At 41.0% G+C, this 57,671-nt stretch carries 53 protein-coding genes and 1 other annotated feature (1 of these 54 cut by a window edge); of the genes, 6 read left to right on the forward strand and 47 right to left on the reverse strand.

Going from position 1 to position 57,671, the window contains the following annotated elements; all coding sequences use genetic code 11:
• Nucleotides 1–105 precede the first annotated feature (105 nt).
• Together BW961_RS12960 and BW961_RS12965 are read left to right on the forward strand one after the other, a co-directional pair.
• Complete coding sequence (locus tag BW961_RS12960; protein ID WP_068580231.1) at nt 106–1,086, forward strand: YpdA family putative bacillithiol disulfide reductase; 981 nt, start codon at nt 106–108, stop codon at nt 1,084–1,086.
• Between the two features lie 21 nt (nt 1,087–1,107).
• Nucleotides 1,108–1,551 carry a DUF441 domain-containing protein gene (locus tag BW961_RS12965; protein ID WP_068580232.1) on the forward strand — a complete coding sequence of 148 codons (444 nt, stop codon included), beginning with the start codon at nt 1,108–1,110 and terminating at the stop codon, nt 1,549–1,551.
• Nucleotides 1,552–1,641: 90 nt separating this feature from the next.
• Here the strand turns inward: BW961_RS12965 and BW961_RS12970 are convergent, their stop codons facing one another.
• The gene (locus BW961_RS12970; RefSeq protein ID WP_170878565.1) at nt 1,642–3,348 is read right to left on the reverse strand and encodes an ABC transporter ATP-binding protein; all 1,707 of its coding nucleotides are present in this window, start codon (nt 3,346–3,348) and stop codon (nt 1,642–1,644) included.
• 215 nt (nt 3,349–3,563) lie between these two features.
• On the opposite strand from BW961_RS12970, the gene BW961_RS12975 reads away from it, so the two are divergent.
• Nucleotides 3,564–4,079: an ADP-heptose synthase gene (locus BW961_RS12975; protein ID WP_068580236.1), complete on the forward strand. Its 516-nt coding sequence runs from the start codon at nt 3,564–3,566 to the stop codon at nt 4,077–4,079.
• 86 nt (nt 4,080–4,165) lie between these two features.
• On the opposite strand, the gene BW961_RS12980 is transcribed toward BW961_RS12975, so the two are convergent.
• Nucleotides 4,166–4,465 (reverse strand): HesB/YadR/YfhF family protein, encoded by a 300-nt coding sequence (locus BW961_RS12980; protein ID WP_068580239.1) that lies wholly within the window; start codon nt 4,463–4,465, stop codon nt 4,166–4,168.
• A 341-nt stretch (nt 4,466–4,806) separates the two neighbouring features.
• On the reverse strand, nt 4,807–4,974 hold the full coding sequence (locus BW961_RS30520) for a hypothetical protein (RefSeq protein WP_156510093.1): 168 nt from the start codon (nt 4,972–4,974) through the stop codon (nt 4,807–4,809).
• A 96-nt stretch (nt 4,975–5,070) separates the two neighbouring features.
• Between BW961_RS30520 and BW961_RS12990 the strand changes: the two genes are divergently transcribed.
• Both BW961_RS12990 and BW961_RS12995 read left to right on the forward strand, forming a co-directional pair.
• Nucleotides 5,071–6,828, forward strand: a complete 1,758-nt coding sequence (locus BW961_RS12990) for an ABC transporter ATP-binding protein (protein WP_068580242.1) — start codon at nt 5,071–5,073, stop codon at nt 6,826–6,828.
• Nucleotides 6,829–8,916, forward strand: coding sequence for an ABC transporter ATP-binding protein (locus BW961_RS12995; protein ID WP_068580244.1), 2,088 nt, complete (start codon nt 6,829–6,831; stop codon nt 8,914–8,916).
• Nucleotides 8,917–9,091: 175 nt separating this feature from the next.
• On the opposite strand, the gene BW961_RS13000 is transcribed toward BW961_RS12995, so the two are convergent.
• The 3 genes from BW961_RS13000 to BW961_RS13010 all read right to left on the reverse strand — a co-directional run bounded on the left by BW961_RS13000 (nt 9,092) and on the right by BW961_RS13010 (nt 12,894).
• Complete coding sequence (locus BW961_RS13000; protein WP_068580562.1) at nt 9,092–9,574, reverse strand: hypothetical protein; 483 nt, start codon at nt 9,572–9,574, stop codon at nt 9,092–9,094.
• A 145-nt stretch (nt 9,575–9,719) separates the two neighbouring features.
• On the reverse strand, nt 9,720–11,426 hold the full coding sequence (gene argS, locus BW961_RS13005) for an arginine--tRNA ligase (RefSeq protein ID WP_068580246.1): 1,707 nt from the start codon (nt 11,424–11,426) through the stop codon (nt 9,720–9,722).
• 65 nt (nt 11,427–11,491) lie between these two features.
• Nucleotides 11,492–11,759 (reverse strand) — a binding site (T-box leader).
• 76 nt (nt 11,760–11,835) lie between these two features.
• Entirely contained in the window at nt 11,836–12,894 is a 1,059-nt protein-coding gene (locus BW961_RS13010) for a CobW family GTP-binding protein (protein ID WP_082867320.1), read from the reverse strand.
• 276 nt (nt 12,895–13,170) lie between these two features.
• On the opposite strand from BW961_RS13010, the gene BW961_RS13015 reads away from it, so the two are divergent.
• Nucleotides 13,171–13,686 (forward strand): MogA/MoaB family molybdenum cofactor biosynthesis protein, encoded by a 516-nt coding sequence (locus BW961_RS13015; protein WP_068580248.1) that lies wholly within the window; start codon nt 13,171–13,173, stop codon nt 13,684–13,686.
• Nucleotides 13,687–13,826: 140 nt separating this feature from the next.
• Here the strand turns inward: BW961_RS13015 and BW961_RS13020 are convergent, their stop codons facing one another.
• The 41 genes from BW961_RS13020 to pnp all read right to left on the reverse strand — a co-directional run.
• The gene (locus tag BW961_RS13020) at nt 13,827–14,777 is read right to left on the reverse strand and encodes a copper amine oxidase N-terminal domain-containing protein (RefSeq protein ID WP_068580250.1); all 951 of its coding nucleotides are present in this window, start codon (nt 14,775–14,777) and stop codon (nt 13,827–13,829) included.
• A gap of 154 nt (nt 14,778–14,931) precedes the next feature.
• Nucleotides 14,932–15,927 (reverse strand): acrylyl-CoA reductase family protein, encoded by a 996-nt coding sequence (locus BW961_RS13025; protein ID WP_068580252.1) that lies wholly within the window; start codon nt 15,925–15,927, stop codon nt 14,932–14,934.
• 143 nt (nt 15,928–16,070) lie between these two features.
• The gene (locus BW961_RS13030; RefSeq protein WP_068580254.1) at nt 16,071–18,365 is read right to left on the reverse strand and encodes a thiamine pyrophosphate-dependent enzyme; all 2,295 of its coding nucleotides are present in this window, start codon (nt 18,363–18,365) and stop codon (nt 16,071–16,073) included.
• A gap of 26 nt (nt 18,366–18,391) precedes the next feature.
• Nucleotides 18,392–19,393 (reverse strand): 2-oxoacid:acceptor oxidoreductase family protein, encoded by a 1,002-nt coding sequence (locus BW961_RS13035; protein ID WP_170878567.1) that lies wholly within the window; start codon nt 19,391–19,393, stop codon nt 18,392–18,394.
• A gap of 281 nt (nt 19,394–19,674) precedes the next feature.
• Nucleotides 19,675–21,129: a nicotinate phosphoribosyltransferase gene (locus BW961_RS13040; RefSeq protein ID WP_068580255.1), complete on the reverse strand. Its 1,455-nt coding sequence runs from the start codon at nt 21,127–21,129 to the stop codon at nt 19,675–19,677.
• Between the two features lie 59 nt (nt 21,130–21,188).
• On the reverse strand, nt 21,189–21,734 hold the full coding sequence (locus tag BW961_RS13045; RefSeq protein ID WP_068580257.1) for a cysteine hydrolase family protein: 546 nt from the start codon (nt 21,732–21,734) through the stop codon (nt 21,189–21,191).
• Nucleotides 21,735–21,783: 49 nt separating this feature from the next.
• Nucleotides 21,784–22,560: an NUDIX domain-containing protein gene (locus BW961_RS13050; protein WP_068580259.1), complete on the reverse strand. Its 777-nt coding sequence runs from the start codon at nt 22,558–22,560 to the stop codon at nt 21,784–21,786.
• Nucleotides 22,561–22,649: 89 nt separating this feature from the next.
• Nucleotides 22,650–23,051, reverse strand: coding sequence for a PaaI family thioesterase (locus tag BW961_RS13055; RefSeq protein ID WP_068580261.1), 402 nt, complete (start codon nt 23,049–23,051; stop codon nt 22,650–22,652).
• Between the two features lie 239 nt (nt 23,052–23,290).
• Nucleotides 23,291–23,704 (reverse strand): YlbF/YmcA family competence regulator, encoded by a 414-nt coding sequence (locus tag BW961_RS13060; protein ID WP_068580568.1) that lies wholly within the window; start codon nt 23,702–23,704, stop codon nt 23,291–23,293.
• Between the two features lie 53 nt (nt 23,705–23,757).
• Complete coding sequence (miaB, locus tag BW961_RS13065; protein ID WP_068580263.1) at nt 23,758–25,347, reverse strand: tRNA (N6-isopentenyl adenosine(37)-C2)-methylthiotransferase MiaB; 1,590 nt, start codon at nt 25,345–25,347, stop codon at nt 23,758–23,760.
• Between the two features lie 294 nt (nt 25,348–25,641).
• The gene (gene pduL / locus BW961_RS13070) at nt 25,642–26,214 is read right to left on the reverse strand and encodes a phosphate propanoyltransferase (protein WP_068580265.1); all 573 of its coding nucleotides are present in this window, start codon (nt 26,212–26,214) and stop codon (nt 25,642–25,644) included.
• Nucleotides 26,215–26,396: 182 nt separating this feature from the next.
• Nucleotides 26,397–27,356: a dipeptidase gene (locus BW961_RS13075; RefSeq protein ID WP_068580267.1), complete on the reverse strand. Its 960-nt coding sequence runs from the start codon at nt 27,354–27,356 to the stop codon at nt 26,397–26,399.
• Between the two features lie 236 nt (nt 27,357–27,592).
• Complete coding sequence (locus BW961_RS13080; protein ID WP_068534754.1) at nt 27,593–27,853, reverse strand: stage V sporulation protein S; 261 nt, start codon at nt 27,851–27,853, stop codon at nt 27,593–27,595.
• 99 nt (nt 27,854–27,952) lie between these two features.
• On the reverse strand, nt 27,953–28,747 hold the full coding sequence (locus BW961_RS13085) for a TIGR00282 family metallophosphoesterase (protein WP_068580269.1): 795 nt from the start codon (nt 28,745–28,747) through the stop codon (nt 27,953–27,955).
• Nucleotides 28,748–28,817: 70 nt separating this feature from the next.
• Nucleotides 28,818–30,362 carry a ribonuclease Y gene (rny, locus tag BW961_RS13090; RefSeq protein WP_139331637.1) on the reverse strand — a complete coding sequence of 515 codons (1,545 nt, stop codon included), beginning with the start codon at nt 30,360–30,362 and terminating at the stop codon, nt 28,818–28,820.
• Between the two features lie 305 nt (nt 30,363–30,667).
• Nucleotides 30,668–31,399 carry a regulatory protein RecX gene (locus BW961_RS13095; RefSeq protein WP_068580270.1) on the reverse strand — a complete coding sequence of 244 codons (732 nt, stop codon included), beginning with the start codon at nt 31,397–31,399 and terminating at the stop codon, nt 30,668–30,670.
• A gap of 116 nt (nt 31,400–31,515) precedes the next feature.
• Nucleotides 31,516–32,577 carry a recombinase RecA gene (recA, locus tag BW961_RS13100; protein ID WP_068580272.1) on the reverse strand — a complete coding sequence of 354 codons (1,062 nt, stop codon included), beginning with the start codon at nt 32,575–32,577 and terminating at the stop codon, nt 31,516–31,518.
• Between the two features lie 239 nt (nt 32,578–32,816).
• Nucleotides 32,817–34,067 (reverse strand): competence/damage-inducible protein A, encoded by a 1,251-nt coding sequence (locus BW961_RS13105; protein ID WP_068580274.1) that lies wholly within the window; start codon nt 34,065–34,067, stop codon nt 32,817–32,819.
• Nucleotides 34,068–34,212: 145 nt separating this feature from the next.
• On the reverse strand, nt 34,213–34,800 hold the full coding sequence (gene pgsA, locus BW961_RS13110; protein ID WP_068580573.1) for a CDP-diacylglycerol--glycerol-3-phosphate 3-phosphatidyltransferase: 588 nt from the start codon (nt 34,798–34,800) through the stop codon (nt 34,213–34,215).
• Between the two features lie 267 nt (nt 34,801–35,067).
• Entirely contained in the window at nt 35,068–35,559 is a 492-nt protein-coding gene (locus tag BW961_RS13115; protein ID WP_068580276.1) for a YajQ family cyclic di-GMP-binding protein, read from the reverse strand.
• 130 nt (nt 35,560–35,689) lie between these two features.
• The gene (locus BW961_RS30525) at nt 35,690–35,851 is read right to left on the reverse strand and encodes a hypothetical protein (RefSeq protein ID WP_169810250.1); all 162 of its coding nucleotides are present in this window, start codon (nt 35,849–35,851) and stop codon (nt 35,690–35,692) included.
• Nucleotides 35,852–35,961: 110 nt separating this feature from the next.
• Nucleotides 35,962–36,951, reverse strand: coding sequence for a RodZ domain-containing protein (locus tag BW961_RS13120; RefSeq protein WP_068580279.1), 990 nt, complete (start codon nt 36,949–36,951; stop codon nt 35,962–35,964).
• 41 nt (nt 36,952–36,992) lie between these two features.
• Entirely contained in the window at nt 36,993–37,778 is a 786-nt protein-coding gene (locus tag BW961_RS13125) for a DUF3388 domain-containing protein (protein WP_068580281.1), read from the reverse strand.
• Between the two features lie 191 nt (nt 37,779–37,969).
• Nucleotides 37,970–38,227, reverse strand: coding sequence for a DUF3243 domain-containing protein (locus tag BW961_RS13130; protein WP_068580283.1), 258 nt, complete (start codon nt 38,225–38,227; stop codon nt 37,970–37,972).
• A 101-nt stretch (nt 38,228–38,328) separates the two neighbouring features.
• Nucleotides 38,329–39,102 carry an elongation factor P 5-aminopentanone reductase gene (gene ymfI / locus BW961_RS13135; RefSeq protein WP_068580285.1) on the reverse strand — a complete coding sequence of 258 codons (774 nt, stop codon included), beginning with the start codon at nt 39,100–39,102 and terminating at the stop codon, nt 38,329–38,331.
• On the reverse strand, nt 39,099–40,379 hold the full coding sequence (gene yfmH / locus BW961_RS13140) for an EF-P 5-aminopentanol modification-associated protein YfmH (protein ID WP_068580286.1): 1,281 nt from the start codon (nt 40,377–40,379) through the stop codon (nt 39,099–39,101). The genes ymfI and yfmH overlap by 4 nt, the downstream gene beginning before the upstream one ends.
• A 3-nt stretch (nt 40,380–40,382) precedes the next feature.
• Complete coding sequence (gene yfmF / locus BW961_RS13145) at nt 40,383–41,663, reverse strand: EF-P 5-aminopentanol modification-associated protein YfmF (RefSeq protein WP_068580288.1); 1,281 nt, start codon at nt 41,661–41,663, stop codon at nt 40,383–40,385.
• A 122-nt stretch (nt 41,664–41,785) separates the two neighbouring features.
• Nucleotides 41,786–42,598, reverse strand: a complete 813-nt coding sequence (gene sleB, locus BW961_RS13150) for a spore cortex-lytic enzyme (protein WP_068580574.1) — start codon at nt 42,596–42,598, stop codon at nt 41,786–41,788.
• A 221-nt stretch (nt 42,599–42,819) separates the two neighbouring features.
• Nucleotides 42,820–45,504 carry an FtsK/SpoIIIE family DNA translocase gene (locus tag BW961_RS13155; protein ID WP_068580290.1) on the reverse strand — a complete coding sequence of 895 codons (2,685 nt, stop codon included), beginning with the start codon at nt 45,502–45,504 and terminating at the stop codon, nt 42,820–42,822.
• Nucleotides 45,505–45,584: 80 nt separating this feature from the next.
• The gene (locus BW961_RS13160) at nt 45,585–45,806 is read right to left on the reverse strand and encodes a YlzJ-like family protein (protein ID WP_068580292.1); all 222 of its coding nucleotides are present in this window, start codon (nt 45,804–45,806) and stop codon (nt 45,585–45,587) included.
• Nucleotides 45,806–46,579: a ClpP family protease gene (locus tag BW961_RS13165; RefSeq protein WP_068580294.1), complete on the reverse strand. Its 774-nt coding sequence runs from the start codon at nt 46,577–46,579 to the stop codon at nt 45,806–45,808. Before BW961_RS13165 ends, BW961_RS13160 begins: the two co-directional genes overlap by 1 nt.
• Nucleotides 46,580–46,805: 226 nt before the next feature.
• On the reverse strand, nt 46,806–48,485 hold the full coding sequence (locus BW961_RS13170; RefSeq protein ID WP_068580296.1) for a ribonuclease J: 1,680 nt from the start codon (nt 48,483–48,485) through the stop codon (nt 46,806–46,808).
• A gap of 234 nt (nt 48,486–48,719) precedes the next feature.
• Entirely contained in the window at nt 48,720–49,601 is an 882-nt protein-coding gene (gene dapA / locus BW961_RS13175) for a 4-hydroxy-tetrahydrodipicolinate synthase (protein WP_068580298.1), read from the reverse strand.
• 104 nt (nt 49,602–49,705) lie between these two features.
• Complete coding sequence (gene dapG / locus BW961_RS13180) at nt 49,706–50,923, reverse strand: aspartate kinase (RefSeq protein ID WP_068580299.1); 1,218 nt, start codon at nt 50,921–50,923, stop codon at nt 49,706–49,708.
• 25 nt (nt 50,924–50,948) lie between these two features.
• Complete coding sequence (locus tag BW961_RS13185; protein WP_068580301.1) at nt 50,949–51,995, reverse strand: aspartate-semialdehyde dehydrogenase; 1,047 nt, start codon at nt 51,993–51,995, stop codon at nt 50,949–50,951.
• A gap of 53 nt (nt 51,996–52,048) precedes the next feature.
• Complete coding sequence (locus BW961_RS13190) at nt 52,049–52,645, reverse strand: dipicolinate synthase subunit B (protein ID WP_068580304.1); 597 nt, start codon at nt 52,643–52,645, stop codon at nt 52,049–52,051.
• A complete protein-coding gene (dpsA, locus tag BW961_RS13195) occupies nt 52,642–53,541 on the reverse strand; it encodes a dipicolinate synthase subunit DpsA (RefSeq protein WP_068580305.1) in 900 nt (299 codons plus the stop codon). The genes BW961_RS13190 and dpsA overlap by 4 nt, the downstream gene beginning before the upstream one ends.
• A 209-nt stretch (nt 53,542–53,750) precedes the next feature.
• On the reverse strand, nt 53,751–54,197 hold the full coding sequence (gene dut / locus BW961_RS13200; RefSeq protein ID WP_170878564.1) for a dUTP diphosphatase: 447 nt from the start codon (nt 54,195–54,197) through the stop codon (nt 53,751–53,753).
• Entirely contained in the window at nt 54,172–55,440 is a 1,269-nt protein-coding gene (locus BW961_RS13205; RefSeq protein ID WP_068580309.1) for a M16 family metallopeptidase, read from the reverse strand. Before BW961_RS13205 ends, dut begins: the two co-directional genes overlap by 26 nt.
• An 89-nt stretch (nt 55,441–55,529) precedes the next feature.
• Nucleotides 55,530–56,504 carry a polysaccharide deacetylase family protein gene (locus tag BW961_RS13210; protein WP_068580311.1) on the reverse strand — a complete coding sequence of 325 codons (975 nt, stop codon included), beginning with the start codon at nt 56,502–56,504 and terminating at the stop codon, nt 55,530–55,532.
• 153 nt (nt 56,505–56,657) lie between these two features.
• Nucleotides 56,658–57,671, reverse strand: partial view of a polyribonucleotide nucleotidyltransferase gene (pnp, locus tag BW961_RS13215; protein WP_068580314.1) — the end only. The gene runs 1,071 nt beyond the window's last position; the window shows 1,014 of its 2,085 coding nt (coding positions 1,072–2,085); the start codon falls outside the window, past its right edge — the gene reads right to left on this strand; its stop codon occupies nt 56,658–56,660.

Genomic DNA, 57,671 nt, shown 5'->3' on the forward strand with positions numbered 1-57,671 from the left:
TTAGCTATATCCACCCTCTACATTTCTGGCAATCAACTCATATTTAAGGTAGAATTATTATGTTTTTAGTAACTCAGATCACACGATCATCTAAGGAGGTTCATCATGCAAGATGTCATTATTATTGGAGCAGGTCCTTGTGGACTTTCAGCAGCTATAGAATGTAACCGTCGTGGACTCACGACACATATTATCGAGAAACATCACATTGTCCGTTCCATATATCTATATCCAACATATATGCAGTTCTTCAGTACAGCGGAGCTACTCGAAATTGGTGATGTTCCTTTTTCCACACCAAATGATAAACCATTTCGCCATGAGGCTCTTTCCTATTATCGCAAAGTAGCATCACATTATAACTTGAACATTACATCATATGAAGAAGCTATCTCTATTGAACGTCATGAGAACGGATCGTTTACCGTGCATACGAAAGACCGTCGTGGTCATGAACTCCATCGTGAGGCGAAGCATGTCGTGATTGCAACCGGATATTTCGATCATCCGAACTACATCGGTATTCCAGGAGAAGACTTGCCCAAAGTGACTCACTATTTCCGTGAAGCACATCCTTATACAGGTACAAAGGTAACCATCATTGGAGGTAGCAACTCAGCGATTGATGCAGCTATGGAACTTGTCCGTGTTGGAGCTGAAGTTACCATCGTATACCGTGGTAAGACCGTGTCAAATAATATCAAGCCTTGGGTTCGCCCTGTATTTGAAAATATGGTCAACAAAGGGAGTGTCATCCTTCATTTAGATTCCAGAGTGACGGAGATTAGAGAAGATGCTGTCATCGTTACAACGAATGAAGGGCAAGAATCAATCGTGGATAATGATTTTGTTCTTGCACTCACAGGATTCCATCCAGATCGAGCGTTGCTAGCATCCTCTGGCGTACAACTAGGTGGCGATATGGAGAAACCAGTCTTTAACCCTGATACTATGGAAAGCACCGTACCTGGACTGTATGTAGCAGGCGTTATCGCTTCAGGTAGTAATGCCAATGAAGTGTTTATAGAGACAGGTCGCATACATGGACGTCTGATTGCTGAACATATACACACTGTTCAGCATTAGAATGAAGGAGTTGATCGATTCATGGATATCACATCGCTTATTCTGTTAGGGATGGTTGGATTAGGAATCGTAAGTAGCAATACCCCAGTGACTATCGCTATGATCGTACTACTTCTATTGCGGGTTACACACCTCACCGTTGTGTTCCCGTGGTTAGAGAAGTATGGATTAACCATTGGTATTATTATCCTTACGATTGGTGTCATGTCTCCGCTCGCAAGTGGTAGTATCAGCCTGACGACGATCACAGGATCGTTCCTACATTGGCACTCCTTGCTCGCTATCGGCATCGGTATGTTAGTTGCTTACCTTGGAGGTCGTGGTGCTACACTAATGGGAAGTAACCCAACTATTGTTGCAGGCCTGCTCGTTGGAACGGTACTCGGAGTTGCCTTATTTCGGGGTGTTCCTGTCGGCCCGCTTATTGCCGCCGGAATTCTTTCTTTATTGATCGGTAAGTCTTAGAACAATTTATTTAACGCATTAAATATATAAGGGAGTGTCCCCAAAGCCATGAAAGATGACTTGGGACACTCCCTTATATGTTATCTCAGTTTAACTTTCTAAATGTTGAACATTGTACAATCGAGCATAACTTCCATCCAGTTCCATTAATTCATAATGCGTTCCACGTTCGGTAATACTTCCATTCTCTAGAACGACAATTGTATCTGCGTGTGTAATGGTAGACAAGCGATGTGCCACAATTAGCGTCGTGCGGTTAGATGAAAGAGACTGCAAGGATTGCTGAATCAAATGCTCGGACTCTAAATCTAGCGCGGACGTTGCTTCATCCAGTACAAGAATATCAGGATTCTTCAAGAATACACGTGCAATCGCTAAGCGTTGCTTCTGACCACCTGACAATTTAACACCACGTTCTCCAACTTCCGTATCATAACCTTTGGGCAAGTTCGTAATGAAGTCATGAGCATTCGCTGCAACCGCAGCTGATATAATAGCCTCTTCATTCGCATGTGGATTACCTAGTAGAATATTCTCCCTCACAGACCCACTGAACAAGAAGTTATCTTGCAGAACCATCCCAATCTTGCTACGCAGGCTCTCCTGAGTTAGTTCACGAATATCGATATCATTCAGCAATATTCCGCCTTCTTGAACGTCATAGAACCTAGGAATAAGACTGATCAGGGATGATTTTCCGCCACCGCTCATACCGACGAATGCAACCGTTTCCCCTGCTCTGATATCTAAGTTGATATCTTTCAGAATCCAATCATTCTTCTCATTATATTTGAACCATACATGGTTAAATGTAATCTTCTTAGCCTGACCTTCCAGAGTCTTGGCATTCGGAGCATCTACAATATCATAAGGCTCATTCATCAATTCCATCACACGATCTAACGATGCAGACGCTTGGGTTAGTATCGTAGATGAACTGATTAAGCGTCTAAGTGGTGCGTACAATCGGTCTAAGTAAGCGAAGAATGCCACAAAGGTTCCTATTGTCAGATTACCCTGAATCACTTGATAACCGCCATATCCAATGACTAGAATCGGTGAAATGTCCGTGATCGTATTAATGATCGCAAATGTGATCGCATTCCACCGTGTCTGTGCTAACGCCTTATTGAGGAAATTACCATTGGTACCTTCAAATTTATTCTGGTCGTATTTCTCCAATGTAAAACTACGTATCACAGATATCCCTTGAATACGTTCGTGTAAATAAGATTGAATACCCGCTAATGCTTGTGATCGATCTTTGGTGAGCTGCTTCAACCTTTTATACAGAATCTTGACTGCAATAGCATACAGGGGAAGCATCGCGATAGCGACGAAAGCTAACATAGGGTTCATTGAGAATATGATGACTAATACGAATACTAACGTGAACATATCCAACCAAATATTCATCATACCTACTTCAACAATATTTTTGGTCTGTTCCACGTCATTGATGAACCGTGATATGGCTTCACCAACCTTGGTATTCTGATAATATCGAAGAGACAATTTTTGTAAATGCGCATACAATTTATTACGAAGATCAAATAATATCCGATTTGTAATCAACTGAGCGAAATATTGACGGAAATATTCAACAGGCCCTCGAACAACAACAAACAATACCAGCGCTCCACCAAGAATAAGCGTCAATTGTGATATTTTTTCTTGCACAGTAAGCGTTGACGCGATTAATAGATCATCCACTACATATTTCATAATCATCGGTAATGTCAACGGAATGGTGAATTTAATCATTCCTATAATCAGTGTAAGTATTATTAATTTCATATATGGCTTAATAAACTTAAAGTAAGCTATCCAATGTTTCAATGAATATAATTCCCCTTTCGCTAGGACAACTCTGATTTTCTAATGTCCTAACACTTCTATTATGTAAATTTCAAGTCCATTAAATCCGATATTTATTGAAATACTTTTAAAAAGGTTGACTTTCCCCTCCTATAATGTTTTTATATCAACATATCCGAATCAGGAGGAATACCGTGTCCAGACAATTTATAATAGAAGCTGCCATGGTCGCTTTCTATGGTGAGCTGCTACAGCCATCCGAATCCGTTGAATATATCATTCCCTATACAAGCATTCTTGAATTATATGAACTTCAGAGCACAAGCGACATCATTATGAGTAATTTAGATCAAGATCAACACGTCAAACAACAGATGAAACAATTAACGACTTATCTTGAGGAGCCTCTTAATCGCAAAAAAATAGAGCGTGCATTGCAAATTCCATGGGCTAAAAGCACTTCCATCCCTCTTGGAGATTCAATCATAGTCACGGTTATCAATGCCGTAGACACTGAGGCTTACGGTGAGGATTTCGATCCGATAGAAACAGAACTCCTCTTAACTGCACAACGACTACAAATACCGATTCTCACCGATCAATTCGAGTTCATTCAACGAATTATCGAAGGAGGTCTTCCCGTTCAAGTCTTTGATATTGAAGATTTTCAATTTGCCATTGAAGATAATTTCTTCACGCCTCACCCATAAAGCATATACACGCAATCAAAAACTCCTTTCCTTACGGAAAAGGAGTTTTTGTATATAACTTAATAATAATGAATGCTATTGCAGGCTTACGCTTGAATTTCTTCATAAATATACTCAATATCATCATGCGACGCTACATAGTCAACGACTAAATGATATCCTTTAAGATACCATAAATCCCGCTCTTCCAAAAAAAATCGAATACCTTCGACCTCTTGAAACAAAATATCTTCACTAGGTTGTTCAACAGAAATACCGAGTGAGAATCCTGGATGTAAACCGCCACCGGAACTGTAACGCGGGAAAAAACGTACAGAATCACCTTTGTTTAAATGTAGTTCTCTAATATACCAACGAGCTGCGTCCGAACTCATTCGAATATTCATGAATCTCACCTCCTTTACATATCTATATTCCTTTTAAGTGTCTTTATATCATACCTGAACCTGCGCGAAAAATACATACAGCGCTGATTATCTTACAATTTATTTGGAACAGGAATAAACAAGCTCTTCCAAGTAGAAACGGCTATGCCGTCCTTTTCAAAGACGGTACCCGTTTCAGCAGAAATATAAGGAATAGAGTATCAAGTGAAACATATACTTTCTTATATTTCAAAAAAGGTTTGACAACTTTATACACATGATGATAACATTTTGCCATACAAGATTCACAAAATTTGCTAAAGAAAGGGTGAGTAAAGTGTTCAATACAAAGTTCAGAGGACTTATGCCTCAGCAGCATCTTCAACAACTACAACTGAATACTGGAGTAACCCTGCTGGTGAATTCATTCTAACCCAAGTCTTATGTGTTTCATAAGATTTTTGAACTGAATATCCTTTAGCTACGGTTGCTTCAAAACAACCGTACGCATGATAAGTTAGCATTTTCAAGACATATCGTCCGTTCACGGATGGTATGTCTTTTTTGATGTTCAGCTTTGGGTGATGAATCCATCAGCATTTTCAACTTGAGAGGAAGTGATTGTTTTGTTTTCTGTTTTAAAAAAGTTAGGATGGTTTTTCCGTCAAGAAAAAAAGCGTTACGTAATTGGTATGCTCATGCTGATCTTAGTGGGCTTTGGTGAGTTATTGCCTCCACGGTTATTAGGAAATGCGATTGATGATATTGTTACTGGATCAATCACAGGCCCTTCGCTCATGCGATATATCGTTTCGATTATCGTTATTCTTGTAGTAATTTACATCATCACTTACATATGGATGCACAAATTATTTGGAGGCGCCAACTTGATCGAGCGAATTCTTCGTTCACGGTATATGAATCATTTACTTAGCATGACACCTCCTTTCTTTGAGCGAAATCGTACGGGTGATTTAATGGCTAGAGCGACCAATGACCTTCGGTCCGTCTCTGCAACAGCTGGTTTTGGGATATTAGTTATGACCGATTCAACGATTTACTTGCTCAGTATTCTTCTTGCCATGGGGTTTATTATTAGTTGGAAGTTAACGTTAGCCGCCATTATCCCTCTACCCTTTATTGCGATTGCGATGAAAATTTATGGAAAGATCATTCATGAACGTTATACCTTAGCACAAGATGCCTTTGGCGATATGAATGACCAAGTTCTTGAATCTGTTGCAGGTGTGCGGGTTATTCGCGCTTATGTTCAAGAAAGAGCAGATCAACAACGTTTCAAGACCATAACCGATGATGTGTATCGCAAAAATATGAACGTAGCTAAGGTTGATGCTTATTTCGAGCCTACCATTCGTCTTTGTGTCGGACTAAGTTATGTGATTGGACTTACCTTTGGTATTTATCTCGTGTTCAAGAATGAAATTACCCTTGGAGATCTCGTATCTTTCAATATGTACCTAGGAATGATGATTTGGCCTATGTTTGCTATTGGAGAGCTCATTAATATTATGCAACGCGGTAGTGCCTCACTGGATCGTGTCGATGAAGTGCTAAACGTTATTCCGGATATTGTAGATGTTGCTCATCCTACGGTTGTTCAAGATCCAGATCGTATTGAGTTACGCAACGTTACATTCCGTTATCCAACATCCACAGTTGATAATCTAAAGAATATTCAATTAACACTTCAAAAAGGGCAAACGCTTGGCGTAGTTGGTCGTACCGGCAGTGGTAAATCTACCTTGCTTAAGCAACTCCTACATGAGTATCCAACTGGAAGTGGAGAACTTCTCATCTCGCGAGTATCCATCGACGAAATCGCTAAAGACCAACTTCATAGTTGGATTGGATATGTTCCGCAAGAACAAATATTGTTCTCCAAGACTGTACGTCAGAATATTCAGTATGGATTACGAGGGGCAAGTGATGAAGTCATCATGGATGCTATCGCTACTGCCGCATTTGATAAAGACCTTATAACACTATCTGATGGACTGGACACCCTTGTCGGCGAAAAAGGTGTCGCACTTTCCGGTGGTCAGAAACAACGTGTTGCCTTAGCAAGAGCATTCATTGGAAATCCTGAGATCCTCATTCTAGATGATGCATTATCCGCAGTCGATGCAAGAACTGAGGCACGCATTATAGAGAATATCCGACTCAAACGTGCTGATAAAACAACTCTTATATCTACCCACCGCTTATCTGCTGTGGAACATGCGGATTGGATAGTTGTGCTTGAGGATGGAAGTATCATTGAGGAAGGTACACACGAAGAGCTGATCGCTTATGGCGGTTGGTATCTAGAACAATATGAACGTCAACAAGTGGAGAATAAACTCACCACAGAGGAGGTGTCTTAATTGAACGTAGGAAAACGCTTATTCCAATATGCACTAACGGCTAAAATCACATTCATTGCCGCCATCATTACATTATGCTTAGGTGTCGCTGCCGAACTAGGTGGCCCTTTCATAGCTAAGACAATGATTGATGACCATATGCTAGGCATTGAGAAGCCTTTCTTTGAGACAGATTCACCTGCATCAGTAGGGGCCGTAGCGTATGAAGATAAATATTTCAAACGTGGCGATCGATTCGCCGAGAATGAGATTAAGGGTCAAGAAGTTCGTATTCTTCAAAAAGGGAAGAACTTCTACTTCATTAACCAAGCCGTTGATGAAGCAACTGGCAAAAGAGCCGTTGTTAATGGTCAAATGACGATCACTAACGGGTCTGTTCAGAACATTTATCCAGTCAAGGCATTGAGCGTTGATCAGATATTCGATTTCTACAAGCCCGAAATCCCAGGTATCATAAAGCTCGTAGGCGTATATCTCCTCTTACTACTCGTCACGATATTCACTGAATTTGGCAAAACCTACTGGCTACAATCAGGTGCTAATAGGGTGATTCAGAAATTACGTACAGACGTTTACGCTCATATTCAACGTCTGCCTGTTAACTTCTTTGATAACTTACCCGCAGGTAAAGTGGTCTCACGGATCACGAATGATACAGAGGCTGTTAAGGACTTGTTCGTAGCTGTCCTTTCCAACTTCAGCACAGGTATCGTCTATATTTCAGCAATTTATGTCGCATTATTCCTGCTTGATGTACGTCTTGGACTTGTATGCCTGTTCATTGTACCTATACTAATCGTCTGGATTATTCTGTATCGTAAATTCGCTACAAGATTTAATACGATCATTCGGTCTCGTCTGAGTGAGATTAACGCCATCATTAATGAATCGATTCAAGGGATGTCTATTATTCGTGTATTTCGACGTCAGCAACAAACCAATGATGAATTTGAAGCATTAAATCAAGATTACATGAAATACCAGAATAAAATGCTTAACCTGAATTCATGGACTTCTCATAATCTAGTTAATGTGTTGCGTAATTTTTCATTTGCTGTCTTGCTAGCGTATTTTGGATATGGTTCAATAACAGGTTCGAATGCTGTATCACTTGGTGTACTTTATGCCTTCGTCGATGTACTCGGTCGACTATTCCAGCCTATTACAGGCATGGTGAACCAACTTGCTGCACTTGATTCCTCTATGGTATCTGCAGGAAGAGTATTCGAACTCATGGATGAACCCGGTGAAGACGTTACCGATGGCCAAATGCCTCGCTACAAAGGAAATGTGGCATTTAATGATGTATCTTTTGCTTATAAAAAAGACTACGTCCTCAAAAATATCTCCTTTGAAGCAAAACAAGGTCAGACCGTTGCATTGGTTGGTCATACCGGTTCAGGCAAGAGTTCTATCATCAACTTATTGTTCCGCTTTTATGATCCACAGAAAGGTTCGATCACGATCGATGGCCAAGAAGTGACGGATATCCCTAGACAATGGTTACGTCATCATATGGGCATTGTGTTACAGGATCCGTATCTCTTCACAGGGACAGTGGCTTCTAATGTCAATCTTGAGAATGAGCAAATAACGCGTGCTCAAATTGAGAAAGCCTTATGCGATGTAGGTGCTGAGCGTATCCTTGCCCACTTACCTCAAGGCTATGACGAACCGGTTGTTGAGAAGGGAAGCACGTTGTCCGCTGGTCAACGCCAATTGATCTCCTTTGCAAGAGCACTAGCTTTTGATCCAGCAATCCTCATTCTCGATGAAGCAACTGCCAATATTGATACAGAGACGGAAAGTCTCATTCAATCGGCGCTCGAGGTTTTAAAGAAAGGTCGTACAACGTTCATTATTGCTCATCGCCTCTCTACGATCCGTAGTGCAGATCAAATACTGGTATTGCATCGTGGTGAGATCGTCGAACGAGGCAGTCATGATGAACTTATGGAGATTGGTGGTAGGTACTTCCAGTTGTATCAACTGCAACAAGGGAACACTTTAGCCACTCCCTCTACATCTGCAGTTAAGCAAGTTGCTTCAGTCAATCACAGCCAGCCATTACCAAGTGGCGTGTTATAAGTCGGGGATTCCTGCTACCACAATAGATCAGAGATCAAAAATAGCAGGTCAAGGATAACCTCCTTGGCCTGCTATTTTTAGTGAATCAATCATTTTCAGAAAATCAGGTGTCTCATCAGAAGTTAATCTACTTTTGGGACAACCCCTTTTAGTGTAGTTAAAGGTTCATCATTGTCTATGATTTATCAGAACGAGTTGGAGTAAAGTCCTTTTCCAGCCCTAGTGTTCGATATAATTCTCGAGAATATCCTTGAAGCTTCCGTTCCAACGCTTGCGCCTGATCTTTAAAACTCGTCAGTTCTCGAATCATACGAGATCGACCTGCTGGACTAAAGGTATCTTGAATTCGCTCTTTGAAATAATCATGGACAATATAATTACGCTGTTTCCATACTTCTTTTAATTGAATCGTTTCTTCTTCCGAGAACGGAAAATAATGCTGAATCTCCTGCACTAATTGTCCTAGCGAACTACTTAACTTACGTTGATAAAGTTCGGTGAAGTCTTCTTCTGATGGAATTTTTCCTTGTGATAGCTTCATGAGCATCAATAAGTTAGCCAGTTGTTGCTCCAAAGCTTGCGAATAGTATACAGCAAGTCCAAAATATGCGAATACATCCTTAGAATGATCACTATCGAGCAGTTTTTCTTTTCCCATGCTTTCCGCTCCATTCACTATCAACACATACAACATGTGCAAGATGATATGCTTTGCTTTGTTACTCCTTATGTTAAAGGAATAAGCGGAATCAATCAATATATGATTCAAATTCTTATACAATAAATAGGTTCTTGTTACTATATTACATGCGATTTGGAGTGCGAAGACCTAGAATGTTCATCGTTCTTTGCAATGCTTCCCCAGTCAGTCGGGTTAATGTTACTCTTACTGTTCTTAAATGCTCTTCTTCACTTAGAATTCTTTCGTTCCCATAGAAATGATTGAAGGCTTGTGCCACATCTAATACGAATCTTGCTAGCACAGATGGTTCATTATTCTGAATCCCTCTTTTCAACTGCTCATTAAATCGATTTAGAAGTTTAAGGAGGTTCCATCCGGAGTCCCCTAAAGCTTCCGCATACATCCCTTCTTGAATATCCATAAGATTCATCGCGCCTATCTGATCTAAGATCAGACTCTTAGATAGAATACTTTGTGTTCTCGTATACGTATATTGTAAATAAGGTCCTGTCTCCCCATCGAAATTCAGTGCATCTTCCAAAGAAAAGTCCACTTCATTAACCCGGTTATTCTTCAGATCACCAAAAATGATTGCACCGATTCCAACATCCTTAGCTACCTGATATTTGTCTTCTAGCTCTGGATTCTTCTCTTCAATAACCTGTAATGCTCTAGCAACGGCTTCATCCAGCACCTCTTCAAGATACACGATTTTACCACGACGAGTAGACATTTTCTTGCCTTCAAATTTCATCAACCCAAAATGAACATGAGTGCAGTCTTTCACCCATTCTGCTCCCATCTTATCCAGTACTGCAAACACCTGTTGAAAATGAAGCTTCTGCTCTCCCCCAACAACATATAAAATCTGGTCAGCCTTCAAGACGTCATGCCGATAGAATGCCGTCGCAAGATCTCTTGTTGGATAAATCGTCGTGCCATCCGATTTCATGATTAAGCATGGAGGCATCCCTAGCTCTTCCAATCGAACAACCTTTGCACCTTCGCTTTCTTCCAATAAGCCTTTGTCTTCTAATTCTTTAACAACCTTCTCCATCTTATCGTTATAGAAACTCTCCCCGAGCACATAGTCGAAGGTCACATCCAGTCTCTCGTACATTCTATTAAATTCCTGCATGCTGACTTCTACGAAATAACGCCATAGTCTGAGAGCTTCCTCATCACCGTATTCCAACAAGCGGAACCAATTTCTCGCTTCAGGATCCAAGAATGCATCGTTCTCTGCTTCTTCATGAAAACGAACATATAACCGTAAGGATTCCTGAATTGGATTCTCCTTTAATGCCTCATCATTCCCCCACCGCTTAAAAGCCGTGATCTGCTTCCCGAACTGCGTTCCCCAATCACCCAGATGATTGATACTTATCGGTTCATACCCAGCTGTCTGATACATTTTGTACAAAGCAGCACCAATCATGGTAGATCTCAAGTGACCTATACCAAAAGGCTTAGCAATATTTGGAGAGGACATATCGATAATGACTTTTTTCCCCTGACCTATGTTCGTTTGACCGAACTTCGAGTGCTGCAATACTTCAAACATCTTGATCGCATAATAGTTCCGATCAAAAAATAAATTCACATAAGGTCCAGTAGCTTGAGCCTTAACCCCTTTCATGTCAATAAGGTTTGCTATTGTTTCTGCAATTGCCTGTGGTGATTTTCTGTACTCCTTAGCCAACATATAACATGGAAAAGCCATATCACCCATCGCGGCTGAGGGTGGCAATTCAAACAAACCTTCTATTTCTTCTGCTGATAAGTTTACGTGTGGCTGTATTGCCTCTAATGCCCATTCCTTTAACATGATTAACCATCCTCCGCTACTACATTTTTAATTTTAAATATCAAAAAAGCCCTCGTCTCTAATAAATAAGAGACGAGAGCTATAGTTCCCGTGGTACCACTCTAGTTGAACCCTCGCGCGTGAGGTTGTAATCCTCGCTTGAGTTGTTCCGCTTGATGATCTCTAACGTAGATCAACCGGACTATTCTACTGATGTAATCAAATAAATGATCTGCACGTTGGAATAGCCATCTCCCGGGTGCGCTTCATGAGGGACCTACTTACCGGCTTTCACCACTTCCGGTTCGCTGCAAATTAGGTTGCTCCCATTACTCTCCCGTTCAAAGACGTTCAATTTACAACATTATACATGCGTCTGCCACATCGACGCAATAGCCTGAAACACATTTCCAACAATTTCTGAAGGTTGTTAACCTTTCTTCTCTAATTCTATCAGGGCATTCTTTAACTCCCCTTGGGAGAAATGTTCACCTATAAATACGACCACGTCAGGTACATTCCCCTGAGGATTGATCTTCAAGAAGTCTGATTCTCTGAATGCATACTGGAATAAGAATCGTGCAGAAGTATCACTAAATGTCATAATCCCTTTGGCACGATACACTTCCCGCGGTAATTTAGCAATCAAATTCTCAAAGGATTGACTATCAATGGCTCCTTGGAAATAATGTGTATACACCATCACATGATCATGAGAGCTATGCGTATGATTATGTTCACTTTGACTGATATCATGAATATGAGCGTCGCTTTGCTCTTGATCATGATTACAGTTGTCATGATGCGCATGATCATCCGCTTGAGGCTTACTTTTACTCATATTCTTCCATTGCTCCGGAAGAATATCTTGTCCAAAGAGCGGTACCCAATCAATATCACAACGTACGGCCGGGATAATGGGTGCGAATTCGTTCCACCGCGATATGATCTTATGTAGATTCTCCTGATCTATTTCACCAATACGGTCCGTTTTATTAAGGATCAGATAGGATGCACAACGGATCTGCTCTTGCATCAGACGATAGGTTTTACCTTTTTGATTCTCATACAATTCTAATAGATGACACGCATCTACGACCGTAATAACACTCTTCAAATCAATCTTCATGTATAATGCCGCTTCTGTCACACCATCGAGTATTTCCATAGGATTCGCAATACCGGTCGCTTCAATGATAATCACATCTGGTGATTCTTTCTTAATTAGATTAGAAATTTCTAAGCTAAGATCACCACGACTCGTACAGCAAATGCATCCATTGAGCATTTCAGTCATAGGAACTGTCTCCTCAATAAGTGCACCTTCCAAGTTCACATCGCCAATCTCATTCATAATAACCGCTGGACGGAGTCCCTGTTCTTGCCAATGAGACACCATGCGTTGTAAGAGGGTCGTTTTCCCGCTCCCCAGAAATCCTGACAATATATATATGGGTGTAACACGATCTGTTACTTGATTCATATTCATTGTGCTTCTCCTCCTTGTTAGCTGCGTTTGCTATAATGTGCATGAAATAAAGACAAGTTTTAGCTTTAGTTCATTCTATATATGTTATGCACCTCATGCAAGAGCCTCATCACGAACAGATCGACCCTCCGACTTGTCCGCTTAACAAAGTATGGAATGACGCCTACGCTTATAATTGTTGCAGATGGTTCATAGCATCATGGTTGCACGGAAATATGGGAAGACTTATCCTTATATAAAGGCAAGTATAAGAGCATCTAAGGAGCGAAATAACGTATGAATTCGGTAGAACAGCACCGCAGTGAAGGACCTGCTACAGTATCCTGTATGATCATAACTGTATCGGATACACGTAACAAAGAAACGGACACAAGTGGTCAATTAATGATCTCTCTCCTACAAGAGGCAGGTTACTCCATCATACAATATGTTATTGTCAAAGATGATTACGACGATGTAAGAGAATTAATTTATAAAGCCTCTATCAATGAGGACATTCAAGCTGTCCTTCTGAGCGGCGGAACTGGCATTTCCCCTCGAGACACCACTTATGAAGCCGTCTCTTCTATATTAGACCGTGAATTACCTGGATTCGGGGAGATTTTCCGCTTTTTGAGTTTCACTGAAGATATTGGTTCCGCAGCCATTATGAGTAGAGCTACCGCAGGGACTGTAGGCAATACGGCTGTGTTCTCAATGCCAGGATCCAAAGGTGCCGTCAAATTGGCTCTTGAGCGCATTATCATACCGGAATTACGTCATGTGATCAGAGAAATTCATAAAAAGTCATAACTTCCCCCTTCCATCCCCCCGAGAGACAAGAATATAAGAGCGGCTTCATGGGACTTATTTCTCAGAAGGTCTCTTTTCACAAAAATAAGCCGATATTAACTCTGCAGAACAGAGCTATCGGCTTATTTCCTTTCCTGCTATTAATCTCTATTCATTTCTTTTCGAGCTTCATCTGGTAATTCAAGCGAGATCTTCCCTTCGCTCTTAACAACATCACCACCTACACTATTCTTGGAACCTGTTGAGGTAATAACTCTCTTAAGGTCGATTTGGCCGCTTTCTTCCGAATTGCTGTCACCCATCATACTTGTAGCATAGTAGAGAAACTTTTTATTGATTTGAGTTGGTGTTCCCTTCTGATCCATAAATTTATTATCTAAAAAATTCCGTAACTGCTCTCCTTTTTGAAGATGTGCTTGCCATGTCACGATGGGGAAATCATCTATGAACTCATATTGTGATACTGTATCCCCTTGAAGAACATAATAGCGAAGTGCCTCTCCCTCAGGAAATATAAATGTTTGCGTGTAATCTTCTGTATCGTAAGAGACTTCCAAAGGCTTATTCTGATAGTGAACATTTGAAGAGTATGTCATTTTCTTAACTAATGTGCGAGCATCCTTCAATGATCCTTCATAGAGCGTCATACGCTCCTTATTGCTTAGAGGCGATTTAATGGTTATCGACTTGCCATTCCAATCTACTATGTATCCGTACTGCTGAGACAGAAACCGTAAAGGAACATAAATTCGATTATTTTCTTTTTGCACAGAAACATCTAAATCTATAACCCCAGATTCATTCGGTTTACCATCCCGTGACACCGTCTTTTTACCCAATGTCAATATGACGCTTTCGGACCATTTACGTATGGTTACGGTGTTCATTTTCTGATCCCACGTTACCTTAGCACCTAAAGATTCTGCAACGACACGAATAGGCACAAGAACGCGTCCTTGTTCAAGGATCGGCGCTACGGTACTTTGAATCTCTTTATCTTCTACGAATATGGATATTGGCTTAGCAGCATTTGCTATAGAGCCAACACTTAGCAAGCTGAGTATGACTACTGTAGATATTACCTTTTTCATGAAGAACTCCCCTCCATCTCTTACCTTTTAAACGTTTATTACACCTATAATGTTCCACTTAATCAGAAAAAATAAAAAAACTGAGCGCATGACTATTGCCAGTCCGCACTCAGCCTTTGATTCCCTATACTAATCTATCAATCATGATCATTTCCTAATCAAATTTCACTACGGTACGTCCAACGGCTCCACCCTGTAAAATGTCCTCTAACACATTAGGTAATTCATGTAATGAAATCTCTGTTATTCCTTGCTCTAACATCTTAACAGGCTTCCACTCTGCCCCTAATTTGCTCCACACTGCCTGTCTTCGTTCCATCGGACAATATACAGAATCAATTCCTAGCAATTGTACCCCGCGAAGAATGAATGGATACACCGTACTCTCAAATCCCCCACCACCGGTTAGTCCAGATAGTGCTACACCACCACCGTACTGAATACTCTTTAACAATCCGTTAAGATTAGAACCACCCACGGGGTCAATAATAGCTGCCCAGCGCTCCTTGGCTAGAATGCCTTTCGCAGGAGCTATTATATCTTCGCGACTAACAACAGAGCTTGCTCCTAGTTGGTATAACCAATCTTTCTGAGATTCAATTTTACCCGTACTTGCAACGACTTCATATCCAAGTGTAGCTAATATATCGATTGCGATACTCCCCACACCGCCGGTTGCTCCAGTTACTAACACAGGTCCCCGTTCTGGTGAGAGTCCATTATGAATTAAGCTATCCACAGATAATCCTGCTGTAAACCCAGCTGTGCCTATGCCCATAGCTTCTTTGAAAGTAAGACCACTCGGGATAGACACTAACCAATCGCCACTCAGTCTCACGTAGCCACTATAACCTCCGAAATGGGATACACCAAGTCCATATCCCGTACATAAGACAGCATCTCCTGCTTGAAAACGGGGATGACTCGATTCCACAACCGATCCTGCCATATCGATTCCTGGAACAAAGGGATACGAGCTAACAATTCTTCCTTCTGGTGAATTCGCTAGCCCATCCTTATAGTTCACTCCGGAATAATGAACCTTGACGACGACATCTCCTTCTGATAACTGTTCTATGTTTAAAGTCTCTACACCACTGCGGAAACCTTCTTCGTCTTTACGTATCATAAATGCTTCAAATTTGTCCATATAAGATCACCAATCCCCTTCTTAACTAGCTTAAATACTAAGCCTATTACTCCTTTCTTAGTATACACCTATCCCACATTAGAAAAAAAAAAGGCCCCCTCCGCCTTATTAAGGAAAGAAACCTTCTTCATGTCTACATGGGCTTACAAATATGGGTTCTCATGTTTGGCCTTTAATACATTCCAGCGCCGATTTACCTCACCTTGGAAGTTCTCGTAGGCCGCTTCGTTCTCTGGTTTAAGTAAATGACGTGTTTTGCCCATCCATTTCAACCATTCACGTAACTCAACCTTCTTGTTCTTATCTTCTGGATTGTATGTGATATTCGTACATCCATGTTCCACCTCATAGAGTGGAAAGAAACAAGAATCTACCGCTTCATTCACAATTTGAGTTCCCTCATGATCATTAGATAACCAATTCAATGGACACGCAATAAGAATCTTCCCATACACTAAACCTTCATTCTGAGCATAATACTGAGCTTTAGCTGCTTTCTTTACTAAATCTTGTGCAAATGCTTCCGAACCGGTAAATACATAAGAAATATTCGTTGCTGCCATAATTTGAGCCGTATCTTTATGATGCGTCGTCTTTCCTTGTTGTTCTTTCCCTATATTCGATGTAGAAGTGCGATTTCCAATAGGGGTTGAATAGGATTGTTGAGCACCAGTGTTCATGTAGCCCTCATTATCATACTCAATAATGATCATCTTATGATTACGAAGAGCTGCCCCAATGGCAGGACCCATCCCAATATCCATTCCCCCATCACCCGTTACCATTACGAACGTGAAGTCATCTTGCAGACCTAAATGTTCCAGTTCTCCTCGGCGTTTGCGCTCCCAGAACATTTCTACTACACCTGATAGTGTAGCAGCCCCATTTTGGAATAGATTATGGATGTAGGTAGCTTTATGCGAGGAATATGGGAATCCCGTCGTCACGACCATTGCACAACCTGTATGATACAGCGCAATAATATCCCCTTCAATTCCTTTGAAGAATGTCTCGAGTCCTGAGAATATCCCGCAACCAGGACAAGCGCCATGTCCAGGGGATAATCTCTTCGGCTTCTTTGTAAGAGAACGTAGTGGCGGAATGCGTACACTTAACTTACCTGTCACTTCATCCTTCTTCACTGTAATCAGACCTGTCTTTAAATCTTCGAACTTCATGGGCTTAAGTATCCGCTTAGGTGCCTTATCAGCATCACCCGCGGAATGACCATAATAATCGAAAGGCACTTCTACCTTCCCCTTCGCTACCGCTTCAGTCGCTAATTTGAATAAATGATGGCCATCCTCAGCGTAGAATTCCTTTCCCCCGAGTCCATATATCCGACTAATGACTTGAGTCGTAGTATTTCCATATGTAAAGAGAGCAGCTTTAATCTCATTAACCATATTCCCACCATGAGCACCATAAGAATCGGCTCGATCCCCTACGGTTATAGCTTTAACATGTTTAAGAGCTTCGGCTATTTGTTGCTGTGGAAAAGGTCGGATCATATTAGGAGCGATTGAACCCGCCTTAATCCCTTGACTACGAAGCTGATCTACCACATCTTTGATAATCTCAGACGCTGAATTCATCAGGAATACAGCAACCTCAGCATCTTCCATGCAATACATATCAAGCATTTCATAATGACGACCTGTCAGTTGTTTATATTCATTTGAAATGACTTCAAATACATCTCCCGCATGATACATCGCTTGTGACTGCTGGAATTTGTTATTAATATAATCTGGTTCGTTCATATAAGGACCAACCGTTATTGGATTATCTCTATCTAACGTATTAGGAAACCCTTCAGGCGGCTTTTCACCTACGAACTTAAGAACATCCTCGCGATGGGCAAAAGCTTGAACACGACGTTTCTGATGCGATGTAAAGTACCCATCTGAAGCTACCATCACAGGAAGTCGAACTTCAGGATGCTCAGCAAGCTTCAGCGCAATCAAATTCATATCATAGACAGATTGGGGATCACGACACATCAAGATGGGCCAACCTGTGTTCAATGCGAAATACAAGTCAGAGTGATCTCCATGAATATTGAGAGGACCTGAAATGGAACGACAGACTAGATTCAATACCATCGGGAAACGTGTTCCAGATTGCACCGGCATTTGTTCTAGCATAAACATATATCCATTAGCGCTAGTCGCATTAAATACACGTCCGCCCGCAGTAGAAGCCCCATAACATATCCCTGCCGAACTATGTTCCCCGTCTGATGGGATCAACTTTATATCATGCTGTCCACTGGCTTTCATGAGGTCCAAATATTGTGCTACCTCGGTTGATGGGGAGATTGGAAAATAACCCATGACATGATAATTAATCTGGTGTGCTGCATAAGCAGCCATTTCATTACCTGATTCATATACAGTTAACTGCTCTACAAGTTCTTGTTCATAATTAACAGCCACTAACGTAAGCCACCTTTCACATTTATCTATATGTAATCAAAGACATGCTTAACGGTCTGTGTATCTGCTACACCCTCAACTTCTAGTACTTTAGCAAGCGCATCTGTCGGACATGCCTCTATACACTTCAGACAACCTTTGCAGTACTGGAAGTCAATCCCTTTCAGGAACATTTGCGGCCTTCCTTTTTTATCTAGCTGTTCTTCCCATACAAAACAAAAATCAGGACAGACCGTGTCACATTGAGCACAATGTATACATTTCTCCACTTCAAAATGAGGCATCATGCCAGACCTTGAAATACTGAGATCCTTTAAGAAGCTATTACCAGGATTGGTAATAATCCCTCCCATCGCTTGTGTCTCATATCCTAGAACGGGTGTATCTGCACGTATAAATGCTGGCATTGACATTCCTTCCACTAATGAGAACTCCTGTATTGTAACTTCGTTATAACCACGCTCGAACGTGTTTAATGCCGAAGCGACACTTTGCGGATATTTCGTTCCAAGTGATTTGCGAATAACATCTTTCATGGTATCTGGGTCTAGGAAAGGACACAAACGGAACATCGCCCCTAGCATAGCCATATTGACACGATTCTTCTCAGCCAGAGCAATTCCCGTAGCATCAATAACTGCGATTGTACCACCGAGCATATGCATAACACCCTTTAATTGTTCAGGTGATTTTCGAGAATTAATCAGAACTGTACTGTCTGCATAAATACCACTAACTACGTTTACCGTCTTCGCAAGAGCTTCATGAAAAATACTAACAACATGTGGACGTTCTACTGGAGATGTATCACGAATGGGTGTATTCAGATCACAGAAACGAATGTGCGCTTTCACAGGTGAACCCTTTTTCTCAGAACCGTACGATGAGAAACTCACGCCATTCAGACCCGCTCCTTCAACACCTGCTTCAGCTAGCATTTTACCAGCAAGATTTGCCCCAAGACCTCCAATTGACTCTAATCGAATTTCAAAGAAACCCAGTTCATTCACTTTTGGAAGATGTACCACCGACATAGCCCCTTTATGGATATTTTCTGTAGTGTAGATGCTTTTATTTAACGAAATGTCACAAATTTTAGATATGATATTAATCATACGTAATGCTTGATAAAGCGACATTCGATGTAGGATTTCGAGTATTAAATGTCGAACTCTCCACCTATTTGCCAACTCCTGCGCTTTCCCGAGAAATAATTCTAGGTGGATGAAGTAATTATGAAATGTAGTAAATAATACACAAAAAGCACGTCACTGATCCTATTGGATCTTTGACGTGCTTACCTTTTATCTTATATATCTTCTTCCTGCATATATTCAGCCATCATGGATTTCTTTAATTCCCATACTTTTTCACTAATATTCGTCTGATATATCTCTGGATTCAGCTTCCGAAGATACTGCGGTCTGAAGAGACTTAGCTGTTCCTTATGATAGTCACGAATACCATCTAGTGTAGGTAGTTCATACACTTGAACGCCATCTACGAATATAGGTTCTAGCATAGGAATGGCTTCATAGTTGCGAATCGTCTTTTGTAAATAGGAATGTTGCGGATTGAATAATTTAATCGGCCCACCTGCACGAGGTTGTTCCTCATCAGGGAAACAAATATAATCTGCCACTGCTTTTCCGTTGGTCTGATCAATAATTCGATACACATCCTTCTTCCCTGGCGTGGATACTTTCTCGGGATTACCGGAAATTTTGATGGTTGGTTTCATCTCACCATCCACATCCCGCTCTACGAGTTTGTATACACCGCCTAAAGACGGTTGATCAGCCGCAGTGATAAGCTGCGTTCCAACCCCCCATGTATCAATTCTGGCCCCCTGCGTCTTTAGATTGAGGATGGTATTCTCATCCAGATCGTTAGATGCGACAATCTTAACGTTAGGTAAACCTGCTTCATCCAACATTCTACGAGCCTCAATAGAAAGATAAGCCAAGTCACCACTATCCAAGCGAATCGCAGACAATTGTTTCCCGATAGATGTTAGATATTTCGCAGTCTGAATGGCATGAGGCACACCGCTTTCGAGTGTATCAAATGTATCTACTAATAATGACACTTGATCCGGAAGGACCTTAGCGTAGGCATCAAACGATTCTTGTTCGCTTTTAAAACTCTGTACCCAAGAATGTGCATGTGTACCTTTCGTTGGAATACCAAATTTCTTGCCAGCAAGCATATTAGATGTAGCATGGAATCCCGATATATAAGCTGCACGTGCTCCCCATACTGCTGCATCTGCCTCTTGTGCACGACGTGTACCGAATTCTAGTAATATATCTTGACCCGCGATCTGTTTAATTCGTGATGCTTTGGTCGCAATAAGTGTCTGGAAATTCATGAAATTAAGGATTGCCGTCTCAACTAATTGTGCTTCCATCATCCTAGCCTCTACTCGGATCAATGGTTCACTTGGAAATACTAATGCCCCTTCTTTCATGGCATGAATCGTTCCCTTGAATTTGAACTGACGTAATTCTTCTAGAAAACCAGGATCATAATTCTCTTCTTGCTCTGCAAGATATTGAATATCCTCTTTAGTAAACCGAAGATTCGTAATGTAATGAACAATTCGCTCTAGTCCGGCAAACACTGCATAACCATTTCCAAAAGGAAGCTTTCGGAAATAAGCTTCAAATACGGCCTTACGTTCATGTGTACCTAGGTGCCAGTGTGCATACATCATATTAATCTGATATTTATCCGTGTGTAGCGCAAGATCTTCTGTTTGCATGACGTTCTCCCCCCTCTTATTATGCAATTCTTTGTTGTATTAGGTGACAAGGAGTAGCGTCAATGTGAGCTTCTTATTACCTGAGCACCTAGACTCCCTGTAAAATGTTGCAATGCCCATTCATGTCCTTTGGGATTAAAGCTAGCCACAGCGTCCTCAAACACAGTGATACGATATCCCTTGTTGTATGCATCTATAGCTGTATGAAGCACACAAATATCCGTACACACGCCTATTAAATGGACTTCTGTTATCCCACGTTCCTTGAGCATAATGTCCAGATTCGTCCCGCAAAAAGCACTATATCTCGTCTTATCCATCCAATAAATTGAATTCTGATTTCTGTGAAAGACATTTGCTAAATCACCATACAATTCCCTTCCTTGCGTCCCACGAATATTATGTGGGGGAAAAAGATTAGTCTCTGGATGATATGGATCATTAACCTCATGAATATCAACTGCCATAACGACAAAGTCACCTTTATCTACATACGTCTGAGTGATGGATGCAACCGTCTCTTGAATGTCCAGTGCCGGCTGTCCTACGGGTAGACTACCATTCACGAAATCATTGGTAAAATCAATGACGATTAGTGCTTTCATCACGCTCACTCCTCAATTAATAAATCATGAAACCTAGTTAAGTTCTAGATTAAGTATAAATCGATAATAAAGGTATTTCGTCCGTAAACATATATAATTGAGCGGAACGTTGTGAATATTGATTAGAGCTAAGCTTCTTACCCATTTCATCTCTCACTTCTTCAAGAATTCCTTGTCTACTACGAGTAGACGTGATCTTCCGGATGAAATTAGGTTCCTTGAACTCTGGCACAACGGTCTGAATGACTTGATATAACTCACTAAGTGTAAAATGTTTCGGAAGAAACTGTTTGGCGATTGTCGTCTGCAACATCTTCTGTTGGATCCGAACATAAGCATCTCGGATAATCTCACGATGATCGAACGCTAGCTCTAATTGATCTAGTGCCTCGTGAATTCCAAACATACCCACTTCTTCTGCATCATCCGCAGCCTGTCGTTGCTCTAACGCCGATTCTTCAACAAGCGCAAAGAATGCATTACTGATAATCCATCCACGAGGATCTCTACCCGGCGTACTATAGACACCTAAATACTCTAGATGACCCCCGTCAACGCCTGTTTCTTCTTTCAACTCTCTCTTGGCAGCACCATATATGGATTCACTCTCCTGGCAAAATCCACCTGGTAAAGCCCACATGCCAGCATATGGCCAAGACTTACGACGTATCAGCATAACCTTAAGCTCACGAATAGGTAATGTCTTCGTCACCGTCTTACGTTCCCGTTTGGTCAGGGTAAACATGACAATATCGGCAGGTACACCATCAGGCGTACGATATTTCTTAGCATTATAACTTTCTTGTCCTTTATCTTCTTCATTCATTTTATCATCACCACATAACATTCTATTTGATATTTTCATTATGATCCATTAAAAATATTTGTCAAGTGTATGACGCTAACCTGCCGTTATTATTTGTTATTTACAACACGGAAGCTAGCTGTGGATATGCAACCTAATATTCCAGCACTGTCATGAATACGAGCTTCTGTCGTTAAGCTCCGACCCGCTTCATGAATAACGATCGCAGTCACCACAAGTCGTCCCTGTTTCATTGGGGATACAAAGTGTACATTCATATTTGTCGTTACACATGCATCCACGTTTTTAGATGCAGTAGCCACCATCCCCATGGCCTGATCCATCAGTGAAGTTAGCACCCCACCATGAATAATGCCTAGAGAATTAGTATGTTGTGCCTTAGCTTCTAATGCAATCTTTACTTCTTGTCCATTACCCGAAATAAATTCACAACCTAGAAATCCCCAAAAGGTATCCTTACCTTTAGAGATCATGCTGTCTAAACCCTCCATTGTATGCTCCCCCTATGTGTGTCTATCATCCTATTTTTTCAAGTTTATTATACTTTTATCCTCCAGAGTATTTGGAACTCCACAGAACACGAGAAGAAACGGCATTCCCATCCTGTAGGACGAGTATCCGTTTCACTTTAGAGAAATAATATAGAATTGATGCATTATACCGCAACCTTGGCTTTCCCTTTATCTCAGCAAAAAGGCGCGGATAATTATCCGCAACCTCGTCACTTTCATTAACCACAACTAGATGGGGGTGAATCTGTCCCCACTTCTACATTTACCTTTTCAGATACCGTATCACGAATAACAGATATCACAAGTTGTAACAAATAGTTAATGTCACTTTGGCTTTGCTGAAATTCAACTACAACAGGTATACCATCAATCTCATCTTGTAAGACTTCTATCTCTGCTTCAATCTTCGCGACCATTTCTTTATTTCTAAAAGATTCGAAAGCGACGATCTCCTTTTGTTTCTTTTTAATAACGGTGATTAGATCTTGTACACGCTCATGGTTACGAATCTTTTCTTCCGCTTGTTGAAATTGTTGTACTTCCTCACTACCAGATATCAAGTCCGCTAATTCTTTGGCTTTTGCCATAACGTCCTCTTGAATAACCAAATCTCTCGTATCATATGACATCATTTCATACTTATTTAATTGCCCTTGACCTTGCGTCACAGTGATCACCCCTTATCTTATGAATTTACTGCTATAGATTCTGTTACAATCTCACCTTTAATATACCATGTCTTTACTTCACTAATTTCAACATTTACTAAACTACCAATTAAATCTTTACTTCCTACAAAATGTACGAGTCTATTGCTACGTGTTCTACCTGCTAGAACGGCCTCGTTATTCTTACTTTCTCCTTCAACGAGCACTTCCACAATCTTTCCTAGCATCTTCTCATTATTCATTCGACTGTTATCTTCGATCGCTTTATTTAGACGCTGTAGACGTTCTTTCTTCACTTCCATTGGAACATTATCTTCCATGATTGCTGCTGGCGTTCCCTCACGCGGGGAGTAGATAAAGGTAAATGCTGAATCGTAGCCTATTTCGTTTACGAGAGTCATCGTATCTTCGAACTGTCCATCTGTCTCTCCAGGGAAACCAACAATAATGTCGGTCGTTAACCCTACATTCGGGATCGCTGTTTTAATCTTATGAGCTAATTCAAGATATCGATCACGTGAATATTTACGACTCATTTTCTTAAGAACTTCCGTGCTTCCCGATTGAACAGGTAAATGAACATGCTCTACCAGATTACCACCCTTAGCAAGGACACTTATCAACTGGTCATCGAAATCTCTTGGATGCGAAGTTGTAAACCGAACACGAGGAATATCAATCAGACGCATATCATCCATTAAATCGCCGAAGCTGTAGGTAATATCTGTGAAATCCTTACCATAAGCATTCACATTCTGTCCTAGCAATGTAACTTCTTTGAAACCTTGACGAGCAAGATCCCGAACCTCTGCAATAACATCTTCTGGACGACGACTACGTTCTTTTCCACGTGTGAATGGAACAATGCAATATGTACAGAACTTATCACAACCATACATAATATTTACCCATGCTTTCATACCTTCGCGCTTCTTGGGAAGATTCTCAATAATGTCGCCCTCTTTGGACCACACATCAACAACTAACTCTTTACTGAATAGAGCTTCCTTAACTAAGAAGGGTAGTCTATGGATATTATGTGTGCCGAAGATGATATCGACGAAACCATGCTTTTGCAAAATACGATTAACTACATTTTCTTCTTGAGCCATACATCCGCACACGCCGAGCAAGAGATCTGGTTTCTCCGTCTTCAGATGCATTAGATGTCCAAGTTCACCGAATACTCTGTCTTCAGCGTTCTCTCGAATAGCACATGTGTTCAATAGAATAATGTCTGCAACTTTCCGATCTTCCGTACCACGATACCCCATCTGTTCTAACAGCCCTTTAATCGTCTCTGTATCGTGTTCATTCATTTGGCAACCAAACGTATAGATAATATAATGTTTGCCTTCTCCGATGGATCTCAGTTCGTCTGGGACGACATTCCCATACAACACCTGAACATCTTCTTTACCCCGTTGTTTTTCCTGTCTATGATTAGGTTCCGACATAATATTGATTTCACGGCCCTTAATCCGAATTCTCTTTCCAAATTCATCCTCTGATAGTACCTTAGCATCTGAGAAATCGAAATATTTGGAGTAATCTTTCGAACCCTTTCCGGATTTTAAGTCCGGTGAGTTTGGATTATCCTTAGTCAATAGTTTCACGTCCCTTACGTTTATCTTTAATATAAACATTCATTTATTTTCATTCTTTTGAACATATCAATTAAAAATTATACCACAACGCTCATACCTAATCCATTGAACCAGATCCATTGAATCCAAGACCTATTCCCATTATATCCTATCGAAACATTCCTGACTTCATTTTCATTATTGTGAACATAATCGTTGTTAGAGTCGACCTTTCATCATATAAAAAAAGCAGGAGAATAAATCTCCCGCTTCCATTAGCCCATAATAGTTAGAGCTCTGATTAATAATGATTAACTAGTCAATAATTTCAGCAGTATCTCCCGTTTTGGCACCTGAAGCATTCGCTTCATCGGTATCAATATGCATGTCCAACGCGAATGAATCAGATACACGAGCTACCACGTGTTCAAGAACTAATCCACGCTCTCCACCAAGACGAACTTTCAACAATTGTTTGTCTTCAATACCCCAAGCTAATGCATCTGAAGTATGGAAATGGATATGACGAGCAGCTACGATCACACCTGTCTCAAGTGTAACTTCTCCAGCAGGTCCCTTAATCGTAATGCCTGGTGTTCCCTCAATATTTCCTGACTCACGAACAGAGGCCTTAACACCAATAGCAAATGAATCTGTACGCGATATTTCTAATTGTGAAGCTGGACGTGCAGGTCCCAAAATTCTCACTTTATCAAACTGGCCTTTAGCACCAATCACAGCTACCGTCTCATTAGCCGCAAATTGTCCCGGTTGTGACAATGGCTTAAATTCGGTTAATTGATACCCTTGTCCAAATAAAACCTCAATATGTTCTTGTGTAAGATGAATATGTCTAGCCGAAACGCCTACAGGTACAGATTTACTCATAACAATCCACTCCTCAGTTTTCTCTAATATTCTCTATATGCCAACATCAACATCCATTATACAACCTTTTTGTTCAAAATAAAAAGGCATCCCACAATATTAGGCTACCTCATTCGACATTATTTGAGTTCTGTTACATGATTGCCATATTGTTTACTTATAAAATCAATTTATTCAATCCTTCAATTATTGATAGCTAGCCTTCTTGGTAGATTTGTCTCCAAATAACTTAATGCATTCCCAGACAACCATGAGTTCACTTGCTTTTCCGAATAATATTGTAGTAATAGTTCAGCTAATTTCGGGTACTTCCCTGGATGCTCTAAATCTTCAATCCAAGACTCAATCCCATCGAAATCAGAACCGAACATCAGGTGTTTCTCAGCTCCAAGCTCACACATATGTTCAATGTGAGGTATTAGATCACGCGGCGTTATTACGCTCGCTCCTGCCTTAACAAACATAGGCACAAAGGTTGTGCCAATTCTACCATCAATTGCCACAATCGCTTGAATTTGTTTATCGCTCAAATTTCGAGCATGTGAACATATGGCATAAGCATTTGAATGCGATGCAATAAATGGCCTCTTGGTCATCTCAACTAATTCCCAGAAACCTTCTTGAGACAAATGGGATACATCCAACAACATCCCGATATCATTACACAACTCAACAAGTTGCCTTCCTTTCTTCGTAAACCCACCATTTCTTGGCTCAAGCACACCGTCCGCAGCCCAATTCGCATAATTCCACGTTAATCCCAAGAATCGTACGCCTAACTCATACGCCGTCCTCACATAAAACATATTCCCCTCTAGCCCATCTGCACCCTCAATCGACAACATGCCCCAAGGTTTCCCATTGCTAATCTGATTGACTTCATCTTTCCACCGAAGCCATTCCACACCATCTCCGACAGGGATAACCCGATTACGAAAGACATCAATGCCGTTCAATATATATTCAAATCGAGGTTGCCCCCACCTCTCTGACAAGTAAATAGCGAAACACTGGAGAATAACCCCGCCTTGGTGTAATCGTTCATACGTGACGTCTAGTCTATTGTCATTTAAAAAAGACATCGTGGTATTTTCCGTCATTTTACAGAGCACATCACAATGAAAATCCACCACACGTCTCATGTATGCTTCAACTCCCTTAGCATGATATAGCCATGCAAGAAGAAACGTCTAAACCATCCCTTACGGGCCGGTTTGCCGTCTCCTCGGAATAATAAGATGTTGCGTATCCAGTGACTCTTAAATTTTCTTATATTTCAAAAAAACCTGTTACCTTGGTCAAAGATAAAACTACGCCCTAAGGGTAAGTTCCACCTTTTGTAAAAGTAAACAGGTACACAACATATGAATAACGCTTATCATCTAGGCTCAACAATTAATTTAATCGCCGTACGATCTTCCCCATCAATCACAATATCCGTAAAAGCTGGAATACAGATTAAATCGACTCCGCTAGGTGCAACAAATCCCCGGGCAATAGCTACTGCTTTTACGGCTTGGTTCAAAGCACCGGCTCCAATCGCTTGCAATTCAGCAACGCCGCGTTCACGCAGAACACCAGCAAGCGCACCAGCAACCGAATTAGGATTGGACTTAGCTGAAACTTTTAATACATCCATAGGTTGATCCTCCCCTGGGAATGATGATGGTTCACATCCACATACTAGATGTTATTTCCGCAGAGGAGAAAAAATACCTTATTTTTGTTATTCCATGTGTTATTCCATGATCCACTCGTCTTCTTCCAAGCGAATTTTCTCTATTTTTGTAGCCTTACCCGTTTCCTCATCAATTTGGACAAATACACCATGGAAGTGCCATTTCCCTGTATCTACAACGAAACGTACCGGTAATTGGGTCTCAAACTTATGAATGACTGCTTCTCTTTCCATACCTAAAGCACCGTCTCTAGGTCCAACCATACCTGCATCCGTTAAATATGCCGTACCACCCGGCAAGATTCGATCATCGTTACTCTGAACATGCGTGTGGGTTCCCACGACAAGAGATACTCGTCCATCTAAATGCCAGCCCATACATATTTTCTCGGAAGTCGCCTCAGCATGGAAATCAACCAAGATGCACTTATGTTTCTTACGCAATTCTTCGATAATTTCATCACTTTTACGAAACGGACAGTCACTCGGAGGAAGAAAAGTACGCCCTTGTAAATTAACAATCGCAAGTTCTTTACCATTCGCTTTAATAACGGTATGCCCAAGACCAGGCGTCCCCGGTGGAAAGTTAGCTGGCCGAATCATTCGTGGTTCGTCATCTATAAATTCAAATATATCTTTATTATCCCACGTATGATTACCCATGGTAATCCCATGGACACCCCAATTATAGAAATCATTCGCAATGGACTCTGTAATTCCTCGTCCAGCAGCTGAATTCTCACCATTCGCAATTATGATGTGTGGGTTATATTTCGATTTCAAAACGGGCAACATAGCTTTAAGTGCTTTTCTTCCAACTTCTCCAACAATATCTCCAATAAATAAAACGTTAATTTCCGTTCTCCTCCTTCAATATAAACAATATGAAAAGTGGCCCCAATGTGGCCACTTTTCATATTTAACATTATTTAGCGTACTCAACCGCGCGAGTTTCTCGGATGACCGTTACTTTAATATGTCCTGGATAATCCAGCTCATTCTCGATCATCTTCGTAATGTCACGTGCTAGACGGAACGACTCAACATCATCAATCTTCTCAGGATGTACCATTACGCGAACTTCACGTCCTGCTTGGATGGCAAAGGATTTCTCCACACCTTCAAATGATTCAGCGATCGCTTCCAACTTCTCGAGGCGCTTAATGTAAGTCTCCAATGTCTCTCTTCGCGCTCCTGGTCTAGCAGCAGACAATGCATCTGCTGCGCCCACCAACATAGCAATGACCGAAGTTGCTTCGACATCTCCATGGTGAGAAGCAATACTGTTAAGAACTACTGGATGTTCCTTGTATTTCTTCGCTAGTTCCACGCCAATTTCAACGTGTGATCCTTCCACTTCATGATCCAGCGCTTTACCGATGTCATGCAATAGTCCTGCACGTTTAGCCAGTACAATGTCTTCCCCAAGCTCTCCTGCCATCAATCCTGTTAGATAAGCGACCTCCATAGAGTGCTTCAGAACGTTCTGACCATAGCTTGTACGGAATTTCAAACGACCCATAATTTTAATTAGATCAGGATGTAATCCATGTACACCTACCTCAAAGGTAGCTTGCTCACCGTACTCACGTATCCGTTCATCAACTTCTTTACGGGACTTCTCGACCATTTCCTCAATACGTGCTGGATGAATTCGACCATCAGCTACCAATTTCTCTAGTGCAGTACGAGCAATTTCACGGCGAATTGGATCAAATCCTGACAGAATAACAGCTTCCGGCGTATCATCGATAATAAGGTCAATTCCTGTAAGGGTTTCAAGCGCACGAATATTCCGACCTTCTCGTCCGATAATTCGCCCTTTCATTTCCTCATTTGGAAGTGTCACGACAGATACTGTCGTTTCAGCAACGTGATCGGCTGCACAACGTTGAATAGCCAATGTAATAATTTCACGTGATTTCTTATCTGCTTCTTCCTTCGCTTGTTGCTCAATGTCTTTAATCATCTGTGCAGTTTCGTGACGAACTTCTTGTTCTACATTGGTTAAGATAATACTTTTTGCATCCTCAGTAGACAAATTCGAAATTCGTTCTAACTCAGTTAATTGGCTCTTATAAATTGTATCAATTTGTTGCTGGGTTTCTTCAATTCGTTTCTCTTTGTTAGCCACTTGTTCTTCTTTACGTTCTAACGCTTCCATTTTTTTATCCAGCGACTCTTCTTTTTGCAGCAATCTACGTTCTTGCCGTTGAATTTCATTCCGGCGTTCACGAGTGTCTTTTTCAGCCTCGGACCGAATTCTATGGACTTCATCCTTAGCTTCTAGTACCGTTTCTTTCTTCACTGCTTCTGCTTCCTTCTTCGCGCTCTCCACGATTTGAACGGCAGCTTCTTCAGCACTGGAAATCTTAGCTTCTGCAATAGATTTGCGAATAAAATAACCGGCGAACCCAAAGATCACGGCTACGAAGAGAACGATCAAGACCCAAATCAAGGTATTCAACATCCTCTTCACCTCCTCGTTTGTTCCTCCAAGAAATCCTTGGAATCTTCTACAGTTGTTATTCTTTACTTACTCATCATACTACAAATCAGTTATCATTACAGATAATTTGTGCACATTCACATGTGCAATGTCCGCCAACCACTGGCAATAAATTCATTCATAGGAATAGCTCGACAAAATCTTTCATAAGTAAGAACCTCTTTTGGAAGGAAAAAGATTCCCTATACGAATATAGATTCTATTTCATTTTAGTATTTGTGAAAAGATATTGTCAAGGGAATCCCTCTTAATATCCTGTTTTCTTACTATTCATACTCAAAATTATCATCATCTATATCCTGTAGTTCATCTTCTTTAATAAGTTGGTTCAGTACCCGTCTTACTTGTTCACCAGGGAAACCGCGTCGCATAAGGTAAGAACCTGTCTTTCTTTTCTTATCTAACAACTCACCTTTTGTCTGATTCCACTTCTTTCTTCCAATAATAAGCGCACTCTCATATTCCTGATCTGGACTCACCCCATCAAGAGCTTCCGCAATCAGTAATTTATCTACACCCTTTTGTCTCAGTTCTTGTCTAATCCAAGCTTTACCCTTACGCTGACTTGTGATTCGCTGTTCTGCCCACTGCTGAGCATACATCGCATCATTAACTAAACCTTCACGAGTTAAACGCTCTAGCACGTCCTCAATGACCTCCTGTGAGGTCTCTTTCTCTTTCAGTCTAATCTGTATCTCTTTAGAGGTACGTGCCTTTCTCTCTAAGTATTTGAGAGCTTGAACATATCCCAGTTGTTTCTCATTAGATAGTACAATTCCCTCTAACTCCTGTTTCCAAAAGCTATTCCCCTTAATCATTCTGTACTTAATCATGATATCCTCGTGAATCGACAGAACATGCTGTCCAAAGGATACTAGATACCTATATTTTTGTTTGGGTTCACGTTCCACCCCCGTAATGATCAATTCTTGATCCTCGGGGAATTGAGAAATAGCGCTACTTTCCTGTTCTTGTAGATCATCGTTCAATTCTATCATCGTTATCTTTCCTCACTTATTCCCAAAGAATATGTACAAGACAAAGGACGCCCATTGTGATCCGCATATGGGCGTCCTTCATATAATGAAAAATCAATTCACAATAGTTATAAGATCTATTCCATTTCCAACAATTCTTGCTCTTCCAACTCATCTTTTTCTTTCTCTGAATCACTTGGAGGAGTAAAGGTATTCGTTAAATTGCTAGCTTCCCGAATCTTATTCTCAATGGTTTCTGAGATTGCAGGATGATCCTTCAGGAATTGCTTCGTGTTCTCTCTACCCTGGCCTAAACGTTCACCTTCGTAAGAGTACCAAGCACCGCTCTTGTTAATAATATCCATGTCCGTACCAATATCAACAATGCCGCCTTCTTTGGAAATACCTAGACCATACATTATATCAACGTCAGCCTGTTTGAAAGGTGGCGCTACTTTGTTCTTTACAACTTTAATCTTCGTACGATTACCTACAATGTCGTTTCCGTTCTTAATACTCTCTACTCTACGTACATCCAAACGCATCGTGGCATAGAACTTCAAGGCCCGTCCACCTGGAGTTGTCTCAGGATTACCGAACATAACCCCGATCTTCTCGCGAAGCTGGTTAATGAAAATCGCAGTGGTCTTAGATTTACTAATAACACCTGATAGCTTCCGAAGAGCTTGAGACATCAGACGAGCTTGTAAACCCATGTGGGAATCACCCATCTCGCCTTCAATTTCTGCCTTTGGTACCAATGCAGCAACCGAGTCAATGACAATAATATCAACTGCACCACTACGTACCAGTGCTTCAGCGATCTCTAATGCTTGTTCACCAGTATCCGGCTGTGACAGAAGCAACTCATCAATATTAACACCCAAATTACTAGCATATTTAGGATCCAATGCATGCTCAGCATCAATGAAAGCAGCTGTTCCACCGGCCTTCTGAGCTTCCGCGATTGCATGTAGAGCTACAGTTGTCTTACCAGATGATTCAGGACCATAGACTTCAATGATACGACCTCTTGGAAATCCACCTACACCCAATGCAATATCCAATGCCAAAGATCCACTGGAAGTAACTTCCACTTGCATGTGTGTTGATTCACCCAACTTCATAATGGAACCTTTACCAAATTGTTTCTCTATTTGACGAAGCGCTACATCCAGCGCTGCACGACGATCTGACAATAGACTCACATCCTTCAATATTTATAATATAATGATACCTTGTTTCGAAACGTTTGCCAAGCATTTTTTCGAACATACATTCGTTTTTTTGAGTGATCTATTCCCCTTCCCCTTTTGTCACGGGTCTATAGGATAGAAAAAGAACCGTAGCAAAATATCTATTTCGCTACGGTTCTTCCGTATGATTATTAGTATACTACGATTGATATTGATCCTTCAACTATCGTGTTTAAAGCTTATCACTTTGCGATTATTCGCCATAAACGGTAAAGCAGACTTTTAACCGTACGAACCCGGATGGTCTCTCGATTACCAATTAAATTCAGCTCGTACACTTCCGTTTTCTTATCTCGCTCCGCAATGGCAATATATACAAGTCCTACTGGCTTACGCTCGGAATAAGCCGGACCAGCAACACCAGTAATTGCCAACCCAAAATCAGTATCCGTAATCATCCTTACTTGTTCGGCAAGCACTTGTGCAACTTCCGCACTTACAGCTCCTGGAGCATCGTCTCCTTCAAGCAAGTCATGAGGTACGTTCAGTAACTTTTCTTTCATCTGATTAGAATAACACACGATCCCCCCTAAGAAGACAGTCGCGCTACCTGGTACTGATGTGATTCTTTCCATCAATAGTCCACCGGTACAACTTTCTGCGGCACTTAAAGTCTTCCCCTGATCAGTCATCAGATCAACAATAGCCTTCTCTATAGGTATATCTCCATTAGCATACATATGTTCAGGAAGTAATAACTGAATCTGTTTCTCTAACGCATTAAGCTTAATCATCGCTTCTTGTTCACTAGGAGCCTTTGTTGAGATGCGAACTGTGACTTCGCCCTCTTTAGCATAAGGTGCAATCGTTGGATCACTCTGATTCTGAATTAAATCCAACAGTCGGTCCTCAAGTAAAGATTCGCCAATACCTGCAAACTTTAACATCGTGGAATAAATCGGCATTTCATCCGTAAGTGCATGCTGCAACAACCACGGCTTAGCCTGTTCATGGAACATCGGAGCCATTTCTTTCGGTGGCCCAGGAAGAATGATGTAGTATTTACCTTCATGTGAAAGAGCGTTACCTACTGCAAGACCTGTTGCGTTAGGAAGGGGTGTACTCCCATCAATCACCAAGGCTTGACGCCGATTATTCTCAGTCATATGCACGTCGCGCTTCGTAAAGAATTGTGCGACATGATCCATGGCAAGACGATCAATATGTAATTCCCTTCCTAAAAAGGCCGCAAGAGCATCCTTGGTTAAATCATCTTGTGTCGGGCCAATACCACCTGTTAATAAAATGATATCCGCGCGCTGACTCGCCAATTGGATGGACTCCTGAAGCCTGGTCATATTATCACCAACGACGGTCTGGAAATAAACATCAATTCCAAGTGTTGCTAATTCTACTGACAAAAATTGAGCATTTGTATTCACGATTTGTCCCAACAACAATTCTGTACCTACTGCAATGATCTCTGCCTTCATCCTTAAGAACCTCCTCTTCATATTGAATCAAGTAAAGCCGAAACGAATGATGTTATGCCTACTTTTATGTACTCGCTATTTCGAAAGAAAAGACAATAGGAAAATATCCTACTGCCCCATTAAAAACACTTATTTGATCCAAATGTTAACTTCTAGATAAATTCAACAATGACTTATTCTTAATAAAATAGTCAACTCCAGAGTACAACGTAATCAGTCCCGCAGCCCAAGTAGCTATGATATCAAACGGAATATTGATGAAAACGAATGGGAAGTTGTTAATAAGCATAGCGATTATCGCCACAATCTGTATAACGGTTTTGACTTTCCCCCAACTGCTAGCAGCAACTACCTTACCATCAAGCAAAGCAATCTGTCGAAGCCCTGTGACAGCGAACTCACGACTAATAATGACAATTGCAATCCAACTGTCGCATTTACCCATCTCTACCAGAGAAATAAGAATGGCAGCTACCAGTAATTTGTCCGCTAAGGGATCTAGCAATTTCCCTAGATTGGTTACCATATTATTCTTACGTGCAAGATAACCATCAATTCCATCCGTACTAGCCGCAATAATAAAAATAATTACAGCGATCAGCTGGTTGTAAGGCAATTGATAAGAATGCCACACGATCGGGTTAGGATAAAAGTTGAAATCAACCAACAAAAATACCATCATAACAGGAATTAGAAATATTCTAGCTATCGTAATACGATTGGGTAAATTCACAGGATAACCTCCCTGTGTATCAACTTTGAATCCACTGAAAGTTTCTCGTAACTTAATGTCATTATCTGGACTCTCTCTGTCATTCTCCATGCTCCCCCAATGATATAACCCATTATTCCCTAATAATCTTTATAAGTATAATATATGGGTTAAACCGTGTCAAAAAGGCACTCTCGCCCACCAATTAACATATCCGAATAATTATTCACATGACGGATTGTCAATCCCTATAACAGTTAGCTTGACAATCTGCCATATTAACATCTACTATTTGGCGTTCGTAAATTGAAGATCCAAAGAGAGTTCTGCTTTGCGCAAAAGCTGCATGATCGCTTGTAAATCATTTTTACTCTTACCAGTCACACGAATTTGATCGCCTTGAATCTGACTCTTCACTTTTAATTTAGAATCACGTATTAGTACATTGATCTTTTTAGCATTATCTTGGTCGATCCCTTGTTTCAAGGTCAATTTTTGTCTCACCGTTCCCAAAGAAGCTGGTTCGATCTTACCGTATTCTACATTCTTAAGTGTTAGCCCTCGTTTGACCATCTTTGACTGTAAAATATCAATTACCGCATTTAGCTTGAATTCATCATCTGAAATAATGACAAGAGCATCTTTATCTAACTTTAGACTACTCTTACTCCCTTTGAAGTCAAATCTAGTCTCAATCTCTTTCTCTGCTTGGGTAATGACATTATTCATTTCATTTAAATCAAATTTGGATACGATATCAAAAGAACTTTCTGAACTCATTATTCCACGTCCTCTCTACTGACTAACTGTCATAATATATGATTCTTCCAATGAAGTCCATGTCCAACACAAAAGGTACTCCTTGAGAAAATACCTCATTACAGGAATACCTTTGTTTGAAGCATCCAAGTTATCGGGAACTAGCCGGGTGACGAAACATGTCCAAAATCCCCAGTACAATATGTGCAATGCCAAAGCCTAATATGCCATAACCCCATGCGTTTGGGGTTAGATAATATCCGAGAAGACTCACTATAACACCCAACCCAGTCACAATCCAGTTCACCGTCATATCAAACACCACCTCACTCATCATTAGAAATAAGAAGACTCAGACCCTAGAATTTCAGCCTTATTATTTCCATTAAGAGTGATCCTTATTCGCCAACGCTACATTCGACTCTACGGTGTTGATTCTGTATTTGTATTTGTCTGTGTATTTGTATCTGTAGTTGATTCTGTATTTGTGTCTGAGCTCGTTGTATCAGACCCCTGATTGGTAGTCTCACGTTTAAGTAGAATTTTCGATGTGCTCTTTCCATCCGTTACAACCTGTCCTGCAACCATAATTTCAGTAGCTGGAGAATATCCAGATTTAATATACATTCCTTGGTTGTCCATTTCAAGATTTAAAACCTCTCCGTCTTTGGTCTTACCAAAGTAAAGTTTCTCACCTTTAGAATTGCTTCCTCTATAAATCTCGACCCAACTCTCGCCAGTTGCTTTGATCACAACTGGGACTTTCGTCGTATCTGATCCTGATACGTTAAAAATAGTGTTTTTACCACTCTTACCAGACTCTGTTACAGTAATAGGCTCTTCTACAGGAGGTACTTCTACTGGAGGCTCTACCGGTAGTTCCGTTTCAGTCTCGCCATTGGTACCAGGAGGGGTAACAGCATCTCCACCATTGCCTGTAGGCTCCTTTACTGGCTCTTTTTTGGGATCCTGTATGTCTCCCGTTATTTTCTGATCAGAATCCACGGTTTTATCACTTGTTTTCCCATCTAAAGAAGAAACATATAAATAAATAACAACAATGATTAGAATAGGAAAAGTCCACATTAACACGGTAGACAACCATTTCACATTGCGTTCCGTTGGCGGTCGATTACTTGAACGTTTCTGAATAACCGGTTCCATGGTCGCTTCTGGCTGAGATAATGAAACTTCCTTGTCTCCTTCTAGTAGTTCATCAGGATTAAGACCTACCGTCTCGGCATAAGTCTTGATAAATGCTCGAACATAGAAATTTCCTGGAAGAACTTTATAGTCACCTGCCTCGATGGCTTCTAAATATCTCTTACGAATTTTCGTCATTTCCTGTACATCATCAAGGCTCATTCCCTTTTCGAGTCTGGCTTCCTTTAATTGCTGACCTAGTTCAGACATACCATCACCTCCTAATTCTTATGATTTTATGGGATTAGAGTTCATAAATCTTCCGTATAAGCATTCGTAAATGAATCATATACAATTTCTTCATCTGGCGTATTTCTGAGTTCAATAATGATATCGAAATCATCAAAGGAGTACTCAGATTCCTGAACAAAAATATCCGGATGTTCAATCACTTTGGTACTAGGCATACTCATAATATCCTGTAATAAGTTATAGTGTTTCTCACTGGATCTTATTGTACTGACAATCCCATCAATAATAAAAACATGATTTGGATTCATTTCATCCTCAGACAGCTGACTTCGAATGGTTTGACGAAGCAATGTTGAAGATACGAATGTCCACCGTTTCATCGCACATACACTACCGGCTATAATGGACTCCGTTTTACCTACACGTGGCATCCCTCTTAACCCTACGACATGGTTTCCTTCCCTTTTAAATATTTCACCAAGAAAGTCGACAAGTAAACCCAGTTCATCTCGGGTGAATCGGAATGTTTTACGATCATCTGAATCTCGATCTATATACCTTCCATGACGCACCGCCAATCGATCGACAAGTTTTGGAGGTCGCAGAGCAGAAATGGTTATATTATCGACTTTTTTCAACATAGCTCCCATGAGGTGAATCTTCTCTTCATCATCTGTTTCAAGAAGCATTCCTCGTGTTTCGCCTTCTACACCATTGATGGTTAGTATATTAACTTCCAGCATCCCAAGTAAAGAAGCAATGTCTCCCAGTAATCCTGGTCTGTTTTTATGTATCTTATATTCCATATACCACTGATTCGACTGTTTCGACTGTTTCGACTCCATTTTTAACACCTCACCTAACACGTTTCCCATATTCTCGACAAAACAGACCCCAATCCCAATCTTGGAAGAGGCTATATTTATATCGACCTATTCATGGGTCATGTTAATGATATATAAAATAAATATGAAAGGCAAGGTCATCTCTGTAATGATTGTAGAAAAGCCCCCATATGGGGGCTTTTCTCATGGAATTATGCATTTTTCTTGGCTAATTTCACCATTAAGCGTGCAACAGTCTGCCGTTCTTCTTTGTTTCCAACTTCCCACAATTCCTTAAGTGCTCGGTTGGAAGGATTCTGCGGATCGACTTTTTCATCTAGGAAGTCGCCGATTTCATAAGCTAATTTAGAGATGGTATCTTCACTCATCCCCATTTTTTCAGCCTGAACTACGCGTTCACCCAAGAACTTTTTCCACGTGTCAAAATTTCTAAGCACTGTTGATGACATATTAAATCCTCCTTGGCTGTGACGCATGAGATTTAAAATCAACAGTTGTAATATGACCCTATTAAGCCTTCATTATTCGGCTCAATTCTGGAAAAATTTACTTAAGTGATCCATCCGCCGTTAGGACTAATCACTTGCCCGTTAATATAGCCTGATTCCGAGAGCGCAAGGAAATATACAAGGGACGATATTTCATCTGGTCGAGCCAGTCTTCCAGCCGGTATCTCTTCTTCAAGCATTTTAATTTCTTCATCATGTAAGTGATTTAACATCGATGTATCCACCGCACCAGGAGCTACAGCATTAACCGTGATTCCAGAAGGGGCAAGTTCTTTCGCTAAGGCTTTCGTAAATGCATTAACGCCCCCTTTGCTTGTGGAGTAAAGAACTTCACAAGATGCACCTGAAATCCCCCATACGGATGATATATTAATAATCCGTCCATAACGCTGGGAAACCATATACGGCATAAAGACCTGCGTACATAGAAACATACCTTTAAGATTAGTGGACATCACATCGTCCCATATTTCCTCTGTTACATCCGAAAGCATCCCATAATGTGATATCCCAGCATTATTCACCAGGATATCCGGCATCATGCCATGACTTTGAAGTTTGTCACGCATGCGACATATCTGTTCTCGATCCTTCAAATCTGCCGTCACCGTTAGAACCGTCGCACCATGGGACATACACCGACGTGCCACCTCATTAGCCTCTTCATGGGACTTTCCATAATGAATAACGACATTCATACCCACTAATGCAAAACGCTCTGCAATAGCAGCTCCAATGCCTCTACTGGCTCCTGTGATCAGAACCGTCGTTTCCCCGATTGGCTTACTCCAATCTCTCCCCGCGTCATTGTTCAAGGATTAACCACGACCGATACCGCAACCTGATTCCAGTCAATGTGCTCTTGCAAGCAATCATTTACATCTTTTAATGTAATCGACTCATACACCTGTAAGACGGAGAAGAAATCGCTACCACGAAATTGATACTTTGTAAACTCATGTGCGATATTCTCAGGAGAATTCAACATCCGTAAATATCCGCCCATTTTCTTTTTGCGAGATCGTTCGAAATTAGATTCCTTAAAGCCTGCTTTAACCATAACATCCACTTCTTCCCGAATTCTTTGAAGTAGCACATCGGGATCTCTTGTATCACCACCGATGATAGAAAAGGCATAATGTGGTGAGCTGTTATATTCATATCCGAAGCTATCCGAAATGAGATCTTCATCATAGAGTTTTTGATACAATGGCGTGCTCGAACCAAACAGTAAATCAAGCATAATTTTGGTCGTTAGGTCCCGCTTCAATAGTTCCTCACCAACAAATCCCACTTGTTTCTCTTTAAAACCAAATAAACACTTGGGCATCGAGACCGTTAGTTTCTTTATACGTTTCTTCTCTGCTACTTCTACTTGTTCTTGATCAAAGAAACGTTTTATTTCACCTTGCGGCTCATATGATTTCTTCGCTTGATTATTTCTTACCAATTCAAATACTTCCTCAGGCTTAACCCCACCCACTACAAATAAAAGCATATTACTTGGGTGATAAAAAGCATTATAGCAAGAATACAATGTCTCTTTCGTTATGGTGCTAATGGATTCTACTGTGCCCGCAATATCAATATGAACAGGATGAACTTTGTACATGGCTTCAATTAGGCCGAAATAAACACGCCAATCGGCATTATCCTCATACATTCCAATTTCCTGACCGATAATACCTTTTTCTTTATCTACATTCTGATCTGTGAAATAAGGATTTTGTACAAAATTGATCAACGTCTCCAAATTATCCTCAATATTCTCTGTTGCAGAGAACAGATATACGGTCTGATCAAAGCTCGTAAATGCATTTGCCGAAGCCCCTTGAGAAGCAAACGTGGCAAAAATATCTCCCTGAGGTTCCTCAAACATTTTATGCTCTAAGAAATGAGCAATCCCATCAGGTACTGTTACCTCATCCTGACCCTCTACACGGAAATGGTTATCAACAGATCCATATTTCGTCGCAAAAGTCGCATATGTCTTGTTGAATCCCGGTTTCGGAAGAACATACACATGGAGGCCATTATCCATGACTTCGTAATACAGTGTTTCTTGTAAATTGTCGTATTGTATACTTTGCATCTGCTATTCCTCCTTCTGCCCTCTTAGGAAATAGATCGTATCCAATTCAAATGTAGATGCTGCCTTACGTACATCCTCCACTGAAATAGCCTCTATCTGTTCAACAAGTTGATCTACTGTACGCTCTTTTCCAGATAATTGACCATTGAAGTCAAAAGAAATCATCTCAAATGCAGAGTCATCCATTTCACGCAACAAGTTACGAATCATAGCCTTCGTCTGTGACATCTCTAATTCTGTGATTTCGCCTGTTCGCATTTCCTCTAGCTGATTCTGAATAATCTCGACAGCCTTCTCATAATTTTGAACCTCTATCCCTGATTGAATCGTCCCGAGTCCTTTATGACCGTCGTAACGTGAAGAAGCATAATAAGCTAAGCTCTCCTTTTCTCGAACATTCAAGAACAACTTAGAGTGCGGATATCCACCGAGTATTCCGTTATACATCAGTGCAGCTGCATAATCGTCATCTCCATACGTTATCGTAGTACGAAGACCCAAGTTCAATTTCCCTTGATTGACATCCAGTTTCTCAACGATGGTTCGAACTTCACTTACTTCAGGAGCAGACTGATTCGTTACATAACCTACAGGTTGTGAATCGTCTAAATGGAAGTGCTGATCTACCAACTTCTGTACTTCCGCAAGGGTGGTATCTCCCACAACATAAAGATCCATACTGGATTCATTCAACCAACTCAGATATGACTTATACAGCGATTCCGCAGTAATAGAATCTAAATCCTTACGTTGTCCAAGCGGATGTAAGCGATATGGCTCATTACGACACATCTCTTCTAAGCAACGCTCAGCAGCATATCGAATCTTGTCATTCACGATAGACTCCATTTTCTTACGAACATTCTCTTTCTCCGCCTGTACGTATGCCTTCTTGAAATGTCCATCTTCTAATACTGGACGTGTTACAACTTCACCTAAAAATGCGAAGGATGATTCGAGAAGACTCTCTTGACTCTGTACAAAAGTATCGTTAATCGTGTCCATACGAAATTGAACAATTTGGTTATCGCCTCTTTTATATACATCGAACCCAAATCCTGCACCATATAACTGTTCCAATCGTTCACGGAATTGCGTTGTCTCCGGATAGGACTCTGTTCCTCGACGAAGAACAAATGGCGTTAGCGCAGTAGAAGTCACGCTCTCCTCGGATAGCGGTATACCCACATACAAAGAAATAGCGAACGTTTTGAAGCGTGTGGTAGGTAATACGTGAATTCGCAGTCGACCTGCACTACCGTGTTCAAATCTTGTTTTATTCAAGGTTCCAATCTCCTTTATATCATGGATTGTTAAAGCACACTGACGATGTAATAATATCCATTCTAACCCACCTCAAAGTGAAGAAGCAACCGAAGGCAAGCCTTCGATTGCCCCTTTTCTTGTTACATACAGAAAATATGCGCACCGATTGTTTTCACTTGAGGACGGGTCCATATCCAAGGAGATGTAGCTGTCTTTGGATTAAAGTAATACAAGCATCCTCCTGAAGGATCCCATCCATTCAGAGCCTGCTGTACTGCCTTTCGAGCCTGTTCATTAGGTTCCAAATATATTTGACCATCTGCTACCGCTGTGAACGCTCTTGGCTGGAATATTACGCCTGAAGGCGTATTGGGAAATTCAGACGACTTCACTCGATTCAAAATAACCGCAGCAACGGCTACCTGCCCCTCAAATGGTTCCCCACGAGCTTCCCCATATACCGCATTCGCCATGATCTTCAAATCATTCTCAGACAGTCCCATCGAGTTGGCAGATCCCATCGGTGTCTTCTTATCTGATGTTTCCTTTTTTGGGGCGGTTGTTGTATTTCCTGCATTGTTCGCTGCTGATGGCTTCCAATCTTTTGAAGCATTGTAAAGCTTCAACTTGGTCTTAGCTCCTACTACGCCATCTACCTTCATACCGAACTCTGATTGAAACCATTTAACTGATTTCAAAGTGCTACTGCCAAAGGTGCTGTCAATCTTCCCATTATAAAACCCCAAATATTTTAGACGTCCTTGTAACTCTGATACATCTGTACCTGAGGCTCCAACTTTGAATACATTCGTGCTAAATACCGGTTGCGAAGGAGCGTACAACTCATTCATAGGTTCGACAGCTGCTTGAGATGTGTCATTCATAAATCCGAACACAGACATGGACAACAGAAGCACCAATCCTATAGAGATCCAGCCTTTCGTTTTGTTCATTAGTTTAGCTCTACCTTTCTGTTGTGTTTTTACAAGATGCATAAAGGTATTATGACTTGACCATTAGCTTCCTATGCATGTTACACAACAAGTAAGTAGAAACGTTCTTTTATAAATGACCCCCTATGTTACATTAGTGCTCGAATCTGCTTGAGAAATAGGAGATGCGAACGCAAAAAAAGAGCTTCCCTCTACAGACGATGGGGGAAACTCTTTCTACTTTAAGAACTCATTCTATTCTGTTGATACTGCTCCATAGATAAAAGAACTTCACGTGGCTTGCTTCCTTCGTATGGCCCGATAATGCCTCGAGCCTCCATTGAATCAATCAGACGTGCTGCACGCGTATAGCCTACTCGCATTCTACGTTGTAAGAGTGATACCGAAGCCTGTTTCGCTTCAAGTATAATTTGTACTGCTTGATCATAGAGTTCATCAAGCTTCTCTTCTGGATCTGAAGATGACTCCTCAATCTCTGGAACAAGTGATTCATCGTAAACAGCCTGACCTTGATCACGGACATAATCCACGATATTCTCTACTTCCTGATCTGTTAGATACGCGCCTTGTACACGAATCGGCTTTGATGAACCCATCGGCAGGAATAACATATCTCCACGACCTAGAAGTTTCTCAGCACCTGCCATATCAAGTATTGTTCTTGAATCCACATTAGAAGAAACTCCAAATGCAATTCTCGAAGGAATATTCGCCTTTATGACCCCTGTTATAACATCTACTGAAGGGCGTTGGGTCGCGATAATCAGGTGTATCCCTGCTGCACGGGCCATTTGAGCGAGACGAGTGATAGCCTCCTCCACATCATTAGCTGCAACCATCATTAAATCTGCAAGCTCGTCCACGATGACAACAATGTAAGGTAGTACCGCTGGTAAATTTTCTTGCATTAATTTATTGTATCCCTCAATATTGCGAGTACCTGATTTAGAGAACAACTCATAGCGTTTCTCCATCTCGACCACAATTTTTTTAAGTGCCAAGGATGCCCGCTTGGGATCAGTCACAACAGGCGCTAGAAGATGGGGGATGCCATTATAAACATTCAGCTCGACCATCTTAGGGTCAACCATTAGGAATTTCACTTCATCAGGTTTCGCCTTATAAAGAATACTCGTTATAATTCCGTTAATACAGACCGATTTACCCGAACCTGTAGCACCTGCTACAAGAAGATGCGGCATCTTCGCAAGATTACCAATAATGGTTTGCCCTGAAATATCCCTACCGAATGCAACCGATAACTTAGACTCTGCCTCTTGGAATAATGCAGTCTCCATCACTTCACGCATCGTAACGATAGACACTTCATTATTCGGAACTTCAATTCCTATAGCAGATTTCCCAGGAATGGGAGCCTCCATCCGGATATCTTTAGCAGCAAGAGCCAATGCAATATCGTCAGTTAAGTTCACAATTCGGCTCACCTTAACCCCTATATCTGGTTGGATCTCATACCGAGTAACCGCAGGCCCACGTACAACTTCTATGACTTTGGCACGTACACCGAAGCTCTCAAGCGTAGCCTCAAGTTTACGGGCTGTTTGCATGTAATCATTCTGATCTCCGGCCTTCCCAGCATTACTAGGTTTGCCAAGCAGACGGAATGGAGGTAATACATACGGTTTGGGAGGAGGTGCTGGAGCAATAATCTCAAGTGAAACTTCTTCCCCATTCTCGCTCAATCCTGCAGCATTTACTTGCCCTATTCCATTTCCTTCTGCAGCTTGTCCTAAGGCTAACGACGGTTCACCAGAAATTTCACCATGATTCTTCATAATGGATTCTTTAAGATCAGCAACTTCCCGACCTGTAAAGGCCTCTTCCAAGTCATCTTCATCAGCAAGTCCTTCAGCCTTCACATGTTCAAAGAAATCACGAATAATCGGAACCGTTGCTGGTGCTTGGTGCTCTGAAAGATCATTCTCTCCGTCATAGGGATCAGATGGAGACAATGATTCATTTACTGACACGGGTTTCTCAACTTTACTTCTTTTTCCTTTGCGCTGAACTGGTTCGACCACTTCAGTCATACCTAAGATGTCATCAGAATCATCATCTTCTTCTGCATAGGAATTTTCAGGTTTGGCGCTTTTCCCACCAAATAATTGAAAGAATATAGGCGGGTTTCGTTTAACTTTGGGTAAGACAACTTCATCAAAGTCATCATCGTCATCATCACCAGGAAGAAGCCTTTTGCTTCTTTCCGCTATTCCTCTTGCAGGTGAAGAAGTCTTATTCCCTACTGTCTGACGCATACTGAATTGCTTATGTACAAATGAAACGACTTTCACTACCCTAGATCGGACAATTCGCATCAAGTCAATATAGGATAAGTTCGTGACCAACATAAAACTAATAATAAACATAACGATCATTAATAACTTAGCACCCGTATTTCCAAACATCCAAAAAAGTGCAGTATACTGTATAGCACCGACATATCCGCCACCAATATCTTTATCCATCATGGAATGTTCAATCTGATCCGTTGATGTCAACAATCCCCCGTGTAAGTCAGACTGTGCCTGAGCAAATATCCTACTCGAACTCAAATCCGGTATGGGAGCTAATTTCCGTTCTATACTGGATATACTACTCATTAAGGTTAAAGCTAGCACAACAAGCAATAGCCCACTTTTACGCGTGTTCCAACGGTTCGGCCACTTCCTGTTAATCATGACCATTAATCCATAATAAACCCCTATAAGAGGAACAACAAAATAAAAGCTACCTAACAAGAGTCCAAATATTTTGGATAGGGACCAACCGACCGTGGCTTCACCAGATAATGCAATGACAGATAGCGTAATGAGAATAATCCCATAAATTTCATATTTGAGTATACTACTTAATATTGCCTTCTTCTTTTTTCGTCTCTTGGCCAAAAAAGTCACCCCCGGTACAATATTATACCATAATTAACCGTGGGTACCTATGTTCTCTTTATCCGACCAAAGGATCATTTCTACAAAGAAGGAATATATCGAATCATTTGTCCAGGTGAATACAAAGGATTCAAATAGTCATTTAAAGAACAATTCAAAAGCCTCACAATCTGTGCACTACCTTGATCAATTGGCATCACCTGCATTAGAATACTTTCAACAACCACCTCAACGGTTGCCTCTGGTTCTTTGAAACTACCTTCCCAAATGACATCCATGGGCATAATCGTATATAAGGTCACTATTGAAGCCTCCCTTGCTGTTGTACTTCTTGTAGCTCACTAATGAGTTGGTTTAATTTAGCTAATGCCAAACCAATGCCTCCTACTTCATCCATCAATCCATATTTAACTGCATCTATTCCTCCAACAGCTGTTCCTATATCCCGATTCAACTCGCCTGTTCTGAACATGAGTTCTTTAAATTTGTCCGCAGTGATTCGTGAATGTGAAGTTACAAATTGAACGACTCTTTCTTGCATCTTCTCCATATATTCAAATGTTTGTGGGACACCGATCACTAGACCATTAAGACGGATTGGATGTATCGTCATTGTTGCACTTTCAGCAATAATAGAGTAGCTCGAGGCAACCGCAATAGGCACACCAATACTATGTCCTCCTCCAATCACGACCGTCACCGTTGGCTTCGTAAGGGATGCGATCATCTCTGCAATGGCAAGTCCCGCTTCTACATCTCCACCAACCGTATTAAGGACAATGACAAGACCCTTCACTTCCTTACTTTGTTCCGCAGCTACAAGTTGAGGGATGATGTGTTCATATTTAGTCGTTTTATTTTGTGGAGGTAGTATGACATGTCCTTCAATCTGACCGATAATCGTCATGCAAAATATGTTAGATTCAGTATCAGGTACTGCTGTTTGTCCTAAATGCTCAATTGTGTTGACCACTTGGGCATCGGTCGTAGCGCCATGTTGCTGATCAGGAGGTTCAGTCTCAGAATGTTCTTTGGGGATTTGTCCAGTCTTCTCATCATTCAATGGCTTCGCCATATTATTATCATCTTCCTTTCATCATACGAGTCGTAACCATGCCTAGCTAGTATGGGAGAAAAGACACTACATTTATACTATGTATTAACACTTTAAATTCCTGGCAATTCACAACTTCTCAAAACAGCATAAAATGCCCCTATTCCGCAGGGAACCGTCCAATATTGCCTGCGAATAGGGGCGACTGTGTGCTTACAACTTATTTAGTCGTCTATTTATTTTAAAATTATACTTCCATTATGATAGGAAGAATCATAGGTCTGCGACGAGTTTGTTCGTACAAGAAACGTCCTAGCGCATCTTTAACACCAGTCTTCAGGGATGCCCATTCATTAACCTTCTCACTCATCAGCTTCTGAAGCGTACTAGAAACAATACGATTAGCTTCATCCAGAAGTCCTTCAGATTCACGTACATATACGAATCCTCTAGAGATAATATCAGGTCCTGACATAATACTTCCATCCTGTTTACTTAGTGTAACAACGACAACTAATATACCATCTTGCGAAAGTAGTTTACGATCACGAAGAACGATATTACCAACGTCTCCAACACCCAATCCATCAATCAACACATTTCCTGCCGTTACTTTTCCAGCTTTACGAGCTGAACCATTCACGATTTCAACGATTTCTCCAAGCTCCGTAATAAAGATATTATCGGAATCAATACCTACAGATTCAGCTAATAATGCATGACGACGTTGCATACGGAATTCACCATGAATCGGAATGAAAAATTTCGGTTTCATCAGGTTAAGCATTAATTTCAACTCTTCCTGACTACCATGACCAGAAACGTGAACCCCAGGATTGGAACCACTATAAATCACGTCTGCACCAAGTTTGAACAATTCATCAATCGTACGACCGACAAATTTCTCGTTACCAGGAACTGGAGTTGCCGCAATGATAACGGTATCACCAGGTAAAATATCTACTTTACGATGCGTTGAGCGAGCCATACGTGTTAAAGCAGACATCGGCTCCCCTTGGCTTCCTGTGCACAAAATAACAACACGATCTGCAGCCATCTTGTTAACTTCTTCTGGTTCAATCAGCATTCCTTCTGGAATGATTAAGAAACCAAGTTCCGAAGCAATGGATACTACGTTTACCATGCTACGACCAATAACCGTAATTTTGCGACCCGTAGCTTCAGCAGCGTTAACCACTTGCTGAATACGGTGTACATTCGAAGCAAAAGTTGCAATGACAACACGTTGTGAAGCTTTGCGGAAAATGTCTTCGAGTACAATACCTACATTACGTTCTGATGGTGTAAATCCAGGTTTCTCAGCATTTGTACTATCCGAAAGAAGCGCAAGTACACCTTCTTGTCCAACAGCAGCCATGCGCTGTAAATTAGCAAATTGGCCATTTACAGGTGTATGATCAAATTTGAAATCCCCTGTATGAACTACATTTCCCTCTGGCGTTGCGATGATAATACCAACGGAATCAGGGATACTGTGGTTCGTACTAAAGAATGTAGCTTTCATCGTTGATCCGATTTGTACCTCGGAATCTTCATCAATCAGAATTCGCTTCGTTTCACCAAGCAAATTAGCTTCTTTTAACTTATTCTCCACCAATCCAAGCGTAAGCTTGGTTCCGTATACAGGAACATTTAGATGTTTCAACACGTAAGGTAGTCCACCGATGTGATCTTCGTGTCCATGCGTAAGCAAAATGCCTCTCACTTTATCACGATTCTCTGTTAAATAAGAAATATCTGGAATAACTATATCAATTCCGAGCATATCCTCTTCCGGAAACTTCAATCCGGAATCCACTACGACAATGTCATTTGCATATTGAATGACATACATATTCTTTCCGATTTCACCGACGCCGCCCAAAGCAAATATCGTCAATTTATCGTTATTTAGTTTCTTAGACAATTGAATCTTACCCTCCTTGTATGGTTTTGGACGTGTACCATTATTTATATTATATTTCAAAAATATACCGCACCCAGTCACTTGCTCCCATTATACATGATTAAAAAGTGAAAAAACAAGTCATCTTACATGTGAGTATTAAGCTCGCCCAATATACAATCCTATATTTTCAAAAATGAGCACCTCCAAGGAGGTGCTCATTGAAATCATAAAAGACTATTTTCAGCTTAGAAATTATACCAAAGTAATGAGATCCTTAATAAACGTTGCCTCGTCTTCATTAGGACCAACCAGGGGAAGACGTACGCCTCCAACATCATGTCCCAACAATTGAAGAGCATATTTAACGGCCGAAGGATTCGGCAATGGATCGGGACATTCAAATAATCCCTTGAAGATAGGGAACAACTTCTGATGAGTCTTAGATGCTGTTCTTACATCCCCCTCAAGATAAGAATCAATCATATCCTTCATTGTTGAACCTACGATATGACTCGCTACACTCACGATCCCATAACCCCCAACAGCAAGTGTTGGAAGTGCTGATGAGTCATCACCTGAATATACTTTGAAATCCGCAGGTGCGGATGAAACAAGCAACGTAATCTGCTCCAAAGAAGCACATTCTTTGGTTCCGATAATGTTTGGTATCTCGGCTAATCGAAGGGTTGTCTTTACTGAGAGGCTAGCAATCGTTCGACTTGGCACATTATACAACAAGATTGGAAGTTGTGTACTATTGGCTATCGCTTCGAAATGACGGAACATTCCTTCTTGGCTCGGTTTGTTATAATAAGGCACCACTAACAGAACCCCATCCACACCCAACTTCTCCGCTTCTTGTGTCAAATGAATCGAATGACTTGTGTTATTACTGCCGGTGCCCGCAATGATCTTACAACGATCCCCCGCTTTATCAACAGCGAACCGGAAGAGTTCAAGCTTCTCGTCATCGCTTAACGTAGGAGATTCTCCAGTTGTTCCTGCAATAACTAATGCATCTGATTTTTGTTCTTCAATAAGATAGTCAATCAGTTGGGCGGTTTCATCCCAGTTAATACGTCCCTGATCATCAAAAGGCGTTACCATAGCTGTAACTAATCTGCCAAATTCCACTTTCGTTCCTCCTAAAAAGTTTCCGTAGGAAACTTAACATCGTAAGCATAACATTAAAGTTTCCGTAGGAAACTTGACTTCGTAAGCATATATCTATTTTTCACTTATCGATTTAATTCAAATTCCGTGTGAAGTGACCGTAAAGATTGTACCATATCTTCCTTCTTTACAAGCACCCAAATGGTTGTATTTGAATCGGCTGATTGTAGTATTTGTATGTTTTGTTCAGTTAAAGATTCCACGATTCTAGCCATAATTCCAGGCACGCCATTGATCCCACCGCCAATAACAGCCACTTTAGCACATCCTGATAAGCTCTTTGGTCGTAGACCCATCTCTTGCAGTACACACAGTGCACGCTCCGACTCATGATCAAAGACAGTATATACTGCACCTGTAGGTGTAATATTAATAAAATCAACGCTTATTGAATTCTCTGCCATCGATTTAAATACCTTCAACTGTAGATTACTTGGTCCATCACTACAGTCTACTGTAATTTGAGTTACATTACTTACATAAGCTATGCCCGTAACAAAACGATCCACGACACCAGATTGAACGTCATTAAATCCTTCTGGATGGGTAACCAATGTTCCTTCGTTCTCTGAGAATGTCGAACGAATACGCACAGGAATTTGTGCTTGCATCGCAATCTCAACAGCTCGTGGATGAATCACTTTAGCACCTTGATAGGCCATATTGCATATTTCAGCATAACTGACGATCGCTAATGGCTTGGCATCTTCTACAATACGTGGATCTGCAGTCAATACACCGTTAACATCGGTATAAATATCTACCATCTCTGCATGAAGAGCTGCACCTAATGCAGTCGCTGAGGTATCACTACCGCCTCTTCCAAGTGTAGTGAAATCACCAGAAATAGTCTGTCCCTGAAAACCAGTTACAATGACTACCTTATGATTGTTGAATTCCTCAATAATTCGAGCAGGACGAACATCCAGAATACGTGCATTGCCGTGCTGACCATCGGTTTCAAAACCTGCTTGTGCACCTGTTAGAACGGTTGAAGAGATTCCTTCACGTTCTAACAAGCTACATAAAGTCGTTGCTGATATAATTTCACCACAACACAGCAACAAATCTTTTTCACGATCAGGCAATGCATCACCATTCTGAACAATCCATTCGAGCAATGTATCCGTGGCATAGGGTTCTCCACGTCTACCCATGGCAGAGACAACAACAACTAGATTATAATCCTCATCTAATTCTCTCTTTATATGTGAAATGACATGTTCTCTCGCCTGTGGTGAGGATAAAGAGGTACCCCCGAATTTCTGTACTAAGATACGCATTTCCATTCCTCCAAATATGTTTACCTTATGAGCGTTCGGAATGTTTTGATACGATAATCTCAGCAATCTGTACAGCATTCCATGCCGCACCTTTTAAGAGGTTATCGGATACGATCCACAAGTTCAGCCCACGTTGATGTCCCAAATCCCGACGCAAACGTCCAACAAACACATCTGGTTTTCCAGCAGCATCTGTCGCAAGCGGATACGATTGTGTTGAAGGATCATCAATTACTGTAATCCCCGGAGAATTTTCAAGGAGATTCTTCACTTCAGCTAGATCATAATCTTGTTTCAATTCCACATATACGGACTCAGAGTGACCATAAACAACTGGAATACGTACACAAGTTGCGGTTACGTTTATGGTCTCGTCACCCATTATTTTTTTAGTTTCATTAACCATTTTCATTTCTTCAAGGGTATAACCATTATCCTGAAATTTATCAATTTGAGGAATCGCATTAAAAGCAATTTGGTGTTTAACTGGAAGGGAACCCACTGGTAAAATCTGTGGTTCAACATGATCGTTATCCAAGACAGCTTTGCTTTGGCGAAGTAATTCATCAATAGCCTTACTTCCCGCACCCGATACTGCCTGATACGTAGACACAATAATACGATCGATACCGTAAGCATCTTGCAAAGGCTTCAATGCAGCTACCATTTGAATCGTAGAGCAATTCGGATTCGCAATAATTCCTACATGATCGTTAATCTTCTCAGCATTAACTTCAGGAACAACCAACGGTGTAGTTGGATCCATGCGATAAGCATTCGTGTTATCAATACAAACAGCACCATGACGAATGGCATGCGGAGCAAACTCCTTGCTCACATCTCCACCCGCACTAAATAACGCGATATCAATACCTTCAAAACTATCAGGGGTAGCTTCTTCTACTATTACATCTAGGCCCTTAAAGTTAATGATAGTGCCTGCAGAACGTGCAGATGATAACAGCTTTAACTTACCAATTGGAAAATCACGTTTCTCCAATAGTCCTAAAATCTGTTCTCCAACTGCTCCTGTCGCTCCTACAACAGCAACATTAAACTTTTGATTGCTCATTTTCCGTATCTCCCCTTATCTAATTATGACATTTCTAATCTATTTATAATTGCTTAAGCAAATTGAAACCGTTCGATAATCATAGGTTGTAGCTGAGTTCCACTAAGTGCAGCAAAACATGTCTCTGGAATGAGATCCATTTTAGCTACAAGGGAATTCGGTTTTTGCACTGGGTTATCCTGACCGAATGGTACAAAGTAAATATTTTTCGTTACCAATAACTTTGCAATGTTCGCAGCGTTCAGCCCTAATCCATCATTTGTGGAGATAGCCAACACCAAAGGACGGCCGTTACGCATCTGGGCTTTGGCTGCCATTAATACTGGTGTATCGGTCATAGCATTCGCGAGCTTACTTGTCGTAGTACCCGTACAAGGTCCAATCACAAGTACGTCTAGTAATTTGGACGGCCCTAGTGGTTCCGCTCCAACAATTGTAGAAATGATATCATTCCCTGTTATATCTTTCAACTGTTTTAACCAATTTTCAGAAGTTCCAAAGCGAGTATCCGTATTTTGTACCGTATTTGAAACAATCGGCACTACGTTAGCACCCTCTTCAATAAATCGAGAAATTTGTGGCATCACTTCTTCAATCGTACAATGTGATCCTGTAATTGCATACCCTACTGTCTTCCCCTGCCACTTCATCCTGCATCCCCCCGAATCATGATTTCTTCCGAAATCAACTGTACCAACGCATTGGCAATGATAATCCCCGCCGTTTTGGGAGCAACGATACCAGGCAGACCAGGGGCAAGCAGCGCCTTAATTCCTCGCTTCTCCGCATAACGGAAATCACACCCACCAGGGGCTGAAGCAAGGTCAATAATCACTGCATTTGGAGACATTTGGGACAGGATTTGTGCTGTGACTATCATAGTCGGTATCGTATTAAAAAGCAAGTTGATATTGCCCACTTTATCCCCCAAATCCCTTGTCATGAAAGGCTCCCAGCCCATCTCGTCTGCCCTTGCAAAGTGCTCATTCGTCCTAACGCCCATCCTTACTTTTGCCCCTAAACCTTGTAAACTTCTAGCCATTGTAAAACCCGTGCGTCCCATTCCCAGAACCATACAAGTCGATCCATGTATCGTGAAATCGGTGTTCTGAATAGCCATCATCAAAGCACCTTCAGCTGTAGGGATAGAATTATAGATAGCCACATCATCTCTGTTGAGCATTTCAACAAGATTAATCTTATTTCGTGCACACATGTTTCTCAAATGCGGTTTTGCTATTCCCGTATACACTGTACATTCTTTTGATAATGCTGCAATATGCTCATCTTGAAGCTGTAATGATTCGGAAGAGAATAGCGTCATGATCTTTCCTTCGTCGTCACAACCCATTACAGGCAGTACAAGAACATCCGCTGTCTCTAACAGCGAGGAAGATAATTGATCTCTTGTGATGTCTTTCAACTGATCTGTAAGCTCATTGAATCCCACGATGGTCACAACTGCATCCATCTGAGAACACTTTCGAATCACTTCAATCTGTCTTGCATCCCCGCCTAGGAACACAACTCTAACTCCAGTCAGCATTAGGATGTCGCTCCTTTCACAATTCCAAGTGCTATATGAGCATGATATGCGGAAGCCTAAGAAGGGGTGATGAATGTGCGGACAAAAAAGAGCTGACGATTACCTAATCAAGGTATTCGCCAGCTCTTCTTCAATTAATAATATAGATATTTCCAAAAGAGCAGATACCCCACCCTTAAAAGATTGTATATCCGTATCTTATGTCTTCATTATTTACCCGTATGACCAAATCCACCTTCACCACGAACGGTCTCAGATAGCTCCTCTACGACTTCCCATTCCACCTGTGGAACGATTTGGAACACCATTTGAGCAATCCGTTCGTTTCTAACAATGGTAAATGGTACTTCTCCCAAGTTAATCAAAAGGACTCTGATTTCCCCACGATAATCAGCATCTATCGTTCCAGGTGTATTCAAACATGTTATGCCATGCTTGAGTGCTAGTCCACTACGTGGACGAATTTGTGCTTCAAGCCCTTCTGGCATAGCAATCGCAAATCCAGTAGGTATTAATTTTCGGTCACCTGGTTGTAGAACGACATCCTCTCCAACCGCTGCATACAAATCATAGCCCGAGGCTAAACGAGACATCTTTTCAGGAAGTTTTACATCTTCATTCCCTGGTAACTTATTTATTTGAACGTAATGTGACAAATTCATCTCTCCTCACAGCCGAAATCGTTTTATCTGAAGCACCTACCATAGCAATGGAAGTGGGTACACTAAACATATGATCGAGTAACGATTCAACATCATTCATAGATACTTTCTCAATATTAGCAATCATTTCATCTAACGAATAATGTTTGCCAAGCATAAGCTCATTTTTACCTAGTCGATTCATCCGACTACCTGTGCCTTCTAAACTAAGTATTAGGCTTCCTTTTAGTTGCTCTTTCCCTTTACGCAACTCATCATCACTTATGCCCTTTGTAGCGAGGTCAAATAAGACTTCTTTGGTTAGGTCCATGACCTGTTTCGTTTGTTTAGGAGCGGTTCCCGCATAAATAGTGAACAATCCATTGTCCGCATGGGAACTATGATAAGAATAGACTGCGTAAGCTAGTCCATGTTTCTCACGTATTTCCTGAAATAAGCGAGAACTCATCCCTCCACCTATAGCATTATTCAACAAGACCATCGCATATTGTCTTGCATCATCGATGGAACATCCAGGAAATGACATGCATATATGGTTCTGTTCTGTTTTTTTCTTATGAAACAAAACGTTACTTTGAAACTCAGGAACTACGATTTCACTCTCACTTCCATGATTCTGGAAATCACCGAAATGTCGCTCCAATAACTCAACAAGATGTTCATCAATATTACCAGCTACGCTTATCACGGTGTTCTCAATGGTATAATGCTGATCCATATACGCTCTAAGATGTTTTGAATTCATACCTTCTAAAAGCTCTCTTGTTCCTAAGATAGGGTAAGCCAAAGGATGATCCCCATAAACCGCTGTCGCCATTAAATCATGGACGATATCATCTGGGGTATCTTCATACATTGAAATCTCTTCAAGAATAACATTCTTCTCTTTGGAGAGCTCCTGATCATCGATATTAGATCGGAAAAACATATCCGCAAGGACATCTACCGCAATAGGTAAATGTTCATCAAGGACTTTCGCGTAATAACACGTATATTCTTTGGATGTAAATGCATTCACGTTACCTCCAATAGCATCAAACTGTTCCGCGATTTCTTTTGCATTAAATCGTTCTGTTCCTTTAAAAAGCATGTGCTCGATGAAATGAGAAACACCATTGTTCTCAAGATTCTCATATCTTGAACCTGTTTTCACCCATATCCCGAATGATACGGAACGGCAATTTGGAATTTTCTCCATCACTACTCGTAGGCCGTTACTTAGCTTTATTTTTTCCACTTGAAGGCCCTCCTATTATGAAACCAACATACTTCATTATAAATGCATTCCCTATCCTACCAAATAATTAAGCTTCACTCAACTATTCGCTATAGTATTCGATCTGAAGAAAGCGTTTGGCTTACCGTTCCTATACTCAAACCTTTCGCTTTAATCGCTTGAATCATCCCCTGTAGAGCCTGAGAGGACGATGAGGTTGGGTGCATCAATATGAGATATCCTGGTTCTACTTTCTTAGATATTTTGTTCACAATCGACGCAGGAGAAGGATGTTGCCAATCCACCGTATCTAATGTCCATAATACCGTATGCATACCAAGCCCTTTGGCAATTCGAACTGTATCACTATCGAAATCACCTGAAGGAGGAGCGAACCATTTCTTCTCTTCACCCAATTCATCCTTCAATAGCTTCTGAGTCTTACTTATTTCTTCAACTGCTCTTTCTTCACTTAACTGACTCATATTTGCATGTGAATAGGCATGATTAGATAGTTCATGTCCTCTTTTTTGAATTTCCTTAGCTACTTCTATATTATTCTTCAACCATTTTCCATCAAAAAAGAAAGTTGCCTTAACCTTTTCCTGATCTAACGTATTTAGCATAGGTACAATAAATTCATTCCCCCAAGCCACATTGATCATTAATGACACCATAGGTTTAGCAGGGTTCCCTCGATAAATCGGTTGAACTTCAAGATCACTGAGCCCAACTTTGGGAATCAGTTGGCGATACTTGTATGTAATCGATGTTGTTTTCCCAGCAGCTTTCGCTTGTTTGTAGGTCTCATCTATATCTACTTCTAATCCATTATAACCAGGAATCGCTTTCCATACCCGGTCAACTTTAGCATCCACAGGCTCAATTCTTGTACTTACTGCCTTCGCTTTTATCTCAAGGTATAACGGATCGTCTTCGTTCATAAGATTATTCAATTGAAAGACATCTTGTGAGATACTGCCATTGCGTCCATTCTCTATAAATTGCTTGATGCTGCTCATCTGACTGATTCCGATCACAATCGTAAAACAAGCAAGCAGAATAGCAAACCTTCTCGTATTCATAAAACAATTCATCTCCCTTGTAAGCTTTGTCCCATCATATGAACAGAACAAATGGAATATGAATAGGGAGATATATTTAAAAAAAGAGCCAGAATATGAAGCTTTCTGTCTCTTTTCTATAAGTAATAGCTATGAACCTATTTGTGCCAACGATTAAACGGTCAGTGTCGCTTTACGAGACAAATTGATTCGTCCTTGTTGATCAATTTCGGTTACTTTAACTGTGATCGAGTCACCAATAGCAATGACATCCTCACACTTAGCAACGCGTTCTGTAGACAATTGTGAAATATGCACTAGACCTTCCTTGTTCGGAAGAATTTCCACGAATGCACCAAATTTTTCAATACGTTTCACAGTACCTACGTAGATTTCGCCCACTTCAACTTGGCGGACAATACCTTCAATAATAGCACGTGCTTTTTGATTCATTTCTTCGTTAGTCGAAGCAATGAATACTCGTCCATCTTGTTCAATATCAATTTTAACGCCAGTCTCTTCAATGATCTTGTTGATGATTTTACCACCAGCACCAATAACATCACGAATGCGTTCAGGATTAATATTCAAGGTCATAATCTTCGGAGCATACTGTGATAGACTCGTTCTTGGCTCTGCAATAGCTGCAACCATTTTACCCAAAATGAACAATCGTCCTTCTCTTGCTTGATCCAATGCATCTTGCAAGATTTGACGACTAATTCCATCAATCTTGATATCCATTTGGATAGCTGTAACACCTGTCGCCGTACCTGCAACTTTAAAGTCCATATCTCCAAGATGATCTTCCATACCTTGAATATCAGACAAAATCGATACATGATCTCCGTCTTTAATAAGTCCCATAGCAATACCCGCTACTGGTGCCTTAATAGGAACCCCTGCATCCATCATTGCGAGAATACCAGCACATATACTTGCTTGCGAAGTTGAACCATTGGACTCCAATACTTCGGATACCAATCGGATCGCATAAGGGAACTCAACCTCTGAAGGAAGGACCTTAGACATCGCACGTTCACCAAGAGCACCATGTCCGATTTCGCGGCGGCCTGGAGGACGAAGAGGACGTGCTTCTCCTACGCTGAATGGAGGGAAATTGTAATGATGCATAAAGCGCTTGGATTCCTGTGGATCAATACCATCAAGAATTTGAACATCTCCAAG

Origin of the sequence: Paenibacillus macquariensis, from assembly GCF_900156375.1 — a bacterium.
GTDB classification, from domain to species: domain Bacteria; phylum Bacillota; class Bacilli; order Paenibacillales; family Paenibacillaceae; genus Paenibacillus_AQ; species Paenibacillus_AQ macquariensis.

Coding starts and splice junctions, on each gene's coding strand:
- BW961_RS13185 (WP_068580301.1), bottom strand. CDS start 51,995: ATGAGCAATCAAAAGTTTAATGTTGCTGTTGTAGGAGCGACAGGAGCA.
- BW961_RS12970 (WP_170878565.1), bottom strand. CDS start 3,348: ATGAAATTAATAATACTTACACTGATTATAGGAATGATTAAATTCACC.
- BW961_RS13040 (WP_068580255.1), bottom strand. CDS start 21,129: ATGCAAACAGAAGATCTTGCGCTACACACGGATAAATATCAGATTAAT.
- pduL (WP_068580265.1), bottom strand. CDS start 26,214: ATGAGTAAATCTGTACCTGTAGGCGTTTCGGCTAGACATATTCATCTT.
- BW961_RS13000 (WP_068580562.1), bottom strand. CDS start 9,574: ATGGGAAAAGAAAAACTGCTCGATAGTGATCATTCTAAGGATGTATTC.
- BW961_RS13010 (WP_082867320.1), bottom strand. CDS start 12,894: ATGAATATGAATCAAGTAACAGATCGTGTTACACCCATATATATATTG.
- dpsA (WP_068580305.1), bottom strand. CDS start 53,541: ATGCTGACTGGAGTTAGAGTTGTGTTCCTAGGCGGGGATGCAAGACAG.
- rny (WP_139331637.1), bottom strand. CDS start 30,362: ATGTTGAATACCTTGATTTGGGTCTTGATCGTTCTCTTCGTAGCCGTG.
- BW961_RS13060 (WP_068580568.1), bottom strand. CDS start 23,704: ATGATGTCATATGATACGAGAGATTTGGTTATTCAAGAGGACGTTATG.
- BW961_RS13190 (WP_068580304.1), bottom strand. CDS start 52,645: ATGAAGTGGCAGGGGAAGACAGTAGGGTATGCAATTACAGGATCACAT.
- argS (WP_068580246.1), bottom strand. CDS start 11,426: ATGTTAAAGGAATGGGCATTAGAGGCAATACAGCCACACGTAAACTTA.
- yfmH (WP_068580286.1), bottom strand. CDS start 40,379: ATGCAAAGTATACAATACGACAATTTACAAGAAACACTGTATTACGAA.
- BW961_RS13080 (WP_068534754.1), bottom strand. CDS start 27,853: ATGGATGTATTAAAAGTTTCAGCTAAGTCCAATCCTAATTCGGTTGCT.
- BW961_RS13210 (WP_068580311.1), bottom strand. CDS start 56,504: ATGAATACGAGAAGGTTTGCTATTCTGCTTGCTTGTTTTACGATTGTG.
- BW961_RS13095 (WP_068580270.1), bottom strand. CDS start 31,399: ATGATAGAATTGAACGATGATCTACAAGAACAGGAAAGTAGCGCTATT.
- BW961_RS13020 (WP_068580250.1), bottom strand. CDS start 14,777: ATGAAAAAGGTAATATCTACAGTAGTCATACTCAGCTTGCTAAGTGTT.
- BW961_RS13055 (WP_068580261.1), bottom strand. CDS start 23,051: ATGGAGGGTTTAGACAGCATGATCTCTAAAGGTAAGGATACCTTTTGG.
- BW961_RS13045 (WP_068580257.1), bottom strand. CDS start 21,734: ATGAAAGCACTAATCGTCATTGATTTTACCAATGATTTCGTGAATGGT.
- BW961_RS12980 (WP_068580239.1), bottom strand. CDS start 4,465: ATGAATATTCGAATGAGTTCGGACGCAGCTCGTTGGTATATTAGAGAA.
- BW961_RS13165 (WP_068580294.1), bottom strand. CDS start 46,579: ATGGCGAAGCCATTGAATGATGAGAAGACTGGACAAATCCCCAAAGAA.
- BW961_RS13025 (WP_068580252.1), bottom strand. CDS start 15,927: ATGGACAAATTTGAAGCATTTATGATACGTAAAGACGAAGAAGGTTTC.
- BW961_RS13120 (WP_068580279.1), bottom strand. CDS start 36,951: ATGTCTGAACTAGGTCAGCAATTAAAGGAAGCCAGACTCGAAAAGGGA.
- BW961_RS13050 (WP_068580259.1), bottom strand. CDS start 22,560: ATGAATGAAGAAGATAAAGGACAAGAAAGTTATAATGCTAAGAAATAT.
- BW961_RS13130 (WP_068580283.1), bottom strand. CDS start 38,227: ATGTCATCAACAGTGCTTAGAAATTTTGACACGTGGAAAAAGTTCTTG.
- BW961_RS30525 (WP_169810250.1), bottom strand. CDS start 35,851: ATGACGGTGAACTGGATTGTGACTGGGTTGGGTGTTATAGTGAGTCTT.
- dapG (WP_068580299.1), bottom strand. CDS start 50,923: ATGCGTATCTTAGTACAGAAATTCGGGGGTACCTCTTTATCCTCACCA.
- BW961_RS13105 (WP_068580274.1), bottom strand. CDS start 34,067: ATGAAGGCAGAGATCATTGCAGTAGGTACAGAATTGTTGTTGGGACAA.
- BW961_RS13125 (WP_068580281.1), bottom strand. CDS start 37,778: ATGGAGTCGAAACAGTCGAAACAGTCGAATCAGTGGTATATGGAATAT.
- sleB (WP_068580574.1), bottom strand. CDS start 42,598: ATGAACAAAACGAAAGGCTGGATCTCTATAGGATTGGTGCTTCTGTTG.
- BW961_RS12960 (WP_068580231.1), top strand. CDS start 106: ATGCAAGATGTCATTATTATTGGAGCAGGTCCTTGTGGACTTTCAGCA.
- BW961_RS13115 (WP_068580276.1), bottom strand. CDS start 35,559: ATGAGTTCAGAAAGTTCTTTTGATATCGTATCCAAATTTGATTTAAAT.
- BW961_RS13015 (WP_068580248.1), top strand. CDS start 13,171: ATGAATTCGGTAGAACAGCACCGCAGTGAAGGACCTGCTACAGTATCC.
- BW961_RS12965 (WP_068580232.1), top strand. CDS start 1,108: ATGGATATCACATCGCTTATTCTGTTAGGGATGGTTGGATTAGGAATC.
- BW961_RS13075 (WP_068580267.1), bottom strand. CDS start 27,356: ATGAGACGTGTGGTGGATTTTCATTGTGATGTGCTCTGTAAAATGACG.